Origin of the sequence: Erysipelothrix sp. strain 2 (EsS2-6-Brazil) (genome assembly GCF_016617625.1) — a bacterium.
Classification (GTDB): domain Bacteria; phylum Bacillota_I; class Bacilli_A; order Erysipelotrichales; family Erysipelotrichaceae; genus Erysipelothrix; species Erysipelothrix piscisicarius.
The window spans coordinates 1-57671 of the sequence record NZ_SBAR01000007.1 but is presented as its reverse complement, the minus strand read 5'-3'; the positions used below and the strand labels follow the sequence as shown (position 1 = coordinate 57671).

The window sequence follows — 57671 nt, the reverse complement described above, 5'->3', positions numbered from 1 at the left end:
GTATTATTTAAAATTTCTAAAATCGTATCCAGATCTTTGTCATAAGGAACCGGTACATCAACAACCGCAAACATAAATTCCTTCGACATATTCGTAACCATCTTAATTTCACCATTAGGTATGATATAAACTTTACCATCCGTCCCATTACGCAATCGCGTCGTCCGCAATGTGATGTCCTCGACTGTGCCTGTCACATTCGATAAGGACACAACATCACCGACATTAAATTGATTCTCCGATAAAATAAAGAATCCATTAATAACATCCTTCACAAGTTGTTGTGCACCAAATCCTACCGCAACACTCCCTATACTTGTGACTGCAAGAATGGGCTTCGTATCCAATCCGATTGTTTCTAAAATAATGATAAACGCAATAAAATACACAACATACACAAGTGTTCTCGAAATAATTGGGTAAACCGTACGTTGTTGTTTGCCAAGCGGAACTTTATTTTCAATTTTAACAAGACTCTTACGAATGATACGAACCACTACGAACACAATAAAAAGCGTTACAGCGATGCTTACCAAACGTAAGACAAATGGTTTTTCAAAAAAAAGAATCAATTTTTCCATAAACGTCAACTCCCTTTAAATATATTAACAAGGTTCTACACGCATTACAATTCAAAACAAAAAGAAACACCGTGGTGCTTCTTAGTCTTGTAAGTGTTCTGAATTGTCCTCAACCTCTGTAATGGCATCTTCCTTTACTGGGTGTTTGTTTTCAATATGATCATGAATAAACTTTTCTTCTCGTTCATCGATTTTTTCATTTGTTTTTTCCAGAATGGATATCAGTCGATGCTTCCCTTGAACAGGTAATGAATCATCACGAACAACATAGTTTATGCAATATCCAAAAAAGACAACCCAAGCGATAATCCACCCTGAAATTAAGAGAATCATTATCGATGCGAGTGGACCATAAATGGTTTGGTAATTCGAATATTGATTAATGTACACAAAGAAAAGGCGGCCTAATAGAATCAAGATGATTGAAGTAATTGCGGATCCCCAAATAACATCGCGAAATCGCGTGTATTTAAATGACAACAATCGGTAGAAAAAAACGAAGAAAAATGTAATGACTATTGGACTCGTAAATTTATTGATAAATGGAACATATCCAATTAAGATTCCAAAAGCCATGATTCCTAAAACAATCATGATAAAGTAAATACACGCTAAAATTCTTAAAAAGAAATGATTAATATTGACCCCATCCTGTTCACTACTTAACAGTAGGAACGAATAAATACTTTTTGAAGCAACCCAAATCGATACCCCAAGCAATGAGATGATCAACCATAAATTCGACAAATCCGATGTTTGAATGTAATCCACAAATGGCAGAATTAAGTCCGCTGGGACATAACGTTGTAAAAGTTGAATAATCTGTGATACATCGTATACATACGTCCCCACAAACACCACTGATATAATGATAAACGGTGCAATACCAACGATAATTGAATATGCCAAAGCATATGTAAAGAGTGTCCCTTCATTTGAGGACATCATCTCCATAACAGTTTGGATTTTTTTTATTATTTTTTTCATGCACCACTTCTCCTTATATCAATGTAACAAAAAGACTGGAATAATTCCAGTCTAAATGATTTTTTCGAAAAATGCGTTTACTTTAGATGGGTTTGTATCGAGCAATACCTCATCGCCACCGATTAAGGCAGGCGTTGCCATAATCCCATGGTCCAACGCGATTGATTTAAAACGTTCTGGGTTTTCCTCTCGCTTTACCACTTCGATATGTTCGGCATATTTATTACGAAGTCCCAACTCGAGGTAGTTCTTTAACGCCATACATTTTGGACAGTTGTCCTGAGTTAACATCATAACTTTTGTCATTATCGTGTAATCCTTTCTTTATCAAAGAAGAAGTCATCATCATGTAATGATTCAGATTTCATTTTTTGATAACCATTTCCCTTCATCGAGAAGTTATCCATTGTTTTTGTTTCAGTGTTTAATCCATTAAGTACAACAGGGTTTACTTCTTCATATTCGTAATATGCATCAAACCCAAGATTCATCATGGCTTTGTTCGCATTGTAACGAACAAAGATCTTAACATCGTGCGATAATTCTACGGGATCATAAATTGTTTCAATGAGTTCAACTTCTTCCTCATAGATTGCATCGAGATAGGTTGTAAGCCATTCATAGAGCGACGCTTGTGTCTCAGCATCGAACTTGCGATAAAGTTCCATCGCCAAGTTTCCAATATAAAGCCCATGGATACTTTCATCACGCAAGATAAGATTAATGATTTCTCCAGCTTGCATTAATTTCCCTTGACCATAAAAATAGAGGGGATAGTAGAAACCACTATAGAAGAGGCACGATTCCAAGAACACGCTTGCAACCATGGCTTTCCACTGTGCAACATCAAATTCAAAGTCATCCACTGGATCCCCTAAATCTGCATATTGCTTGCGATAGGTAAGGCGATCTAAGTTTTCATAGTAACCAACAATTAAAGCAAGAATATTTTGCATATTCTTATTTTGTTCGCCCCATCGATAAAGGTCATCAATTTCTTCGTTTTTCATATATGTCATAAAAATATTTGAATAACTTTTCGCATGCACAGCATTTTCCATAGCTGCCATAAAGTTCAACACCGACTTACGCTGATGATATTTATGATCAATCGATCGCGAAACAACAGGCATTCCTATATCACCTTGATATGTATCGAGGAACGTAAGTACGAGTAAGTTTCGTCCATAGGCCAGTTTCACATCTTCAGGTAAACTCGCCCATAAATTTAAATCAGGCTGAAGACTAATGTCTTCCGGTCTCCAAAACTGACTTAAATTTTGTTCGTAAAACGTCTGCGTAAAATTATCTTCATGTTCATTCCAATTCGCGCCATCGTATTCGCGATCCGCCTTAATCTCATTAATTTGCTTTAACATCATCGTTTTCCTCCTCCTTAAACCGCACAACTTTCACATTCATCAATTCTCAATTTTTGTGTTCGTGTATAGTACAACGTCTTAATTCCTTGGTAATGTGCATAGAGGTAATAGCGTTGTAGACTACGTGTTGTCTCATCCGAAGTAATGCATAACTCAAATGAAATTCCTTGATCAACATGCTTTTGAGCCGTAGCAATCACGTCGATAATCTTATACTTATCCATTTGATATGCTGATTCGTACATAAACCCTGCAACATCCGCAGCAGGCATTGGGAAGTATGTTTTTGAATTTCCATACGTACGTTCTTCGACAATTTGTTTAATTGGCGTTAAGGAAGGTGTAGCACTCATAACATATGCAATCGAACCATTCGGTGCAACCGCTAATCGATTTGAGTTGTAGAGTCCATGGGTCATTACATCTTCTTTTAATTGAGCCCAGTCTTCATCCGTTGGTATTTCAATATCCGACAACAAGCCTCGAACCACGTCAGTCTTTGGTAATACTTGACCCCGATCGTTGAAATAACTGCCGTCCGCATACGAACTTCGCTCAAAACCATAGAATTTCTCGCCGGTTTCTTTCGCTTTCTCCATTGAATGCACAAGACTATAATAGTTAATTAAACTAAAGAACACATCAATTAAGTCAATATCTTCTTCACTACCGTAACCAATGTAATTTTCCGCAATATAACCATGATGTCCCATAATACCAAAACCAACACTTCGCATAATGCGGTTTGCACGCGCTACAGCGGGAACATGCGCAATATTTGTTTTTTCGGAAACAGAGTTCATAATTTCCATTGCAGCAAATACGGTCTCTTTAATGGAGTTATTTTTGATCATATTTCCCATATGACCGCTCGCAAGGTTACAAGAAATATCGAGACCGATTTCATCTTCATCACGGCGATGATAATCACCATAGTGAGATACAATCGACGGCTGTAAAATTTCTGTACATAAATTCGAGAACTTGATTGGATCAGCAAGTGGATTTTCTTTGTTTACGTTGTCCGCATACATAATGTATGGATAACCTGACTCCCCTTGTAATTGCGCAATCATATCAAATAACTTACGTGGATTGATTTTGCGTTTGCGCACTTTAGGATTTTCAACCAACTTGTCGTACCATTCATCCATCTTAATGGCGACATCTGAGAATGGAATCCCGTATTCTTTATAGACCGTGTGTGGATAGAAGACATACATGTCTTTATCTTCACGCGCTAATTCAATCATTTTATCGGGCATCACAACCCCCATTGAGAGCGTTTTAACACGAACATCATCATCGGCATTGAGTTTTTTTGTTTGCAAGAAATCTTCAATATCAGCATGGAATACATTTAAGTAAACAGCTCCTGCACCTTGACGTTGTCCCATTTGGTCGGCGTATCGGAATGCATTATCTAAAAGTTTTGCTACCCCAACAACACCTTTCGCAACGTTTGGAATGTCTTTAATTGATTCGCCTTTTGCACGTAAATTGGTCAAGTTAATGGAAACGCCACCACCCAATTTTGAAAGTTGCATCGCAAATTCTTGAACTCGTGCAATATCGTTTAACGAGTCATCCACTTCCAATAAGAAACACGATACAAATTCACCGCGTTTTTTCTTACCGGTATTGAGAAGTGTTGGTGTTGCCGGTGTAAAATCTTGCGCAATTAACGACGTAATCAGTCTTTTAGCAAGTTCAAAGTCGCCATCCGCATGATAAAGTGCAATTACCGAAAGACGGTCTTCATAACGTTCTAAGAACACACGTTCCGCGTCAATGGATTTAAGTGCGTAATCATTATAAAACTTAAACGCTCCCATATATGTCGGGAAACGGAATTTGGCATCATATGCAATATCATAGACCGCTTGAATTTGATCAAACGTATACTTTTCTAAAAATTCTGTTTCGTAATAATCATTCGTTGTAAGATATTCCAATTTTTCTTCAAGTGAGTGAAAAAACTGAGTTTTCTTATTGATTTCATTTAAAAAGTAAGAGCGGACTGCCTCTTTATCTTTATTTAAATCCTTAATATTTCCATCGCCATCAACGATTTGATTATTTAGAATTACCCATTCTGGAATTTGATTTGATTTATTTTGTACTGTCATTTATTTTGTCCTCCCCTTATATGATTCAAGCCATTGTTGAACAATCTCCACATCTTTTGTGAATCCTGATCCTTCAAACTTTAAAACAAGTTCAATATTGTATTCATCATGAATTTTATCGCCTGCTGCACCGAAGTTTGTGCCCCAATTGCGATTGCCACCAACCGCAACGCCAACGACCTTTGCAGCTTCGTGTTCCAAAAATGCTTTGGTCTCTTCCGTTACCTTACCGAAATCCCATGACCGCGTTACCAAAAAAATGTCTTCATCCATCGGTTCATACTCTAAGATATCAATACATGGTACGCCAAGTTTTTCCGCAAATCGTTGACATTGCCCCGTTAAACTGTCAAAAACCACAATCACATCGTCACATCCTTTCGAACTAATTTCATTTAAACATAACCCTCCCCGAAATTCTTGAGTATTGCATGAAATTCCCGCGAAATTGAAGAATGTAAACTTGAAAGATAAATTAATTAACGTTTATCATTGTTAGTAACTTTGTTTTTCATTTCTCATTCTTTTTTGTGAGTTTTTATATTTTACATATTGACACACAAAACAAGCATTAAAACTCGGTTTTGAAACCGCTTTAAATTTATGCACGAACATTCGTGCAAAAGTCCCTATGGAACTAAAAACCAGAGATATGTATGATAAAGGCGAGCAAAGGAAAGAGAGGTGACTCAATGAATACATTAATGGATTGTATTATTGAAATCCCAGAAAAATTAAATCATTTACGTGATCAACGTGATGTGATTGCAACCGCAATAAACCAAGCGACACATGGAGATACTGTACGCAAAGTTGTGGTTGTGGGTTCGGGTTCATCTTACAATACGGCATTTACCACAAAAACATTTGCGGAATCTACATGCCACATTGAAGTTGAATTAATGTACCCCAGTATTTTTGTTGAACACTATAACCGAGCACTTTGTGATCAACATGCACTCTATATCTTCATTTCACAAGGAGGCCAAACAAAACTTGTGTACGAAGCGATTGAATGCGCCAATCAATTAGGACTGAAAACAGTTTCGATTACCGAGTCGCTTGAAACACCGATTGCGAAAAAGGCACAGACCGCACTTGAAATGGGCAGTGGAAAAGAACAATTTATTTTTCGAACACTTGGGTTTTCGACGACATGTACCGTTCTTTATCTTATTTACCTATCTCTTGGCGTTATAAACAATCAGATTGACCCCACACAATCTGAAGCAATTATCAAAGACTTAGACGTGATGATTCAGGAACTCCCCCACATTCGTGAAGCATCCAATGCCTTTTATCACAACAATAAGTTATATTTTTCAAAGACAGATGCTTATATCTTTTCCGGACCGGGCGCCTTATGGCCCATTGCTCAAGAAGCAGATATTAAGTTTATGGAAATGCTACCCAGTCTTACCAATAGTTTCGAACTTGAAGAATTAATTCATGGTCCACAAAATATGTTTACCCATGACCAAGGGTTCTTCTTACTTGCGTATCACGAAAATGATTTGCGTAAAAGCAGGAAGATTCAGAAATTTATAACACAGGAAGTGCATGCCCGCTGTATAATTGTCTCAAATACGGACAAAGACGATTTCAATATCAACACGAAATCAACGTATTTCTATCCACTTGCTTATATGACATTCTTCCAAGTGCTTGCATACCACATTGCTACAGATCGTGGTCGCGACCTTTCGAAGACAATGTATCCCCAACTTACGGAATACATCAATAAAAGTCTTGAGACGAAACGTTCTTAATGAAGGTACCTTCGAACTACATTAAATTGTCTAAAGCATTGGACCCTATGATTTACCGCACTGTGCGATGTTGGTTTTATTCGAATATCGATAACGGATAACTTCAATCCGACACTTACATCACTAACCGGTACTATATAAAGAAGGAGTATATTATGATACAAAAAATTAGAATCGATGACCGCTTGTTACACGGTCAAGTCGCTTACAGTTGGAAATCTGCACTCAATTATGAAGCAATCGTAATTGCAAGTGATGATGCAGCATCGGACCCAATTCGTAAACAAGCACTTAAACTTGCCAAACCTGACGGGGTTAAACTCGCAATTCGTTCTCTTGATGAAGCCATCGCCCTTTTAAATAATGAAAAATTAAAAGGTCTTAAGGTATTTGTTGTGACTGCATCCCCACATGATGCACTCAAACTCTACCAAGGCATTCAAGAAACACCTGTATGTACACTGGGTGGTGTTCAAATGAAAGAAGGTCGCAAAGCCTTCGCACCAGCTGTATACTTCACACCCGAAGAACTCCACGCCATGGACGACCTCATTGGTTTAGGAATCTCTGTCGAAGTAAAACAAGTACCCGATGACAAAGGTAAAGACTTTTCAGATTTACGTCAAAAATATTTAACACAGTAATCTACTAAAAATATATAAGGAGGAAATATCTATGCAAGAAGCGTTACTTGTTGGTCTTGTAGTCGCCTTGGTATGGTTCGTAGAAAAGATGCTCGGAACCCCAATGGCCAATCGACCACTTATTATCTCACCCCTTGTTGGACTCGTACTTGGCGATCTTCAATCAGGAATAATTATTGGTGCCAGTCTTGAGCTTGTCTTTATGGGTGCCATTCAAGTTGGTGCTGCAGTACCACCGGATGTGTTAATTGGTTCTGCACTGGGAACAGCGTTCGCAATCTTATCCGGTCAAGGATCTGAAATTGCGCTTGCGCTTGCTTTACCGATTGCAATCCTTGCACAATCATTAAAAGTTATTATCTTTATTGTTCGATCATGGTTTATGGACTTTGCCATGAAACTCGCAGAAGATGCGAACATTAAAGGAATGTTTGCCCTCAATATTGGAGGTCTCTTACTTCACTGCCTCATGTACTTTACAGTAGCCTTTATTGCTGTACTCTTCGGTGCAAGTGCTGTAGAAGGATTTGTACAAGCCATTCCCGCAAATCTAATGAATGGTCTTGAAGTTGCTGGAAAACTGCTCCCTGCAGTAGGGTTCGCATTGTTACTCCAACCGATGATGAATGGAAAAAACATTCTCTACTTCATTCTTGGATTTATTCTTATTGCCTACCTTGAATTACCAATCTTAGCAGTAACCTTATTCGGTGTTATTCTTGCCTTCATTATTGTCTTTGAAGTCGGACAAGCACCTGCAGCCATAGAACATGATGAATTGGAGGACTTATTCGATGAATAAAATAGAAACAACAAAAGAAGATAAAAAGTTATTTCGAGAAATCTTCTGGTACTCATTCTTACTCGAAAATTCCTATAACTATGAACGCCAACAAGGACTCGGATTTGCGGTAGGGATGTGGCCAGCCATTAAACGCTTTTACCACACCAAAGAAGATCGTGCCGATGCACTTGTACGTCATATGCAAATCTTTAACACAACCCCTCATGTTGTTTCCGCCATCACAGGTGTTGCGACGGCACTTGAAAAAGAAGCAAGTCAAAATCCCGATTTTGATAAGAATACAATTAATAGCATCAAGATTTCATTGATGGGTCCATTTGCTGGGATTGGTGATTCCTTTTTCTGGGGAACCATCCGTATTATTGCAACCGCAATTGCGTTACCTTTATCACAACAAGGAAACATCCTCGGTCCGATTTTATTCCTAATTGCATTCAATGTTCCACACATGATTGTGCGTTACCTTGGTGGTGTCTTTGGATATAAATTCGGAACAAACCTTATGGATAGTGCATCCGAATCCGGTATTTTCGCAAAGATTACCAAAGCAGCAACCATTGTCGGATTAATGGTTATTGGAGGCATGAGTGCTCAAATGGTTAAACTTAAAACCATTGTGGCATTTTCATTTAATGAAACAGAGTTTTTACTCCAACAATACATTGATCAAATCTTCCCACTGCTTTTACCACTTCTTTATACACTTTTAATGTTCCATTTATTAAAGAACAAGAAAAAGAGTTCGATGTTCTTACTGCTTGTTACCATTGCATTTGGTATCATTGGTTCGTATATTGGATTACTCTAATTGCACAAGACAGGATGTTGCGTTATCGTTAAGATACGCAACATCTTTTTTTTAAAAGGAGGACTTATGGAATTCACAAATCGGCAACTTATCATCATGCATCATCTTGCACAAGGGCAAACCGTTACAGCCCATGAACTTGCACTTTCAAGTAATGTATCCATTCGAACAATCAAGAAAGAGATCCAAATACTTCGTGAAGTGTTGAAGTCATATCAGATTGAGGTTTGTTCCATTCCAGGCCATGGATATCGTCTAAATCCTCTAAATGAACACCAAGAAGAAAAAATTTTCGAGAACATTGGCTCGATTAGCTTGATTCGACGCATGAATAGTTTTTCGCGAAATAACTCCGAACGTGTTTCTTATCTAATTCGAACGCTCTTAAACGCCAACGATTACCTAAAGATTGAAGACCTCGCAGAACGGATGTTTGTCAGTCGTACCACCATTCACAACGACCTTAAAGATGTTCGACTGCAACTTCGCCGATTTCATCTTGAACTAAAATCTCGACCTGCATATGGACTGAAACTCATTGGGTCGGAATTCAACCTGCGGCTTGCCTTTGCGGAATACTTTTTCCATAATACCTTAAGTCTTGTGGAATCGAAGGAAAAAGAAGCATTCATCCTCAACAATGACATGCTTCATAAAACGGAAGCGATTGTAAAGGAATGTTGTTTTAATGCGAATATCCTTCTTTCTGATTTTTCACTCCAAAATATTGCAGTACATATTTTAATCCTTTTTAAACGTCGTCGTGAAGGTCACACCGTTGAAATTCATAAAACAACTGATTCACCACTACTCCCCCTTGCTCAAACGATGGCCAATGCGATTAGTACGCTTTTAAATGAAGACCCCTTAGAAAAATCAGAACTTCTCTACCTGGCAATCCACCTTGACAGCAAACAAATCATTGCGCACTCAGGAAAAACAAAACTGCAAGACGAGGCACTCATCTACGATATTTTCACTGAAATCGATAACAACTTCGCGATTAACTATTTCGATAATCACGAACTTTTTCGTTATCTGTTATTACACATTCCCCAGATGATTAAACGGATTGAAAACGGATTGACCATTCGAAATCCGCTAATCCATCGAAACCTTCGTGAATTTCTCTTTGCCGCCAAGGTAACCATCTCTGCCGTTTCGGTCATCGAATCCAATTATCCCGACATTTCCATAAATCTTGATGAATTTGGCTATTTATTACTTTATTTCCAAGGTGGACTCATGACCCGCCGCCACCAACAAACCCTCAACATTGGATTTATTGGTGGAAATGGACGGTCTGAAACCATTGTTTATGGTCAAACTTTGCGCGAACATTTTAATGATGATCATATTACTGTCAGCGTTTATGGATCCTTACAAGAAATTACACAACCTCTGGACATCGGCGTATCCATGGCCAAAATGACCATCCCACAAGCCCGTGAAGTCGTCGCAATCGAGGATGGGAACTACCTTACCCATATCGAACAAAAAATCAAACAATTCGATCTTGCTGAAGCCGATTTAGACCACTATCTTAAACCTCAATATGTAATTTATAACCTCCCTGGCAACAACAAAGAACAAGTCCTTCACAACTTAACTGAGAAAATGAATACCATGAACCTCCTCAAACCCCACTATGATTCAAACCCCTTCGCAACACATGAAATCGGACACAATCTTGTACATTTACAAGATCTCAAGAAACATGTTGATCGGGCTTTATGTTTTGTAGCGGTATTGGAAAAACCGATTATCTGGGATAAAAGTGAAGTTCACGTTCTTTTTCTTATTAAAACAAAACGTGATGGGGATCATGACCTCTTCTACCTATGTGATCGATTCTCAAGATGGTCTATGGACCGTCTTAAAGTCCAACAGCTTATCGAAGGTCAATCCTTTGATGAATTTAAACACGCGTTACTTTCTACCTAGCGCATGACTTGTCCCAAAACCTTACATCATGTATGATGTTTTCATATTTACGACTTAAGGAGTACTCAAAATGATACATAAATTTATTGATAACGGAAGCGATAAAACGCTTGTTTTATTTCATGGTACAGGTGGTGATGAAAACGTATTACTGCCGGTAGCGAAAATGGTTGCCCCCACAATGAATCACCTCTCCATCCGAGGCGACGTCGTTACGTTTGGTAAACGACGCTTTTCTGCTGTACAAAGCGAAACTCAAATTCTTGATGAAGCGGACTTATTGGGCCGAGTTCGTACAATCTTGGATACTGTGAAGTCATTACAAGACACCTACAATCTTGGCGAACTATGGGCATTAGGTTTTTCTAATGGCGCCAATACCATCGCAGCCTTAATCCTAGAACAACCAACCCCTTTTAAAAAGTGTGTCTTACTGAGACCAATGAACTTCACAAGTGATACACAGGAGCTTGATTTAAAGGGCATGGACATTTTAATCCATAGTGGTCGATTTGATGATATAATTCCTTATGAAAGTGCCGTCGCTTTGGAGAAACGTCTCATTAATAATAATGCACGTGTTACACACCGCATTTATGAATTGGACCATCGGATGCGCGCTTACGAAATCGAAGAAATCAAACAATGGTTTGATATGGAGCTAACATTATGAATAACCCTTATGAAATCCTAAATGCATCACAAACATTTGTGATAGCTGGAATTAATAACAAACCCGAATCGTATGCATACCGCATTTATAAATTGTTAGAACAAAAAGGTAAAACGGTTCTTGGTGTAAATCCAAACTATACCGAAATTAATGGCAAGACCGTCTACCCTTCCTTTTCGGAAATCACGGACACCGTTGATGTTGCTGTGATGGTTGTTAATCCTAAAATTGGCATTCACATGCTCGAATCAATTAAAGAGAAAGGCATCAACGTTCTCTGGCTTCAACCCGGCACCGTAAACGACGTTTTACGTGCCAAGGCAAAAGAACTTGATCTCAATGTAATCGAAGCCTGTGTGCTTAAGGAATACGCTATAAACGAGCAATAAACATGAAAAAAACGGAATCTCATCCAAATTGGGTGTGATTCCGTTTTTTTTATTATCTATTTTACAAGCAGTGTTCGTAATTCCGCCATACGTTCACCAAATTTTTCCAGTGTTTTATCAACAGCTGTTGATTCTGTCATATCAACACCTGCTTTTCGTAGGACATTGATAGGATAATCAGAACTTCCCGATTTTAAGAAGTCAAGATAAGGTGTCGCATCGCCACCATTATAAATTGTTTCACTGAATAAAGTTGCCGCACTAAATCCTGTAGCATATTGGTAAACATAATAGTTGTAGTAGAAATGAGGGATCCGTGCCCACTCATAACCAATTTCCTGGGTACTGATCGATTCACCATAATAGAATTGATTCAGTTTGTAGTACGACTCAATGAGATAATCAGCCGTTAAAGCAACGCCCTCCTGGTCTGATTTATGGATAAGGTGTTCAAACTCAGCAAACTGCGTTTGACGGAACACCGTGCCTTTAACCGTGTCTAAATAATGATTCAACAGGTAAGCACGAACCTTAGGATCCTCATATTGATCCAATAAGTAATTCAACAATAAATTTTCATTTGTCGTTGAAGCAACTTCAGCAACAAAAATCGAGTAATCACCATAAATGTAAGGTTGATACTTACGTGTAAAGTAAGAGTGAACACTGTGGCCGAGTTCATGAGCAAGTGTAAAGACATTATCTATATTTTCTTGCCAGTTTAACAGAATATAAGGGGCACTTCCATAAGTACCTGATGAATAAGCACCCGATCGCTTCCCTTTATTCTCAACAACATCAATCCAACGTTCATTAAATGCACGTTTTAATACTGCACAATATTCTTCACCCAGAACACTCAAGGCATCCAAAATTACTTCTTGTGCTTCTTCATACGTAAATTTTAAATCCACTTCATCAACCATTGGGACATAGATATCATACATTTGAATATCATCAATACCCAATGCATCTTCACGAAGTGCAACATAATCATGAAGTAAATCAATATTATTATGAATTCCTTCGAGAAGTGAGTCATAAACTTCTTCGTCAATATTATTTGCAGCAAGTGCAGCTTGACGTGCTGATGCATAATTACGAATCGTTGCATTGAAATTATGAACCTTTACATTTCCTGATAAAGTACTTGCAAGTGTATTCTTTAAATTACCATACGTTGTTTGCATTGCTTTAAAAGCATCTTCACGAACTCGACGATCCGCACTCTCCATTAAGAGTGAATAACGTCCGTGTGATAATTGAATATCATTTCCTGATTCATCTTTAATTGTAGGGAATTGAATATCCGCATTATTTAACATACCAAATGTTTGCGAAGAAACGCCAAAGATTTCGCCTGATGATGCGAGAATACGCTCTTCCTTCTCGCTAAGAATATGAGGTCTTGATTTAAAAAGGCGATCAAACTCGTGATGATATAAAGTGAGTGCCTCATTTGATTCAAGATATTCGCGAATAACCGCCTCATCTGCAGATAAAATTTCTGCTTCATAGAAAGAAAAACTTGATCCAAATTGCGCAAGAAGCGATTGTACGCGTGCATTCATTGCTTGATACTTAGGGTTTGTGGTATCGACATCAAAACTTAGATGTGCATAAACATATAAAAATTCAATACGATAACTTAATTCATCACGAAATTTAAGACCCGCTAATAAACTCTCTGCGCTCTTGGTGAGTGTACCGCGATATGCAGCCACTTCACTTAAGTCGTTTTGAATCGCATCAAACTCTGCATTCCATGCGTCATCATCTTTAAACATAGGTGTTAAATCCCATGTATCTTTTATATCCACTTCACTTCGAAGTGGTAATTCATATTTATCCGACATAAATACACCTCTTATCTATTGCGGTTTTACCCGTTACATCTATTTTACCACAAGACGATTGACTGTGCTAAAAAACACATAAATCTACAAAATAAAAAAACTCACTTCCTAAGAAGTGAGGTTATTGACACTATGGTGACCCGTACGGGATTCGAACCCGTGAATGCATGCGTGAAAGGCATGTGAGTTAACCGTTTCTCCAACGGGCCATATAAATGGCGCTTGTTGCAGGACTCGAACCTGCGACCCACTGGTTAACAGCCAGTTGCTCTACCGACTGAGCTAAACAAGCATCACTTAAGTGCTCATAAAATATACCATACGAAATATGACTTGGCAAGCATTATTTCACAAATAAATCATACTTTTTGAATATATTGATTATATGTGAATTACAGTCACAATAAGACGGTAATGTCCTTATTTCTAAAAAAAAGTTACATCGTTATGATGCAACCTGTAATTTACACTATGGTGACCCGTACGGGATTCGAACCCGTGAATGCATGCGTGAAAGGCATGTGAGTTAACCGTTTCTCCAACGGGCCATATAAAATGGCGCTTGTTGCAGGACTCGAACCTGCGACCCACTGGTTAACAGCCAGTTGCTCTACCGACTGAGCTAAACAAGCATCGCGTAAGTGCTCATAAAATATACCATACCCATCTCGACTTAGCAACCTTTTTTCGTGAAAATAATTGATTATTTTCGCTTTTTAAGAAGGTGTGATTTAGGGTCTTCATTTAGATGTCGTCGCATCTTGAAATTCATTTAAATTAAGGAGATAACAAAGGATCTTCCGTGCCCATACAAATACCTTTGGACAAAGAAAAACCTCATCTTAACGATGAGGTTTGTTATTTACACTATGGTGACCCGTACGGGATTCGAACCCGTGAATGCATGCGTGAAAGGCATGTGAGTTAACCGTTTCTCCAACGGGCCATATAAATGGCGCTTGTTGCAGGACTCGAACCTGCGACCCACTGGTTAACAGCCAGTTGCTCTACCGACTGAGCTAAACAAGCATCGCCAAGTGCTTATAAAATATACCATACTAATATTGCCTTGACAAGCATATTTTAAAAATAGTTTAAGTTTTTTCAATAAATTCAACATGCGTTGGTTTTGGAATCAATATTTGTGACGGTTGACGTCGGGGAAGACAGAAAACCGCAACAAATAAAAGACTCGTTTGCACCGCAAATAAGGGAATATCGAAGATCCCATACATGATGGTCGCGACCAACACCCCTAAAGCTAAGGGGTAGTCTAAGTAATACGCATTTAAGTATATATCACGTAATTTTTCAATTAAAAATGCGACAAGAATCATCGTCCCACAAATTCCAAAACTTAAGAAACTTTCAATAAAAATATTATGTGCATCAATATTATCGAAAAGCAATGCATAGGTAAACATACCCTTACCAAACCACGGTTCTTTCAAAATTTGATGAATTGCTTTATCCCAAATCTCAAGGCGAATGCCGCTGTGCTCAGCAATTTGCATAAATCGTGGAAACAAATCAGGTCTCGATAGAATAAATAAGGTTAAGAGCGCACCTAAAAGAATCATCACCTTAAATTGCGTCCATTTTTTTTGAACCAAAATTACAGTAAGAAGGCCAAACATTAACGCTACGATAATTGATCGTGTACCTGTCAAAAACATTGCATAGAGGTTAATGATAAAAGCTCCTGCATAGAAGGCACCCAATCGGTAGTTTTTAAATGTTATTTGAAATTGAAGTTGATTAAAACAAACCAACAGAACAATTAAAAGGATAAACGCATACAAGTTGGGGTTATCAAATGTAGAGTACGCTCTAAAGTATCCATCCCCATAAAATGGAAGATGCCCCATCTGTATTACACCATCAAACAATCCCATAAACGATTTATACCAGACCGGTCTCCAACGGATAAAGTTAAAGAAGAAGTTAAATAAGGAACACCAAACAATATAATATTGCATCTTCATGTATTCTTTAGGGCTCATTCTTCGATTTAAAACAAATGCATAGGCTACTAAGACGATCAAATATAACGTCCCCATAACCCCTTGCATATTCTTGTTCAACAGCGCCACACCCAAGAGATAGGCCCATAGAACCCAAAACAAACTCGATTTAAATCCTTTATAACGAATCCATTCGTACAATACAAAAATTCCTGCCACAATGACCGCTGGATATAACAAATAATCTGGTAAGAATAACACCATAATCATCAAAAAAATCACGTTTTCTGATAGCAGTGTTCTTACTTTTGTACTGAAGTCTTTTATTATTTTCATCATATATATTTTACCACATTAAAAAGTGACGACTATTACAATAGTGTCACTTTAATCTAAGAAGCCATCCAATAAAGCGAAATCACTATAATTTACTCTTCTTTTTTCTCTTCTTTCGACGGTTCTCCGTTTTCATTTGATTGTTTTTCTTTTGCTTCAGCTTGTTCTGTTTTTAAACGTTCGACAAGTTCTGAATCTTTCGACTCAGAAACAAGCTGAATTTGCTTATCTTCCATATTTCCGTTTTTTACTAATTGGTAATAAATAAAATCACCACGATTATCCTCAGTAACATCGGTAAAGTTGAAAAGATTAATTTCTAAATCATATTGTTTTTTCGAGCCCACTGTTGTGAAGTACTCGGTCACCGGTAAAATTTCAACCACGTGATCATATGCTGATTCAATTAAAGCAGATGCATCTTCTTTCGAAGTATCGGGCTTCATTTTGAGCTGAATACGAAGCGTAGCTGTCTTTAACGAGACGCTCACAGACTCAAACTCCGAACGCTCCTTCAAAGCCGCCTCGACCTTTTTTTGAAGGTCTGACGAGATTTCAGGATCATGATCATTCGCGAATCGTTGTCCGGTTAATGGTTTTCCAGATTCGATTGAAGCCTTAACGATTGTAAAGCCCAACCAAAGAGATGGAATTAGGATTAAAACAAGACAGATAATGATTGCATAATAAGACCAGTCATGTTTTTTTGTTTGTTTTTGTTTTTTAACTTGAACTTCTTTATTTTGCTTTGGATCCATTTTTTTTGTCATTGCGATCCTCCTTATGCATTTAAATATTATATTATTTTCTATTTATTATCAAGCACACGTACAACCAGTTCATTGGTTACACGAGGATTTGCTTGCCCTTTTGATACCTTCATTACTTGACCAACGACAAACTTAATGGACTTATCAAGACCATTTTTATAATCTTCAATAACTTGTGGACTTTGAGTCAACACGTCTTCAATCCACGCTGTAATTGTTGATTCGTCGCTGATTTGAACCATACCCGATTCTTTAATTACTGCTTTCGGAGATTTTCCTTCAACAAATTTCGCAAACACTTGTTTTGCTTGTTTTGAATTGATAGAACCGGATTGAATTGCTTCGATAAAATCAACAAAGTGATCAACATTGAGCCATGCGTCAAAGCTGCGGTCACCTTTTTGATCCAGTACCGCTAATACATCTTGTGTTAACCAATTCACCAGTAATTTATAAGCATCTGTTTTTTGAGCTAATACATCAAAGTAAGCGGATAATTCCGGGTTTTTAACCAAGACACTCGCATCATATAAACTTAAACCCATTTGGTCTTGATATCGTTGAATGCGAGCCATAGGTAATTCAACCAATGTTTGGTTAAGGATATCTTGACCAATTCGTACAGGTACAATATTCGGTTCAACAAAATAACGGTAGTCTACAGCCGTCTCTTTAGTACGCATTGCGACTGTTTCTTGTGATTTTTCATCAAAACGACGTGTTTCAGTGATTACTTGTTGACCTGAATCTAAAATTTCTGCCTGACGCACACTTTCAAACTCAATGGCTTTTTGAACGTTGTTGGTTGAATTCAAGTTTTTAATTTCTACTTTTGTTCCAAAGGCTTCTTGCCCTTCAGGTCTTAATGAAATGTTGACATCGCAACGTAAAGACCCTTCATCCATGCGACCATCAGAAATGCCTAAATATACAACCAATAATCGCAATGCGTCCACATAGGCCGCTGCTTCTTCACCAGTTCTAAAATCTGCTTCCGTAACAATTTCAAGTAAAGGTGTTCCCGCACGATTAAAATCGATTAACGTTTTATCCCCTTCATGAAACTGTTTAGCCGTATCTTCTTCCATATGAATACGGTTAATTCGTACATGCTTTACGGTTTCACCTACAAGCACATCAAAATGACCATGTTGACCTAATGGAAAGAATTGTTGCGTAATTTGATATCCTTTTGGTAAATCCGAGTAAAAGTAATTTTTACGATCAAAGCGAACGAGATCATCAATCTCACAATTGAGCGCTTTACATAAACGAACACCATAGTTCACCGCTTGTTTATTAAGCTGAGGTAAGGTTCCAGGGTAACTTAAATCAATTTCATTGATTGCGGTATTCGGTTTTTGTCCGTACCCAAGGGGCGCTCCTGAAAACATCTTTGTGCTTGTTTTTAGTTCACAATGAATTTCAATTCCAATAACTGCTTCGTATCCCATTAAAATGCTCCCTTCCAGTTAATTAATGCCTCAAACGCTTGTCCATATGCAAACATTTTCGCTTCCGTAAAGGGTTGTGTCGAAATATTGATTCCAACAGGAAGTCCATCCACAAGATCAAGTGGTAACGTCATACTTGGGTAACCACTAAAGTTATTAATGACCATATGGTTTTCCCCAATCAGATAAGCATCGGATAATTCATCCATAGGTTGATTCTCAACCGTTGGAGCAACCGTTCCTGAAGCTAATGTGACCATAATATCAACATCTTCGAAACAAGATGCATAAGCATCGACTAATAAACGACGAACTTTCTTCGCTTGGTCAAACACTTCTTTTTGATTTGCATCATCTAATGCGAAGGCACCAAAGATAAAGCGACGTTTAATAAGTGAGCTAAATCCATTTGTACGCGTATTCTTCATAATCTCTTCAAGTGAATCACCCTCTTGCGATAACCCAAAACGCACACCATCGAGATTCGCATGATTTGCTACAGCTTCTGAATTTGAAATTACACTGTAAACCGGAAGCATTGTACGCATTAATGTTTTATCGATTGTTTTTTCAACCAAAACTGCGCCTTGTGATACAAGTGCTTCCTTAAAACGACCAAATGATGCTTTAACAGCTTCATTTTCGATTGCATCTTCAACTGTTTTAAAAATACCAATGCGTTTTCCGTTTAAATCCATATCAAGAAGTTGTGAATACGGTTCAACCGGCTCCATGGAACTGGTCATATCACGATCATCACGTCCAGCAAGCACTTCGAGAAGGCGTGCTGCATCCGCTACATTTTGGGTGAAATAACCCACGTGATCAAGGGAAGACGCATAAGGAATCACACCATAGCGAGAAATTCGGCCATATGTTGGCTTTACCCCTACAGCGCCACAATATGCAGCAGGTTTACGAACACTATCGCCAGTATCGCTTCCTAATGCAGCGCGAACAGCTTTCGCACCTACAAGCGCCGCAGAACCACCTGAAGACCCGCCTGATATTCGTGAAGTGTCGTATGGATTGAATACGGGTCCTGTAATGGCAGAAAGATTTGTACCACCCATCCCCAACTCATCCATCGATGTCTTCGCCACAATAACAGCACCTTCATCTAAGAGGCGATCTACAACATGTGCGTTGTAAATCGATTGATGGTTTGAAAGCAACTTACAACTAGCAGTTGTAAGCGTTCCTTCCATATTAATATTATCTTTTAAAGCAAGATCCCATCCAGATATCAAACCAGCTTTAGCTTCATTTGGATCTACAAAACTGACAATCGCGTTAAGACGCTCATTTTCTTTTTTTAAATTGCCGATTATTTCATCGATTGATTTACTCATTTGTTAACCACCTTTACAATTTCAAAGTAATCCCCCTCAACCCGCGGTGCATTTTCAAATGCAAGGGATTGATCAATAACATGATTGGGTTCATCCTCACGAAGCCAGGTCGTTTCCATTTCAAAAGGATAAGACATCACTTCGACACCTTCAGTATCGATTGCCTGAATTTTATCAATATAACGTTCAAATACATGAGCATTTGCTTCAACCATCTCAAGTTCTTCATCGGTTAGACGAAACATCAAGTCGGAAGCAAATTTTTCAATAAGCTCTTTATCTAACTTTTTCATAAATCCTCCTAAGTTACTGTAATAATAATGGGTTTGTTATTCCCAGGTTCTTTACGAACAATCATTCGTGTATTTTGATAGACTTTGATATTTACGGTTATGGGCGCTTGAATGTCTGAAAATGCGCTGACCCGCTCGGACACATATTGCGCAAGTCCATAAATCTCAAGATAAGTCTTTGCACCTGTTGTTAAGTCAATATCAAGTTGTTGAACTTTTTTATCAACCACAAACATCTTACCGGTTACACCAATACTTTCGTCATTCATAAAGTCAACAACTTCACGTTTAAATACGGAGAAATCAGCAGAGGTTTCTGGATATTCTTCAGATGCTTCTGACGTCCCAAGGAGCGTCCATTTTTCATTGGTTTGTTCAAATTGACCACCACGCGATTCAAAATATCCCTCGCCAATGACACGTCCAGGTAAATATTTCCCTGGCAATGAGTCTGTATCACTTTCTTGTGCGTAAAGCACAAGGTAAATGGGTACATCACTCATCCCTTCAATCGTACGTAAATAGGAGATGAGTCGATTTCCAATCGAAGTTCTTGCAATTTCATAAAGCGTTTCATCCGATAAGCGAACAGGGAGTCCCGTCCCCGCCTCGGTTTGTACACGTTTCATGACGAGTGCAATCCCCACACCATCAATTTTATTGATATCATTACCTGAATGGAAATTTACCTCTACGACATCACGTACAAATGTGGGTGTTTGAATTTTACGTCCTTTTTCCACAAACTCCGTTCCATCTACCGGATTTAAACCATACGGATAATTCTTCGATTCATGACGGAGCAGTTGATCATAATGGTCATCGTTAATAATTGACCCTTCTGAAATATTGAAGTTGGCAGGATTAAAATGATCTTTTGACTTATCTTGAAGTCGCCGTCCAATTTCAATCATGTCCACTTCTCTAAAGTTTGTTCCATAATTTTGTCGCAAAGGCGACGTTTTAAACGGTGTGAGGATTGAATATTCTCCTTTACCACCTTGAATAACCGAAATATTTTCTTTATCTGTTTCCGGCTTGGTCTCTTGGCGTGCACATCCTGATATCAATAAGAGTCCCACCAGACTAACAATCATTATTTTTTTCATTTTCATGAGTTCACCTCATTCAAGAATTCTTCTTCTGTCCATGTTTTAACGCCCAATGATTGAGCTTTCGTCAGTTTTGATCCGGCACTTTCACCATATACAACAACATCCGTCTTACTGCTTACACTGCCTGATACACTACCACCAAACGATTCAATGATTTTCTTGGCATCGGTTCGCCCCATGGTTTGCAATGTTCCGGTAAGAACAAACTTCTTGCCTTCAAATTTATTTGAAGTTACTACATGATTGTAATTCCCATTGACGCCACGTTCAAGTAAATCTTCAATTAATTCTCGATTATGATCAATTTCAAAGAATGAAACAACAGACTGAGCAATAACGCTACCAATCTCATCAATTTCAATGAGTTCATCATACGTTGCGTTCATCAGTGAAGCAATGTTTTTGTAGTGAGCGGCGAGAACATTGGATGTTTTCGCACCAACATGTCGAATACCAAGTCCAAAGATTAACTTCTCTACCGAATTGTTTTTACTGTTTTCAATTGCCTCAAGTAATTTTTCTGTGCTTTTAGGTCCCAGCTTCTCAAGTTTCTCAAGAACATCTTTATGTTCATGTAAGGTATAGATATCAGTGATCGTTTTAAGCAAGTTCGCATCATGCAATTGATAGACACGACGCTCCCCTAAGGTATCGATGTTCATAGCATCTCTTGACGCAAAATGAACGAGTGCCTCAGATATTTTCGCAGAACAATCAACATTCACACAATAATGATCTGCTTCTCCTTCAAATCGAACTAAATGCCCCATACATACAGGACATACTTCAGGAAACTGATAAGGCTGAATTACATCCGTTCGATGCGTTACATCAACTGAAACAATTTCCGGAATGATCTCACCCGCTTTACGAACAACAACCTCATCACCAACACGAATGTCTTTGTTCATAATGTAATCCTCATTATGAAGGGTTGCGTAACTTACAAGTGATCCTGAAATCTGAACCGGAGTGAGTTTCGCATTGGGCGTAATTTTCCCTGTACGCCCCACTGTCACAAAGATATCTTCAACACGACTTTTCACTTCTTCTGCCTTAAATTTGTAAGCAATCGCCCACCTTGGCGTTTTAACGGTAAATCCAAGTTCTTCCTGCATCGCAAAGTCATTTACCTTAATTACGACACCATCAATATCATAAGGCAAGGATGCACGCATTTGTTCGATGTCTTCAATGCGTTCCCAAACGGAATCCATGGTATGGCATAAGCGGATTTCCGGATTTACTTTAAATCCAATTTGTTTTAAATACGTAAGCGAATCAAATTGACTTGTAATCCCTAATTCTTTTGCATTGACCAAAGTATACCAAAAACCATCAAGACCTCGGTTCGCCACAACTTTCGAGTCTAATTGACGAATTGTCCCTGCCGCTGCATTTCGACAATTCGCAAAAACCACCTCATTGTTTTCTTTTCGCGATTCATTAACCCGGGTAAACGATTTAACGGGCATAAACACCTCACCACGAACGGTAACATCTTCATCAACATTAAGCTTAAGTGGTATGGAATCAATCACACGAATGTTTTGTGTCACATCTTCTCCGACGGTTCCATCGCCCCGCGTCACAGCTTGTGTAAACATTCCATCTTCATAATCAACGGACATCGCAAGTCCATCGATTTTTAATTCCACAACATATGAGACAGTCGGAAATTGAGTACGCAAACGCTCATCAAAAGCTTCTAAATCAGCACGCGAAAACGCATTCCCCAATGAAAACATCGGAAATCGATGCGTTACTTTTGAGAAACGATCCGAAACCGCACCCCCAACTTTTTGGGTCGGTGAATTAACATCAAAAAACTCAGGATGTTGTGCTTCCAACTCGTTTAATTCAAGTAACAGTTGGTCATACTCGACATCTGAAATGGTTGGTTGATCCAAAACATGATACTCGTAATTATACTGATGGAGTTGTTTTCGTAACGCTAAAATCCGTTCTTTAATCATGACATATCTCCCTTCAATCGAATGCCTGCATATTTTCTTGAAATTACTTTCGTACCATGTGGGAAGTTAAAGGCGATTTTAATCGTATCATCCTCAACACGAATTACGATGCCTTCGCCAAAGTCATCATGAACAACCTGGTCTCCACTTTTAAATTTGATTTTTTTCTTTAACTTCGTAAGACCCGCTGCTTTTTCAAACGAACTGATTGTGTCTTGAACTTCACTACGCGTTATGGTTGGCGTCGTTTCCAATCCTGAAGGTTTTTCATCTAAGTGCATTTCTTTAATAAATCGAGAAGCTCGCGCGTACCCGCCCGCAACAAAGTTGTATCCAATATTATTTGAAAGGAACAGCCGTTCTTTCGCACGTGTAATTGCAACATACATTAATCGGCGTTCTTCTTGGATTCCTCCAGAACCTTCTTGAATGCTGTTTTTATTTGGGAAAATATTATCCGCGAGCCCCATAATAAAGACGTTCTCAAACTCCAGTCCCTTGGCTGCATGAACGGTCATGAGACGGACATACTCGCCCTCCACCACTTCGCTTTTATCACCATAGAGACTCACCATCTGAATGTATTCTTCTAAACTCGGATTTTCATAATTTTCTTGGAACGTTAGTGCATCCCCAATTAATTCTTTGAGGCTTTCAACGCGCTCCAGTTCTTGAATTTTTTCGAAATGTTCACGAAGTCCACTTCGTTTTAATACATATTGCATAATCGTTTCAATTGATGCCTCTTGGGCCATTTCGCGAAAATCTTCAATCATCATGACATAGTTTCGTATCTTGGGCGTTGCTTGCTGATGATGAACATCATAGAGCATGCACTCATACATCGTCATACCACGTTCTCTTGCCTGAAACATAATGGTATCCAACGTTTTTTCACCAATACCACGACGAGGCATTGCGATACTTCTTCGCAAGGCCAAATCATCACCATGTGTAATCATCCGTAAATAACTCATCATGTCTTTAATTTCAGCTTGGTCGTAGAATCGTAAACCACCATAAATAACATAAGGGATTCGACGCGCCATCAAGACTTTCTCAAGTGCACGCGATAAGTAATTCGAACGATACAAAACAGCCATATCTAAGTAAGAATGCCCTTCATCGTGTAGCTCCAACATCCGATTCGCAACCCAAAACGCTTCGGCATCACCGTCATCCAATGTTGCATACTGTACCGGAAATTCACTTTCTTTATTTGCATAAAGTGCTTTATCAGGACGATCTTTATTATTTTTTATTAATGTATTTGCGCTATCGAGAATGTGTTGCGTCGAGCGATAGTTTTGATTTAGGGTAATCGTTTCTGAATCGGGATATTTCTTATTAAAATCGATAATAAAATCAACATTGGCTCCACGCCAGGTATAGATTGTTTGATCAGGATCTCCAACCACATAAAGTTGGTTCTCATCACCAACAAGTGCATCCACAATTCCATACTGAACATGATCCACATCTTGAAACTCATCAACTAAAACCACATCAAAGCGACGACGCCATTTATCACGAACTTCAAGATTCTCTTTAAACAAACGATTCACTTCTAAAAGTAGGTCATCAAAGTCTAAAGCAAAAAGTTCATGCAAACGATTCACATAAAAACGATATAAATTCACTTTTTTCTGTTCGTGATAATTCGATCCCGCCATACGTTCCGCTTGCGCAACATCAACGCCTGCAAATTTATTATTTGAAATATAGGTCAATGCCTCTCGGAATGAAATATCTTTACGATCATAGTCAAATTGTTTATATGCTTCGCGCATCACTGCTTGCTGATCTGAAGTGTCCAAGATTGTAAAATTGCGAACTAAATTTAACGCTTCATACTCTTCACGAATAATACGCACACATAATGAGTGAATGGTTGATGTATGAACACGAATTGCTTCGGGCAACATCGCTTCCATACGTTCTTTCATTTCATTCGCCGCTTTATTCGTAAATGTAATTGCACAGATTTTAGATGGATAATATCCAAGATCTGCGATGAGATGCACGATCCGGGTTGTAAGAACTCGAGTCTTACCACTTCCAGCTCCCGCTATAACACGCACATGTTTTGCTTTTGTTAATACTGCTTCTTTTTGTTCTTTATTTAATCCTTGAATATAATCCATTTTATCACCGCTAACATTATAGCATATTCACTCGTTTGACTGAGTGACATTTACTAAGTAAATGTTTGCGCTCAAACACCTTTCTAACCTATAATATGAAGGAATATATTTAGAAACTGAGGTAAACGTATGAGAGTCCCTACTGAATGGACAGATTTTGAAGTCCTCGACGCAGGAAATGGATTAAAAACAGAACGCTATCATGATATTATTGTGCGACGTCCTGATCCTGTTGCGACATGGAAACCCACAACCCCGGGCATGCCGATTGATGCTTTTTTTAAGGAGGGATGGCATTTTAATCGAACCCTTCCCGAAAGTTGGATTATCAAATATAAAGATTTAAACTTTAAAGTTCGCCCAACATCTTTTAAACATACCGGGATTTTCCCTGAACAAGCTGTTAACTGGGATTGGATGCGTTCTGTTATCCAATCCCACAATGAGCCAGTTCGCATTCTTAATTTATTTGGATATACCGGCGGTGCGACCATCGCTTGTGCCAAAGAAAATGTTGAAGAGGTTGTTCATATTGATGCACTTAAAGGAATGATTGCTTGGACACGGGAAAACATCGAACTGAATGATTTAAATGACAAAAAAATTCGAACAATCGTTGAAGATGCTATGAAATTTATTGAACGTGAAAAACGTCGCGGACGGACCTATCATGGTATCATCATGGATCCGCCAAGTTTTGGACGGGGGCCTAAAGGAGAGCGTTGGAAAATTGAAGATCAACTGCAACCGCTTCTTAACGCTTCTATGGAACTTTTAGATCCCAATGCACTTTTTGTCGTCTTAAATACTTATACGACAAATCTTACGCCTAAAAAAGTTCGTCACGCGTTAAATGATGCGCTGCGCAATCAAAAACTTCCGATAAACACACACAGCGAAGCGATAGGACTACCTATCACATCCATGGATACAATGTTACCCTGTGGCGTCACAACAAGGTGGTGTTATGATGAAAATCTTTTATGAAGATAACCACGTTATTGTCGTGGAGAAAAAACCGAATCAACCCTCACAAGGTGATGAAAGTAATGACCTTGACCTCCTTACAGAAGTCAAAAACTATATTAAAGTGAAATATGATAAACCCGGCAATGTTTATGTGGGGCTTGTCCATCGCCTTGACCGCCCAGTTGGTGGCATCATGGTCTTCGCAAAAACATCAAAAGCAGCAGGACGACTCAGCGATCAAGTTCGAACACGTACATTAGATAAAACGTATACCGCTATTTGTACAGGCTATGTTGAACCTACAACGTTCCGAGATACTCTAGTTAAAAATCGCAAGACAAACACTTCGTATGTGGTCGATAAAAACCATCCGGATGGCAAATATGCGGAGCTTCATGTCATCGAAGCTTACTATCACCCAACCGAAAATCTGTCAACAGTTAAGATTAAGCTCGTTACAGGAAGATCTCACCAAATCCGTGTACAATTTGCGTCCCGTTCGCATGCATTGTGGGGCGATGCACGTTACAATAAGCAGGCAAAACCAGGGCAACAAATTGCGTTATGGGCGACCGAACTCAGTTTTGATCATCCCATAACAAAAGAGCGTATGACCTTTACAAGTCACACGCCCTCAAAATTCCCATTTAATCTCTAGAAACCATTGCCATAATTTCGTCACGACGTAATTCGCAATCATCATGAGCCATCTTAAACAGGGCTTCAAACTGTTCTTCAGTTCCCTTAAAGCGACCGACCCCAACTTCTTGAGTTGGATAAATGTAGGTTGCTTTTTTCTCGTCCACAAGTTTGTTTATCAACGCACGTTCTTCATAATAAACATCACGACGACTTTCAAAATCATGCACAAGTTTCGGATACTTACGGTATACACTTCGTAAAAGCATCTTCTGTGCAAACCCTTGATCTTTACGAACGTAATCTGCCGACTTTGTGGTCACAACAATATGACGTGTACAGCCTTCATCAATACTTTTTTGAACTGGAATCATCGTAGTAATCCCACCATCCATATATTTACGACCGTTAATCCATACCGCACGCCCTGCCACCGGCAGAGTACATGCAGCTTTAATAAATAGAGGTTCTTTCGCCAATTGTTCTTTATCAATCCAAATCGTTTTTTCACCTGCAATATCATAAACTCCGATATCAATATTTCCCGGGATTTTATTGATTTCAGCAATTGGATAATCCAAATCTTGAGTCACTGTATTGTAAAGGAAATCATAACCTACAATTGTTTTTTCCGCCAAAACCGGACGAATTCCTACATTGCGTTTATCAGCCGCAACATCAATCGCTGCTTTCTCCAAGGTATCTGCTTTACCTAAAGCAAACATACCACCATACAACGCTCCCGATGAAATCCCAACGATATAATCAAATTCTATTTTTTCTTGTAATAACCAATGTAATACGCCTGCCGTGTAGGCTCCACGCATTCCACCGCCTTCTAAAACTAAACCAATTTTTTCCATTTTAACCTCACATTAAGCCGCTAAAAATACGGGCGATTGATCGAAAGAGTCTTACGGGATATGGAACTGAAAGACAGTCCTCTAACGTAATCTCAATCGCATTCTCTGTAATCGTATGCATTACATCATCATAACAATCACCAACGATGTTGTTATTGATGAAGAGAATACTGCACTCAAAGTGCAAATAATAACTTCTAAAATCCATGTTTGTCGTTCCTACAAGCGCGATTTGATCATCTGCTACAAATGTTTTTGAATGCACAAACCCTGGTTCGTATTCGTAAATACGCACACCACTTTCAATCAAGATTTGATAATTGGATTTCGTCACATGATTTACAATTTTCTTATCTGGAATATGGGGAACAATGATTCGGACATCCACGCCACTGCGTGCAGCCAGCTCTAATGCCTGAATAACTTCATGTCCCACAATTAAGTATGGAGTTTGGATATAGATGTAATCACGCGCGTTGTTAATCATGGATAAATGAGCATCCAATCCCAGATCATAATTATCAGTAGGTGCATCCGCAAAAGGCATAACATATCCTTGTGCATTTTCTAAATCACCAAAGTCATATTTATAATCATTCGGATTTTCAATCTCTCCCGTATAATAACGGAAAAACTGTAGAAACATCAAGGTAAGTGAATGCACTGCATCCCCTTCGATCATGACTGCAGTATCTTTCCAATGACCAAATTTACTTCCGATATTAATATATTCATCCGCAAGATTGATTCCACCAATAAACCCAACACGACCGTCCACAACACAAATTTTGCGGTGATCACGATTGTTCATTTGGATTGCTAAACGCGCTACTAATGGATTAAATTCCACGCAAACAATTCCTGCCTCCTCACATTGCTTCTTCAAATCACGAAAGAGTGCACAACCCCAGTCATCATACATCAACCGAACATCCACACCCTCTTCGACTTTTTTTCGAAGAATAACAAGCAATTCTTGCCACATTAAACCTTCTTTAATGATAAAGTATTCTAAAAAAACAAACTTCTCTGCCTTGCGAATTTCTTCTTTCATATGCAAGAATTTTTCTTCACCACTTGCAAGATATGTTGCTTCTGTATTTTTATAAATTGGATAATGAGAACTTGCCATTAAATACTTCACAAGACGCGCCCAACGCGGGGTTGCCTCAATTGATTCTTCCAAAATACCAAATGACTCATCCTGTAAAAAAGCGTCTTTAGAGTAGGTATCACTAATTCGTTCACGCAACTTTTTCGGAACCTTTTTCCCTCCAAAAATAAGATAACACACAGCACCAATCGGAGGAATTACAAGAATAATAATGGTCCACGCCAAACGATAATAGGGATCGTCATTACGGTTTGTAATGTAGATAATTAGAAGGACTGATAAAAACACAAAAAAAGCGTGCATAAACGCGTAATTAAGCGATAAATTCCAAATTAATGCAACCACAATCGCAAACTCCGCAATCACAATAAGTCCAACCATAAAAATCTTATTCGTTAATAAACGTAGTAATGTTTTCATAAGTCCTCTTTCTATATGTAAATTATACTTTAAACTAAATTCAATAATCAAGTTTCTACTTGATTAAGCCTAATGCAAAAGTTATGATATTAAGGATAGAGAGGTTGATAATCATGACAATCAAACCAAATGACAATAAAGAACTTGAAGTAATTGTCGATGGCAAACGTTACCAACGTTTACCTTTAAAAACAAAATTAATCATGCGAGATGATAATTTAATTGAAGTTATCAAAGAATTTGCGGATGCTTCATTACACGATGGAGATATTTTATTTGTTACTGAGAAAATCGTAGCAATCACGCAGGGACGTGCATATCCAATTAAAGATGTGAAGCCACGTAAACTCGCATTCACATTATCAAAATACGTAACGAAAACCCCTCATGGAATTGGCTTAGGAATGCCTGAAACCATGGAAATGGCGCTTCGTGAATGTGGAACACCACGCATTATCCTCGCAGCAGGTGTTGCTGCAGTTACGAAACCATTTGGACGCAAAGGTGATTTCTACCGTGTAGCAGGTTCAAAGGCACGTGCGATCGATGGACCAACTTCCCATACAATTCCACCTTATAACGAGTATGTGGTACTGGGACCCGAACGTCCAAACGAAGTTGCAAAAGCAATTAAAGCTGCATTTGATAAGGATATTGAAGTCATCGTAACTGATATTAATGATTTAGGCGGAAATATACTTGGATCAAGTTCTTCCTCAATTGATAATCAATTAATGGTTAAAATATTAAAGGATAACCCCCTTGGTCAAAAAGCACAATCAACACCATTAGGAATTATCCGTAAAATTTAAAGTTTAATCGTATATATTTCTTTAGACGTTTCACCAAGTTTAAACAAATCATGATCAGCCATAATATCAATGGTTGAGTGATAGTTGCCACCTAACTTGAGAATCGTCTTTTTTGATGCAATATTATCAGGATTACAAGTAATAATTAATTCTGGTAAGCCTGCTTTTAGCGATTTCACAATTTCAAAAAGCGCAACACACGCATGATAAGCAAAATTGTGCCCTCGATAAGGTGGATAGATAATATAACCAATATTTCCATAATACCAAAGATCTCGCCCGTGCTCATTACGATACTCGCACCGTCCAACATAACGATCAATTTCACCTACATAAATATCAAATAAAAGTGTTTCAACACCGTTATCATCAAATTCATCTGAAATATCGATCAATTTTAGTTCCATTATGATTCACCTCGAATTAAAAATCTTTTTTATAGAATTTATAGCCTATATAACCAATTGCGCTCATTGCAACAAGATTAATTAAAATTACAATGACAACACTACTTATGTAATACTTGGAAATTCCAATTAGAAGTCGATAGAATAGTAATATTGCTATCGAATAGAAGCCAAACACCATTTTTTTATCACGAGCAGTGAATAGACGATAGAGAATGATTAAGACTACAGTATAAACGATAAAATCACCATAAATTGAAACAATTAGATCGAGATAATTCATTGGTTTCATAGCAATAATCGAATCGATTGTATTTTGCACAGCTTCCGCATTTACATTCTCTCCGATAAATTTTGCGGTATCACCTTTATTTATCGCAACCGACATAACCGCAAAATTCGCTAAGCTCATGGCCGTTTGAAAAAAATGCATAAGCATAAATCCAAGAGCCATTATAATTGGTGTTCGATCGCTATGACTTTTTTTAACAAAAAAATGCATAACAATCGCAGAAATAAGTGTGTAACCAATAACTAAATCTAATGAATAAATCAACATTTGTATTAAGGGGTGTAACGCCATGAACCATCCTGATTTATTTAGAATTAATCCAAAACCCGTTACAAACACATTGGTACCCATAAAGATTACAAGTCCCCAGATTAGAGTACGACTTAAATCCTTATCACGACGATAACGTCCTAGTAATACAACCATCATTGCGATAATAAACACAAAACTCACAATCATCATTGCGATTTGCAAACCACTTACATGTATTGCTCCGTCCATAAAAACTACCTCCACGTTTACTTTTACCTTTATTCATTATATTATAAACAAAGGAGGAATACCATATGAATCATCGTAATGAAAATGCCAGTTTTATGGATATTAACGTCAATATTATCGCAATAATTTTATGGGCTTTTAGCTTTGCTGCCGCAATCGGCAATCGTGATTTAAGCGTTTTTCCATTAATCTTTGCGTTTCTCGTCCTGTTTCTAGAAAAGCATAGCAATTATCTTCGTAATCACGCAAGCCAGATTGTTATTCTAAACATCGCAATCTTTATGATCAATTTAATTATCGGGCTGATTCAGACCATCTTCTTATCCGTATTTGGTTGGATTATCTTAGTCGGCCCCACTGCAGTCTTAGTTTTCACCATTATTAATATTGCATTAGGACTAATCTATAGCTTATATCATATATTCGGCATCGCCAAAGCGGGTAAGTATCAATATTGCAAATTGCCGTTGATAGGATTTTTAGGCGATAAGATCGAACAAAGTGTTTATAATAAATCGTAAAAGAGCACGCTGAATCATACATTTTGAATAATGTGATTAACGTGCTCTTGATTGAAACAAAGAAAAAACAGTGGATAAATCCACTGTTTTATTTTAGCTCACTAATTAGATAGCTCTAACGTTTGCTGCTTGTTCGCCGCGTGGACCTTCAACAACTTCGAAGCTAACTTCTTGTCCTTCTTCTAAAGTTTTGTATCCATCAGCAACGATTGCTGAGTAATGAACAAAGATATCTTGCCCACCCTCGATAGTAATGAATCCGTAACCCTTTTCAGCGTTAAAGAATTTCACTTTACCTGTACTCATGCTAGTACCTCCTATCAGAATAAGATGTACTCAAGCGTAATTCGCAAACTAATATACCAGTTCTTCAAAACACATTGAGTTTATTACGATTTAATATACAATACTAATCATAAACATTCTTATTACAACTTGATATTATCACTTCTAAAACACCTTGTCAATGAATTATCGTACCACAAACCCATAAATATTAAGCGTTTACATTTTGACCTAAAAACTCAACAAATAACGCTTTAAGATTGATGATATCAATTCAATGATTACTATTGATTTATTCTATCGAAAATGATCATGTTCAAAATATGTGTCCATCATGATAAAACGAACACATGGCGATTCATAATCTCTATTATGCATTCCTGAGAATTAAACAGTTTAGACTTCTACGGCATCAATTCCATAGTAATTATTAAACCTTCATAATATGCACTCTTGATTGGATTTTTGTTCGTTTTCACAATCGTGTATGTTTGCGATTCATTTGCGTACAGGACAAATTGGATTTGCATCACGTTTTTAAAGGTTCTTGTAATAGTTTTTAATGTTTAATGTTATTCATCGGGTCTTTAATGTTAAGAATATCCTCATAAATGATAAAAAATGAAAACTATTATTCCAGAACCCAAAGGGTTATTAATGCAAAACCTTTGAGTAATTCAGTTATAACCCCCTTGTTTTTAGATCGCCTCTCACAAAAGTTTCATTTTAAAATTCACACTAAAAGGGTGTGTACAGCTGCTTGCTTTGATCTTTCACTTCGAGAGCCAACTTATCGAAACGTATCCTGCATTCCCAAAAATCACGCACGTTTTACTTCATATCATCATGTTATGAAAGAGTACGTGTATCTTTCATTAAGATTTTCTGTCATAATAGAGTACGAAATGAGGAATATATATGAAACATATTTTAAAAGTAAAACATAATGATGAACTTTTGAATTATCTTTTGAGCCAAGACTTACCGTATAGCCGCTCAAAGATTAAGTCACTCTTAAAACACGAGTGTATTTCAATTGATAATGAAGTTACAACACAATTTGATGATGCCATCACAGCAGGTCAAACAATCACAATCGTGAGTCATAACCAGCAACGTGATACACCTTTACAAATCCTTTATGAGGATAAGGATATATTAGTGGTTGATAAACCTTATAAACTCTTAACTGTTTCGACGCGTAAAGAAGAAGAATTAACTGCATACCGTCTCGCAAGTGACTACGTCAAAAAACAAGATTCAAAAAATCGTATTTTTGTTGTTCACCGTCTGGATCAAGATACATCCGGTGTTCTAATGTTTGCGAAGAGCGAATACGTTAAACGTCTATACCAAGATAAGTGGTCTGAACTGGTTAAAGAACGTTTGTATGTCGCAATCGTTGAGGGGGTCGTTCCGAAAGATAACGATGTCATCCGCTCCTTTTTAAGACAAAATAAGACAACACACATGTACTCCACAACATCCGGTCAAGAAGCAATCACAAATTATGCAGTGATTAAACGCACTGAAAACAATACTATTTTAAAGATTCAAATTGATACTGGACGTAAAAACCAAATTCGTGTTCATATGAATGATATTGGCCACCCCATTATTGGTGATAAAAAATATGATGCGAAAACGAATCCCTTAAAACGTCTTGGATTGCATGCTTATCGTTTGCAAGTTATGAATCCTAAAACAAAGAAATTGATGACTTTTGTATCACCATTACCACCAAAATTTAAAAAATTATCCAAAATCACACCTACACAAGAATCATCAATCTAAAAGAAAGATCCCCACTTATTAAGCGTGGGGCTTTTTTTATGTTTTTATACGGATCGACCCTTTCAAGATCACAGTGTAACTCAGTGACGCAAGCATTAGAATTAACAAATGTTTGATTGAAAAAGTGCTAGTAAATACCATCACAATAATGCGCATTATACTAAGTTGAAGGACACTGATAATAATTAAATGCTCAAAGGAATGTTTCACTTCATTTGAGGTAAAACCCAGCGATTTTAGTTGTACGAGGTGGTTTTCATCCTTAAATGTCTTAGTTGCACTATTTATCGACACCCCTATCATCACACAACTTCCAACTATCCAGATACTGCTAAGCATATCGAATGAATTGGGAGCCATTTCATTTCGAATCGATACAAATATGAGTAAGTCACAGATAAGTATGGCGATGCCTACTAAAAGACGTTCTCTAAAAAAAGAATCTTTAAGATATGTTTTCATGTTGATCGACCAACGCTTTTAATATTGGAACAAGTGCCAAACGTTGCATCCTTTCATCGTAATAAAGTTTGCTATCAATTATTCGCAAGCCTGAATTTGAGATACCAATCACTGCATCATCTCTTTGTATTTTATTCCATGCCTCTTGAGTCATTCCCTGATAGCGATCTTTCAGATTTTCGATGGTTTCCGCAGCGATGCATCGCCCATTAGACATTAAAACGATTTCATCTGCAATCGCTTCAAAATGCTCAGGGGCATTTGTTGCGAGGATTACAGTGTGATCTTCGTTGAGCAGTTTTGTTTGGATATCATCTCGTAGTATTTGTAGATGGCGTGCATCAAGTCCGAGGGTTGGTTCATCCAAAAGATGGAGATTGCTCTGCTTCTGCATCATGAAATGATACAGAATTTGTTGTTGCTGTCCTTGAGATATTTCATCAACACGATCTAAATTTGAAAATCCCATCGCTTTAACTTGATTCATAAATAACCTAATATCCCAGTTAGGAATGAGTGCTTCTCCAAACCCTCCTAAATCAGATAATCGAATAGAGGTTTTAAATGGAAATTGAGAAGGGATATAACAAACCCCTTCAGTTAACGCATAATCTTGAGCCGTTTTGTTATCAATCTTTACCGTTCCTGAATCAGATTGCAGTCCTCCGCTAAGAAGTTTCAGTAATGTTGATTTACCATTGCCATTTGCTCCAACGACCAAAATTAACTTTCCAGAATCTAAGTCCAGTTTTGGAATATCGAGTGTAAAAGCATTTCGTTTAATTTTTAAGTTGTTTATATGAATCATGTGATGCATCCCTGCATCATTTGAATAAATTGCGTTAAACTCGGATTTTTATCAAATAAACGTGTATCAAGTTGACGTTCTAATAAACATTTTCGTGCTTCCTCAGGAAACTCTTCAATGTCGGTGAAAAGAACACAGTTTCCTTTTTCCATATACAAGATATAGTCCAGCAAGTTTTCGACTCCTTTCACATTATGCGTTGATATCAATGCGATTGCTTCGTGCTTGTAGATGTTTCCATGCAATAACCTGATGAATTCATCACGTTCAAAAGGATCGATGCCTTCAGTTGGTTCATCCAGAATATAGAGGTTCGCCTCACTGGCAAGGGCAATCGCAAACATCAGTCGTTGTTTCTCACCCAGACTTAATTTATTTAAAGGCATCATTAATTTTAAATTAAATTGAATGCGATATTTATCAAATACCGTCTGATTCCATGTTGGTATTAATAAGGATTCTAAAGTGACAATTTCTTGAAGTGTCATATGTAATGGATAGGGAATGACATCGGGTATATAGGCCGTTAATGCATTTATATTTAAATTTGAACCTAGTTTTATGGATCCTGATGTATGCTGATACAGTTGCATCATCATTTTCATGAGAGTTGTTTTCCCTGCCCCATTTTCTCCAATCACACCACAGATGGTTCCAGGCATCATTTCAAAAGAAATGGGTTCAATTTCAAACGACCCTTCAATTTTACGCCCAAAATGGTCGGCGGTTAAGTAGTCTGACATAGTTCCTCCTCTAGATTAAGTCTAAATGACTAACTGAATATTTATAGTTTTGGTAGATGAGCACAAGAAACGCAAGACTGCCGATAATTATTTTATAAAATAAAGTGATTGGCAGACTTACAATGCCGCCAACCAACACAATGGCAATGATAGTTTTCACGGCAACTGTCCCTATTTCTTTAGGACGATCAATATGAATTTTATAGATTCGCGTTAGACTAAATACCTGTAAGGTTCCTACAATCAACAAAACGGTCATATTCATATTTATTTCATTCCAAAAAACATCTTTTGAAATCTGAACTCTATTGAGCCCTTCTTGTTGGAAATAAATCATATTTTTTCCTGATATTAAGATTTCCGTTCCAAAGATACTACGAAGTCCAAAATAGAAAATCCCGACAATGACTGCATTAAATATTAATGTAATCAAACTAACACCGAGCATATCGACAAAGAAAGTTTTCTTAGAGTGATATCGCAGCGATGCGTAACTTTTCCAGTTTGGTTGAGTAAATAAGATAATAGTCCAGATACCTGGGTTGATGCGATATTCTTGAAATACAAGTGCATAGACACACATACAAAGCATTAATACTAAAAATGTTTTGTATGTGTAAAATGATTTAAATAGAGCGTACTGTCGTTTGATTGCGTTTATCATAATTTTTCTCTCCCATTTCTATTGTTTTTCGTATGCTTCCTCTAAAATGTTAATTAAATCCTGCTTGGAAATATCAGCATTTTTCGCAATGTTTAAGATTGAATCGAAATGTGTCTGAATCGAATTTACCGAGTCCTTATAAAGTTTATCTTTTCCCAATTCAGATACATACGATCCCTTGCTTGGTATGGTATAAAGATATCCTGCTTTCTCAAGTTCTTCATAAGCTCTTTTAGTCGTTATAACACTCACCTGAAGCTCTTTTGCTAGAAATCGGATCGAGGGCATAGCTTCATGGGCCTTAAGCGTGCCGTTTCCAATTTCTTGTTTAATCTGAACAACAATCTGTTCATAGATCGGTAAATCATATTCTGTTTTGATATAGATGTTCATAGGAATCCTTTCTGTATATACACACTATATACAGTCCTTGATTTTTTGTCAATCTGAAAAAATAAAAACAGCCGCTTAGCTGTTTTCGTATATTTCAATCCATGCCTCTGGTGTTATCTTGGATGCGAGATTTTGAATGAGTTGGATTGGAATTTCTGTTTTCTTTGTGAATCGGATGCATGACTTACCCATATTTAGTTTAGTTGAGACCGTTTGTTCATAGGAAGTTTCAAACCACTTTAAGATTTCTGGTTGTGCATAGATACCCATATGATAAAGACCAATATGATGTTTTTGATATCCCAAACTGATAAAGGGTAATGGGACATTAGGATCGCCACGATATCCTTTTGGATATAACGATAACGGAACAACAAATGATGGCATATTGTATTGCATAACCAGTTCAAATCCTTTAGGGATGGAGGATTTGATGGCATCAAACAATAAAATGTATTGTTGTTTAAAGGCACCTTCCCCTTGATTGATATACGCTTGAATGTCCATTAAAACATTCTCCTTTTAACGTCCCACTCTTCGCGTAGCATACCATATTTCAATGCATCATAATACTTACCTTGGTAATAGCGAACGCTTCGAATTCTACCTTCCAAAGTCATTCCAATATTTTCACCAACTCCCATCATGGCTTTATTACCAGACCATGTTGAAAATCCAAGACGTTGTATATCTGGAAAGGCTGTAAACAGCTGGTCCATCCAAAACATGGCACACGAGCTACCAAGACCGTGACCCCACTCATTCTCGTCATAGATAACAATTCCAAATTCAAGCCATCGTGTCTTATAAGACTCCCAATAATATGACACAAGTCCGATTAATCGACCATCCTTGAATATACCTTGTCGGAAATCCACATCCAAGTACAATTCAAGTCGTGATGCTTCAAAATCTTCATAAGACAACGGAAGATGTTCATCAAGAAACGGAGCATCAAAGGACATCCATGGTCTCTCTTTTTGAAAGGCATATTCCCATAACATTGTCATATCTTCTTTTTGTAATTTACGTATCTCTATCATATGTCACACTCCTTAAACCTATTATACCTTAAAAATCATTGAAGTTTTGTCTTTGGTCGTTTTGAGGTATAATATGCGAAAAAGGAGGGGCGAATATGGCTGATTTTACTGTCGTGAAAATCCTAACCTTAATGTGCCTTGGCTTTGCATCGATTCTCTTTGTATCCTTTAAACAAAATCGTGGGCGCATCTTAAATGGTTTTTTATTTAATGCTTTAGTTTTCCTTGTGGCTCTTGATATCATTGCGCTTTCGTTCTCTTATGAAAATCCCTTTCTTCGTGGGTTTGCCCTGTTATTAATCATAATTGGAATTTTATTTTTCCTCTTCGGTTATTATGTACTCATCATCGGACTTTTTAAGAATGCGAAGCAGTTAATTCAAAAGGAAGGAATTCGTTTTTCGAATTTATTAACGCTTTTCGCTGCTATTGGTTTGATTCTGTTTGTCTTTATCATTCCCTTGCTATCGAAATCAATTCCACAAGAGTTACGATGGGTGCAGGCTCTTTTAGCTTGTATTACATTTTCATGTTTTTATTTTATCTTTGTCTTTATTAATTTTTTGTCCTCTTCTTATCTTTATCAACGGTTTAAACCGCATAAAGATCGAGATTTTATCATTGTTTTGGGAAGTGGGTTGCGAAATGGGTGTGAGGTACCTCCTCTTTTAGCCGCACGGATTGATGTCGCACTTACCTATTATCACCGTCAAGAAGTACCACCGCATCTTATTTTTAGTGGGGGACAAGGTGTGGACGAATTGATTCCTGAGGGGCAAGCAATGCGGGATTATGCACTCGCGCAAGGAATCCCTAAGTCCCATGCACTTATGGAAATCAAATCCACAACAACGTATGAGAATATGCTTTTTTCAAAACAGATTATGGATGCCATGAAACCCCATCAGCCTTATACATGTCTTTTTAGTTCCAATACATTTCACATTTTTAGAGCCAGTCAATATGCGCGTCAAGTGGGTTTAAATGCACAAGGCATTGGCGCAAAGACTGCCGGTTACTTTGTACCTAATGCAATGATTCGTGAATTTATAGCCTTAATGGTGATGCATCGACGCTTTCATGGATTCATTAATGGTGTCGCATATTGCCTTATCTTTGGAGCTACTCTGGTCTAATCGAATCTTAAAGAGTCTTAAACGGCTCTTTTTTTTGTGATTATTATTGACAATATTTGTTCATTAAAGTTTAATTAAAAAATAAAATTAAAAATTAAGGGGTATTCATATGAATAAATTATCAAAATCACAATTACTGTCTGTTAGTTTAATGTTGTTTTCCATGTTCTTCGGTGCTGGAAATCTTATTTTCCCAACAATGATTGGTTACCTTGCGGGTTCACACAAATGGATTGGAATCTTTGCATTTAGTATTACAGCGGTACTCTTACCAATCCTTGCCCTTGTTGCCGTTTCCAAACAAGATGGTTTTTTAAATCTCGCAGACAAAGTACATCCGTGCTTTGCACTAATTTTCCCAACCATTTTATATCTTTTAAGTGGTCCACTCTTATCGGTGCCACGAGCAGGGATTATGCCATTCGAAACGTCACTTCGCCTCCTCTTTAAGGACCCAAGTCATATTCAAATTGGATTATTGATTTATTCATTCCTATTTTTTCTTCTATGTTTTGGTTTTTGTATAAAACCACAAGCGCTCAGCGATCGTGTTGGAAAAATCTTAACACCGTTGCTTTTGTTATTTATATTAATATTGTTTGGTGCGGCTTTCGTCACCACTTTATCCAGTAACACTCTATCGCATGAGCCCTACCTCACATCAGGGTCTGCATTCGCGAGTGGTTTTGTGGATGGCTACTTAACACTCGATGGATTAGGTGCTTTAAATCTTGGTATTTTGGTTACAATGTCAATCAAAAGTTACGGTTTGAAAGATGAACAACAAGTTCGAAAATCAACCATTCAATCGGGTGTGATTGCAGGTATTCTCTTATTTATTGTTTATTGCATGCTTGGTTTTTTGGGTAATTTAATGTCGAGTGAATTACTTCATGCGCAAAATGGTGCGGAAGTTATTGCCCGTCTTGGAACACGTTTATTTGGAAACTACGGTCCATTCGTATTGGGGATGCTCTTCTTTCTTGCATGCCTTACAACATGCGTTGGGCTCATCAGCTGTTCTTCTGAATTTTTCGCAGAACGTTATCCACGCTTAAGCTATCGCCGTAGTGTATCAATCCTTTGCTTCCTAAGTTTCGCAATTTCAAATATCGGATTAACAACAATCCTTAAAATCAGTGGGCCCATCCTCGCATGTGTCTATCCTGCGGCCATCGTTTTAATTCTCTTAGGTTTGTCTTCAAAACCTTCTGCTCTTACATACCGTATTGCAATCATCTCAAGTACGATTTTTAGTATTATTATGGTGCTTGATCACATTAAAATTTCAATTCCCGTAATTACACAATGCTGTCGAGCACTGCCCTTCTATTCACTCAACTTGGGATGGGTCGTTCCCACTTTCATCCTTGCCTTCTGCAGTTTGCAACTTCAATCCATCCAGAAGAAAGAGGAACTGATATAAGTTCCTCTTTTATTTTTGCGTAAGTCGGTAAATTGCTTCAATCTCATTGTGTTTAAGGTGATGTTTTAGATAGACAAAATGCAAGGGACGTTTTAATTCAAAATCTTCTAACTCAAGATACGTTAACGTTTTGTTTTCAATATCATCATGAGCTACTTTGGTATACATAAACGACACCGCATCCGATCGTTTTAAAAATGTTTTTATGGTTTGAAAACTGCCAATCTCTTGGACTGATTTAAACGAGGTTAAGCGATGATTATGAGCCGTCAGCCAATTTTCAAAAATTGAACGGGTCCCTGAACCTTGCTCGCGTACGATAACGGGATAGTACAATAATTCTTCCACGCTCACCCCTTGTCCTGCCAAAGGATGGTTTTGTGCCACCACAGGCATAAAACGTGCCTCTGTAAAGATATGTGATGTAAAGATATCTTGGTCAAACATTCCTTCAACCAAGGCACAATCAATAACACCCGATTTCAAATCCTCCAAAAGCGTCTCCGTATTCGCAACTTTAATCTGGAAATTGACACACTCATCAATCAGATACGACCGTAATGACGTCGGAAAGTAATAATCCGCAATTGATAATGTCATTCCAATGGATACTGGATTTTCGATACGTTCAAGTTTTTGAAATAACACCTCTTGGTGAGCACTTTGAATTTTGGCGAAATCATACAGAAGATAAGCAGCTTGTGTAAAATGAAGCACACGCCCTTCAAAAAACACCAATTTACACTGATACACCGATTCCAAACGTTTAATATGTTGCGATACTGCGGGTTGGGTTAAATGAAGTGCCTGAGCCGCCTCGGTATAACTTTCCAAATCCATTACCGTCATTAATGTTTTTAACTTTGGATCCATACGCCCTCCATAAATATTCTTTATCTATTATAACACAGAATAATAAACCGTTATGATTGGACATGTTATACTTTCTTTGGAAAGAGGGGTCTTATGAACTCAATAAAAAAATATACACCCGGTTTTATACTTTCATGCATTGTCGCTTTGATTGCGGTCATCCTTGAAAGCTTATTACCCGTAAAATTTATCGGTGCATCCGTCATTGCGCTTCTTATTGGAATGCTTGTGAATACATGGAAAGAACCAAGTGCATTGATTAAAACAGGTTTAAAATTCACATCGAAACACGTTTTAAAATTCGCAATTATTCTTTTAGGTGCATCGCTTAATATCACCATGATCTTAACTGTAGGAAAACTTTCTTTAGCTGTGATGGTCTTTACCCTCCTTACATGTTTTGGCGGGGGTTACTTTATCGGTAAGAAACTTGGCTTAAATTGGAAGTTATCCAATTTAATCTCTGCCGGTACTGGAATTTGTGGTGGTTCCGCAATCGCAGCGATTGCACCTGTTATTGAAGCAGAAGATGAAGATATCGCCTATGCGATGTCCGCAACTTTCTTGTTTGATGTCCTAATGATTGTTTTATTTCCAATTATGGGTAAAGCACTTGGACTTACCGACATGGCTTATGGCTTGTGGGCAGGCACTGCGGTGAATGATACATCAAGTGTTGTGGCCGCTGGCTATGCATTCTCTGAGGCTGCCGGTGATTTCGCGACCATGGTTAAGTTGACACGGACACTGGCAATCATTCCAACCGTTATTGTCTTCTCGTTAATTCATGCTCACGTAAAAAAACGTGACGGTTTAACACCCGCAAATGAATCCATTAAATTCACCCAAATCATCCCATGGTTTATTCTATTATTTATTGGCATGGCCATCCTCAACAGTACGGGTCTCATACCTGTTGGCATCAGTCATTTACTGAAACAAATTAGTAAGTTTTTAATGGTATGTGCACTGGCTTCAATTGGATTAAATACAAAATTTAAATCTATGATCAAGACCGGACTCAATCCGTTCCTTCACGGTTTTATTATTTCATTACTGGTTGTGGTTGTTGCATTGGGAGTTGAATTTATGATGGGAATTGTATAGATAGACGACACAAAAAAACAGGAATATAAATCCTGTTTTTTTGTGTCTTATTACAACTGAGGGACTGATCGTGGAAAGAATATGGATTGATAACAATCGTTATCAAATCAACGAGATTAATTATGTATACGGTCATCCAGTTTTAAGACATTGATAGTATACAAAAGAATACTAATAAATCCTATTCTTTCTTACTTAATAATTCTTAACCGTCAATGCAAGGCATACTTGGAATCGATTTCCAATCCGATTCCAAGTCAATGAACCATCTTGTAGACTCATCAAGCGATCACAACTTCTTAACCCAATACCATAACTCTCCTGATTTCGTGGTTCTACGGCAACATCATTCTCAATGATCATCCATACCTTGGATCCTTTCATCATGATTTTCACCGTAACCCCGTGTTCATATTGAGCGTATTTAATAATGTTTGAGGTGATATTATCAAAAATGCGATGCATTAAGATATGGGATACATAGCACCATCCCAGGTCTTGAACACAGTCCTCTACAACAATATCCAAACCATGTACCTCAAGGGAAGCCATTAGTTGTTTTAAAAAGTCTTGCTTCAAGTCTTGAAAAGAGGTTTTAATTATTGGAAAAGAATGATCTTCTTGATTGGCAATATCGGTGAAGCATTGAAGTAACGCTTGCGCTAAATCTTTAACTTGATGCGCTTTTTGATAACAACGTTGAATCTTATCGTGATGCGAAGGATCGAGTGACTGATCATTTTGTAGGTATTCAAGATAACCCAACAAGATGGTCATTGGCGTTCGTATATCATGCGATAACGTTGTGGTCGCATCTTTCAAGGCTTCTTGTGAACGCACAACCATCTCCGTATTCGCAATCAGCGCTTCGCGCATCATATTAATGCCACGCGCTAAATCAGTCAGTTCATCATTCCCCTGCTCCGACACTTTTGTTTCAAGCATCCCACCGCCAATCGCATTCAGTTCGTTGGTAATCGTTTCAATGTATAAGGTCATGCTTCGCAGTAAAATACACATAACCGTTATAAATGCGATAAACGAAACAACCCGATTCACCTGATCAAAACGATCGAGAAATTCAATAATATCTTGACTCATGATATCAACACGAAGGGAATCCCCATCTACCTTTAATCCAAAGGTTTGTAAGGGGTAGGAGGCATCATTGACCGTATCAAAGGATCGCACCTCAACCTCAAGATCATTGGTATACAAAAGTTTTGAATTATTATAGATATAAAACAGTGAATAAGGATATTGCTTAGCCCAATCATTCAGTTGATCAAAGGATTGCTCGGTAATGTTTTTATCCTCAATATACGTTTGTAAAGATTCGACACGTTGAAAAATCGTGTTTCGATTGGGGTGGACACTGGTAATATAGATTTCAGAGAAACGCTGCATCGTAAAATACAAACACGAACTCACGACTGTTGCGATAAAGATATAAACCAAAATTTGAAACGAAAGATGCGTTGGCTTCTTTGTTTGCCTAAAGACCATCGTATGTATACCCTTTACCCCAAACGTTCTTTACAATTTTGGGTTTATTGGGTTCATCCTCAACTTTTTTACGCAGGTTTCGAATATGAACCATCACCGTATTGGAACACGAATAAAAATATGTATCCTCCCATACAATTTCAAAAAGCTGTTCCATCGTATAAATGCGGCCTGGATTCCCTAAAAGAAGCCGTAATATACGATACTCACGTTCTGTAAGATCGAGCAGTGCTCCCTTTTTATAAACTTCATTGGTCCTACGATTTAAACGCAAGTCCTTTGATTCAAGAAAATCGGACTCATACCCTTGTGGTTTGCTTCCGTAATTACAGTAACGTCGAAGCAGTGCTTTCACACGCACACTGAGTTCAAGATACGAGAAGGGTTTCATGACATAGTCATCCGCACCTGCTGAAAATCCTTTGACTACATCTTCTTCTCTTTCTTTTGCAGTTAGAAATAAAATTGGAATGTGATGTGCATCCCGAATTTTCCGGCAAAGCTGAATACCATCAATTTCTGGCATCATTACATCTAAAATGGCTAAATCAAATCCATCATCAAGAGCCTCCAGCGCGTCATACCCATTCGCATATGTCTGCACGTGAAAACCATCGTTTGTGAGTAGTAATTCAAGCAATTCTCTGATTTCAAAATCATCATCAACCACCAATATCCGATTCATAATACATCCTCCTCAAGTAAATCAAGTTTAAATATAGAGATTCTCACTTTTCTTGTCAATAATTGTTATTCAAAATCACGTAAAAAAAACGATCCTGGAAAGATCGTTTTACTTAATTGGGGGATGGTGTGATGTACTCCATAAAGAATGGCCCTCGATTTCGATAGCGTTCAAGATGTCCATTCGCGGTTACTTCAATCATCCCTGCACGTTTGACTTCTGTTCGCTCCAGCCCAATAACATAACGTGTCATGATGGACCCTAAATAAAAAATACATCCCAGTAGAAATACTGTGAGAAAGATGCGTCGAGTTAAGTTGTCAATGCCATACCGGCGATCAAAGGCGTTGGGACGCATTAGAAAATAAACCATGTAAATCAACAGGAGGATGATACAGATAAAGAAACATCCATAAAGAAACATCTTAAAATGGGAGCGATAAACTAAATGCAATTCAGAATAGAGAATCACGCGAACTATCGTCAACATCGTAAAATTAATTACGGCGATTAAGACGATGATATTTTTAAATTTCATAAGTTTTTGATTCATAAGCATCGTCTCCTTCACTTTATTATACGTGAGAAAACGAAGTGTGTCACTGAAGTGGGAAGGTTAAATTAACTTTAAATAAATCGCCGTCAATTTCCAACTTAAACGCGCCCCCCATGACTTCAGTTAATGCTTTTGCGATTGAAAGCCCCAGACCGCTCCCTTCTGTATTTCGGGAAGCATCCCCGCGTACAAATCGCTCCATTAATTCATCCGAACTGATATTTAACGATACATCCGATATATTTTTAATTTCGATGACTGCATTGTGATCAATTTGATTTAACGTTACATAAACACGTGATTTGGTTAAGGAATACTTGCAAATATTTCCAAATAGATTATCCAAAATACGGAAAAGGACATTACCATCTAAATGCGCATGAACCTCATCTTGTATCACAATAAGCTCTAATTCATTCTGATTCAAACGATCACGGTACTCTCCAATGACTTGATCAAGAAGGACATTAAGGTCGGTATCTTCTTGATTGAGAGGGATTGTTCCTGAACTCGCTTTCGATGCTTCAACTAAATCCTCAATTAATTTTTTAAGACGTAACGATTGTCTTGAAAGAACGTTTAAGTATTCCTGCACTTCAAGATCGTCAAACGATTTTTGTTCAAGAAGACCAATATAATTGATAATTGATGTCAACGGTGTTTTGATGTCATGTGAGACATTTGTAATCAAATCCGTTTTCATGCGTTCCGATTTCATTTGTCGCTCAACCGCACGATGCATCCCATCAGATAGTTGATTTAAATCCTGTGCATGGTCTTTTAAGACGCCATTAAGTTTTGAAGTATCAAGGGACTTATCGAAATTTCCTGAAACCATTGCTTGTGTCGCTTCACGGATTGCTTTACCATCAAGTGCAAATTTCAAGATAAAATAGACAACCACCCCTGTTTTAATCAACCAGAAAAACAGCATGGTTCCACTATTATGATTGGAAATTGATATCATCGTTATAAAATCAAACAGTAACGATGCTCCCACAATCATGGAAACTTTTAGAAGCAAGTCACGATTGGAAAATGACGCTTGATACAAACGTTTTATCGGGAGGTAACCCCATCGATAGACCCATGAATTCACAAAGAGCTGTTTTGCTTTAATGCGTTTAATTAAAGAATGATAAAAGACAAAGGATAATCCCAGTCCGATGAGCGAAATGCTCGTACCCATCAAAAAGGCATTGGGAACATCGCGATAGAATACATTAATACTCTCGCCAAGAAGACTCATTGAAAAGCCAAAGACCAGCAAATATAATAACGCAAAAGGTTCTAAAGGTAAGCGATCGAAGGTATTCTGTTCGATGTTACCATCTTCTTGTCGAATCCCTGCATGTTTTGTATATGTAATCATCGATGCAAGCATTAAGAATGCAGAAACAATGAGAATGCCATACAATCGGTAACCAATCTCTAAAAGCGTCGTGATCAAAAGATCCAGGTACCAAAACACATCAGGTGCTCCCTCAACGATTTGGCTTTCAACCCGGTAATCTTTTTGAATCATTTGTGATTTTATATAATTACCACTTGAATCACGTTCATCCACGCTTTGATAATCCGAAAGAGTATAGACTGTGATAAATCCAGATTTAGAAGGGGATTCCTTGCTGTATAGAAGTGCATTGTCCGAATTATAGATTTTAAAAAAATGATTTGGAGACACGACAGATTGTTCCATGTCTATAAGTCCTGCGGAAAAACGTTTGTCAGACGCATTATCAAACGATGACGTTCGAATCAAAGCCTTAATTTGTTCTTGGGCTGTTTCTTTGAAAACATGCTCCCGTAATGCTTCTGGCGTCATGCTGTTCACATGAAGATCTTGCATCTTCACCAGACCATATACACTCCCTACAAATCCCCCAAGGGATACGATAAATACAGCCGCTGAGACGAAACGAATCATAAAATGTTTGCGTTTATTTCGATTCATGGTTTATATCTCCTTCTATTTTATATCCTTGTCCCCACACTACTTTAAAATAACGTGGTTCGGATGGATTGATTTCGAGTTTTTCTCTTAAGTGGCGAATATGAACTGCAACCGTCCCTTCTGCACCATAGGAATGGTCTTGCCATACCTGTTCGTAAATCTGCTTGGGTGAAAAAACACGGTTTGGATGTGCCATCAAGAACTTTAAGATTTCAAACTCAGTGGGTGTACAACGGACGTGTTTTCCATCCATACTCACCGATTTGGTTTCATCATTTAATTCCAGTCCACCTACTTTTAAAATATGTGACGATTCTATATAACCTTGATTAAATTGTCTATACCGACGAAGTTGTGATTTTACGCGCGCAATCACTTCCATTGGATTAAACGGTTTCGTTATGTAGTCATCCGCCCCAACATTTAATCCTAAAATCTTATCCGTATCTTCTCCCTTAGCCGTCAAGAATATAATTGGGATTGTTGTTGTTTGACGAATATGCATTATCGCCTCCAACCCATCCATTTCAGGCATCATAATATCCAGTAACACCAGATCAATCCGCTCCTTCTTAAGCACATCCAATGCTTCGACACCATTAAATGCTTCATAAATCATATAATCTTCTTGTGATAAATAAATTTTTAATGCGTTCACAATATCTCTTTCATCATCACAAATCAAAATTTTAGCCATCTCGTCACCTCATAGTTCTATTATAGGGACTAACTGTTTAAAAACCAACGGGTCAAATGTTTAAGAATTGTTTAAGATACAACATTGTTCTATAATAAATTCAGGAGGACATAAAGATGAATCTAAAAAATAAACTCACACCCATTCAATATGAAGTCACCCAAAACAGTGCCACTGAAGCACCGTTTACGGGCGAATATGATGATTTTTATGAGCCGGGAATTTATGTCGATATCGTAAGTGGCGAACCCCTTTTCTTATCAAATGATAAGTTTAATGCAGGTTGTGGATGGCCAGCTTTCTCAAAACCAATTGATGCATTGCTTGAGGTTGAAGATGAAACACGACGTATCGAAGTCCGTTCCTTAAATGCAGATTCGCATTTAGGCCATGTCTTTAACGATGGACCGAAAGAACTTGGTGGACTTCGTTACTGCATTAATTCCGCAGCGCTTCGCTTTATACCACTTGATCAAATGGAAGAGGAAGGCTATGGACACTATATCCAACACATCAAACATGACTGATACTGAATTACTGGAAACACTTTTAAAAGACACACCCAAACCCATTGTTGTCATGTGGGCTGGTGATTGCTTGGAACATGCCTTAACTCTTTGTCGATATCGTGATGTGCACGCCACCGCGTCCCTTAAAGCAACACGAGATTGGGTTCAAGGCACTATGACGACTGATGAAGCACGAAAACGTGCCTTAAAAGCCCATGAACGTGCACGTGAGCTTACAAAAACAGAACACATCTATTTACTTAGAGCGAGCGGTCATGCGGCAGGAACGACACAGGTTAAAGCACACGGCATTCAATGTGCAGACTATGCCTTAAAGGCAGTTCAAGTTGGAAAACGCAGTAAACGTTCCCTTGAGCGAAAATGGCAACTTGATACGTTGACCAATTATCTCGATAAAAAAACTTCTTAAAAGAACAAAACAAGTTCTTCTCAAGAAGTTTTTTTATGATTAAACCTTGATTCTTTTTTTAATAATTTCATCATATTCCGGTACACCCATAAAATGCATGACGAGCATATAGACCGCAATACCAAAGGCAATCACAATCACAACACCTTTTTTACCCATATCACCAAGCACCGTTGGGTAATAGATGGCATAAACCGCAAATCCCATAATAAGTGAAGCGATCATCGTTTTTGAGAACGAACGCATAAATTGACCCGTTCTCAATCCATTTAAACGGATACGCAGAGCATTATAGAGTAACAGTGATCCGATAAATGCAGCCAATGTGGTTGCAAGTGCAAGACCGGTTACCCCCATTGTCTTTGAAAGCAGAAGATTTAAAACAATATTGGCGACTACAGAAATAACCCCAATACGTACGGGTGTCTTTGTATCTTCCAGTGCATAAAAGGTTTTCGTTAGAACCTGTCGCATTCCAAATGCCACAAGACCCAAGGCATAGAAAAATAAAATTGTACCCGTAACCACAATCGCTTGATCATCAAACTTACCATGACCTAGAAGCATCATAACAATCGGTTTTGAAAGCACCATAATCCCAATTGACGCAGGAATCATTAATAAATTCACAACATTTAATATTTTCGTAACGGTTTCTTTAAGTTGTTCGGTTTCATTTCGAACCGCATTCCCCACTAGGGTTGGATAGAGTACTGTTGCCATTGTTGAGACGAATACACCTAAGACTGCGTCATTGATTTGCGATGCATAACTGATGGCGGAAATCGATCCATCCGCAAATGTAGAGGCAATGGTGCGATCAATGACGAGATTTACTTGATCAATTGAAGCCCCAAGAATAATTGGAATCGCCATCACCGTCATCATCTTCACATAAGGATTGCGAACATCAAAGGTTAAACGACGTTTAAAGCCTCTACCTTTTGATGTTAGGAAGGCAAATAGATATTGAATGACACTCGCAACAAAAATCCCAATGGGTAAGACCATGATATCCGTTTTCACGCTCATAAAAATGGATAGAATCACGACAATATTCATCATAAAACTTCCGATTGGCGCAATAAGAAAGCGATTATGAATCTCATGATAGCTCTCATAAATCGACCTTGCCCCAATAAAAAAGATGGATAACAATGTCACTTTAGTAAAGCGAACCGCAAGTGCCAGTTTGGCTCCTGTATACCCATGTGCGAATACGAGTACAAGTTCTTGGGTAAAGACAAGCCCCAGTAATACAAGTACCAAAGCTAAAAGCGCAATCAAATTGAGGGCATCACTCATGTATCGATCGGCAATGCCTTCACCGTGCTCTTCTGATGCTCGAATATAAACCGGAATAAACGTACTTACCAATCCGATTGCTACAAAACCAAAGATAACATTAGGAATACTCCATGAAGTAAAGTAAACATCCGATACCATGGATGTTCCGTAAAAATATGATAAAACAAGGCCTCTTACAAGACCCAATATTTTTGAGATAAGAATTGCGATGGTTAAATAAGCTGCATTTCGTTTCATGGGATTCCTCTTTTCTTTTCTATTATACCCTTTTCAGCGTTGAAACATAACGAAAATGTTGTGTCACACAATTAAACATCATCGAAGGTGTTTTATAAAAAAAGGTTAAAGCGACAGCGCTTTAACCAAAAAGATTATTGATATTTAAAATAATAGAAAACACCAAGTGCCGACCAAATAATCATAAAGATAAATGAGGGCAACTGGAGTTGTCCAGGTGATCCCGGTATGACGAGAAGTCCCACAAATACAAGACTTACTAAAGCACCAGCAGCACTTAAACGCCCCGACGATTTTCGATAGCTAATCATACACACATAGAAATAAACGATGGCCGCTAGAAGCGATGACATATCTACTATATAGATAATCATCTCACGTCCAAACCATGGCGCAACAAGACTCACGATCGTAATAAATAGAATTGCTTTCGTGTACATCCCATTTTGGTTTTCATAGCTATACTTTTCAGGAATGAGTTTATATTGAGCTAATGCTCCAATAAGTTTGCTTCCCCCAAGCATAAAGCCATTAATACCACCCGATACCGCACCTGCAAGTGAAATCAGCAGCAAGATAAACGCCACAAATCCCAAGCGACTTAAAACCGCTGACCCTAATGCCCACTCCTCAAGCAAACCTGCTTGTGGCGCAAAGACCAAGGCTGTCGTGATGTTATTGAGATTATAGAATACAACACCTGCAAACACAGCGAGAATGGTAACCCGAACGGCTTTTGAAGGACTAAAGTCTAAATCTGTTGAAACCTGTGGTATGACATCAAACCCTACAAAGAGAAACGGTGCAATCGCAAAAACTTTCGCAATTTGAGCAAGATCAAAGGTATAGGGTGTAATATAGTTTTCTTTTAGAACGGAAGTTCCTTGAGTGGCTAGCATCATGGTGAAAATTACCATAATATTTGCGACTGTAAGTAAAATCATCACATTTTGAACTTTCGAACTCATCTTAAGTCCTTGGATGTTTATTTTCGCAAAGATAATAATGATAAAGCTTGCGATTAGTATTTCTGAGAGATATACAGAGGTTCCTCCGATATCATAGAGGTATCCAAACGTTACAATTGATCCAAAAAGTTTTTTCACGACAAGCACAAATGCTGTCGCATTCAGAGGCACCATACTGATATAACAAAGAATTAAGAACCAGCCTACAATGAAACCGTGCTTTTTTCCTAAATTATTGTATGTATATGAGAACTCACCACCATCTTCATTATGGGAAGACATCATGACATGATAGCCTTGAACAATAAAGATAATTGCGATGCCACCAAGAATAAGCCCGATCGCAGTGTTAATTACACCGCTTTCGGGCAAGAACTTGGTCCCCGGGAGCGTAAACGATCCCCAACCGATAATTGAACCTAATGCAAGCGCCAAGATATCCAATTTACTGAGTCTTTTGCGCATACTGTTTCCTTAGTTAAAGTTGTATTCTGTAACGATTTTATCACGGCCTGTGACTTGATCGTTAAAGTATTCATAAACACAGATTCCAAGATATGATCCAGAAATATTAATTACATTATCAAATCCAAGGTTTTGAAGTGCCATTACAGCATTATATGAACGTTGGCTTGAACGACAGTGTAAATATACAGGCTTATCCGTAGGAATTTCATCCAAGCGATCACGAATTTGGCTTAATGGAATGTTGATTGCATTGATAAGGTGACTTAAAGCATATTCATGTTCTTCACGCACATCAATAATACATGCATTGGATTCTACCAATTCACGAACTTGCGTTACAGGAACTTGGTTGAAACGACCGTAAAGAAGGTTTAAACCAACAAGCGCTGCATGATTCACAACATCTTTGGCTGTACCAAATGGTGGTGCATAGCATAATTCAACTTCTTTAAGATCTTCAAGCGTTCCACCCATTTGAATCATTGTCGCAATGACATCAATACGTTTATCAACATTTCCCTTACCGATTGCTTGTGCACCCAGTAATTTACCTGTTGGGTATTCAAATAAAAGTTTAAAGTGCATTGGATTTGCATCGGGCATTAACCCTACTTTATCACCCGGGATAATGTAAACAAAGTCATAGTCGAAACCGTTAGCCTTTGCCATTTTTTCATTAAGACCAGTTGATGCAGCGTTCAAATCAAATACTTGTACACATGATGATCCGACAACACCTTTATTGTTATGAGGAATTCCATACATGTGATCTGCAGCTGCACGTGCTTGACGTTGAGCAGGACCTGCAAGTGCAAGACGTGTTGGTTTATGTGTAATTTGGTGGAAGACTTCAATCGCATCACCCACTGCATAAATATTTTTATCGTTTGTAAGATAATTGTGATCTACCTTAATTCCACCAGTAACACCGATTTCAAGATCTGCGGCTTTCGCAAGACTTGTTTCAGGTGCAACACCGATTGCCATGACAACTGCGCCGGATTCTAAGATGGTTCCTGAACCCAGTTCCACACTTGTTTCTGTAATCTTTTTAACGCCATCACCAAGGATTAGGTTGATGCCGTGATCCATCATTTCTTTATGTAATACTTGTGCCATATCATAATCGAATGGACTCATGATTTGATCAATAGCTTCCACAAGTGTTACGTTTTTGCCTGCATGACGCAAGTTTTCCGCAACTTCCACACCGATAAATCCCCCACCAACAACGGTAATGTTTTCAATGTTGTTGTTGACGATATGTCCGTTTAATTTTTTAATATCGACAACATTACGTACGGTAAAGACATTATCACCGTCAATGCCTTCGATACTGCGTGGTAAGATTGCACTTGCTCCTGGTGATAGGACAAGCTTGTCATACGCTTCATCCATTTCTTCACCAGTTTCAAGGTTTTTAACCGTAACGGTTTTCGCGTCACGATTAATTTTTAGAACTTCAGTGCTTGTGCGTGCAATGATGTTATATTGTTTTTTAAATTGTTCAGGGGTCATTAAGACTAAGTCATCACTTGAAGCAACAATGCCGCTTAGGTGATATGGTAAAGCACAGTTTGAGAAGGACACATTCGGTCCGCGTTCAAACATAATGACTTCCGCATGTTCATCTTGACGACGAACACGAGCTGCAACTGAAGCACCTCCAGCTACCCCTCCAACAATTAATATTCTTTTACTCATGGTAGAATCCTCTTTCTTTTCTAAGTTATCGTTTTAAGACTTTATTTTTGTAAATGTTTTGCGAGTTTGTTTCCCAAGTAACCACCGATTACCATCACAACAAGGAATACCCAACCGGATAATGAGAAGTTCGCAATCGGTGTATATAAAGCACCAACATTACATCCGTTCGCAAGACGTGTTCCAACACCCATTGTGATACCACCCATTGCATAAAGCAGTCCATCTTTAACGGTAATGTGTAGCTCTGACATAAATGTATTTTTAAATTTACCTGCTGTCAGTAAGTATACTGCAGTTCCAACAAGGATACCCATGTTTTGAACTGTTACAGGGTTTGCTAAGAATGGTTTTGAGAATACAGCTGGATCCATTTGTGTAAATGATCCCAGGGATTCTGCGGATACACCAAAGAGTGTTAAGAATTTACCAAACCAGAAACCGTAAGGTGTTGATGCACCCCAACCTGCTTTAGTAACACCCATTAATAATGTAAAGAGGATCGCGATGATCACTGCACCTTGTTTTAAAGTCCATGTCTTTACAAAAAGACGTTCATAAGTAGTTTCTGTTGGGAAAGCATAATCTTTTTCAACTTCAAATGATTCCATACTATCTTGGCCTTTTTCCACAAAGTGACCTGTGTATGTACCCTCTTTTTTACGTTTTGCTTCGTATTTGTTCGCAAGCACAACCACAAGACCACAAAGCAGTGCTGTTAAGATTAATGCGCCAAGGTATCCACCAAGACCATCCCATTTAAAGAGGTCTGGTAAGAAGACACCACCTGCTGTTTGTGATCCAACTTCAGATACAAACCATGATGTCGCAACCCAACCTTGTTTTTGAAGAGGGAATCCAATAAAGACCCCAAAGCTAAAGAATACGAGTGTAATTAAAGCACGTGGTAAACTTGTAATTAAATCCGTTAAAACACCGGATGCACAGCAGGATGAGAATGCCATCCCAAATCCGAAAAGCACACCCCCAACAAGTAACCCACCATTAATTGGATTAACCCATAAATCCATTTGTGATGGATCTTGGAAAATCATAAATGATGCGGATAATGCTGTTGTAATAAAGAACATAAACATTAAGGTTTTCATTAATTTTGTGGAACCTGTATTTGCAGCACGGTTCACACTTCCTGCAAACCCTGTTGCAGCACGTGTTAATGTATATCCTAATGCAATCCCCATTACAAGTCTGAATAAATGCATATCAGACGCTAAAAAATTCTTTCCAAGGATGAATACTGCGATAAGCAATACAAATCCAATAATATTTTCTGTCTTCTTCATGTTCTCCTCCTATGAATGACAAATAAGCAAACGACACCTTACATTTATAGGATTATCAGATCCCCGTATCTTTTGCGCATCACCGCATGGATAATCATCAAATGTTTAAGGCTAATCGTTGCCTTGCTCATAAATCGTATCACGTATTGTTGACATTACAACTAATTAACTCACGAGTTTTTACAACTTTAGCCATAATCTGCCCTTATATCACTTTTTTCGATTTAAAAGTGATTTATTTCTTTTGTATTTGTGAAATTAATAACTTGTATCACAAAATTTGACCGTTTTGGCCATTCAGTCATAAGCAATACTTATAACTAAAACCTATTACGTAATAATCTCTGATTATAGCGCATTAAAAAAGCCGCTTAGCGGCTTTGGATACGTCGATTCATTTCTTCAAGTTCTTGGACGCTTAGATAACGCCATTCTCCTACCTTTAAATCACCCAGTTTAATATTCATGATTCGAACCCGGTTTAACGTTGTGACTTTAAATCCCAATGCCTTTGTCATCCGGCGAATTTGTCGGTTTAAACCTTGATTTAAAATAATTCGAAAGGTTTTCGGTGCAACTTGCTCCACATCGGATGGATTGGTCACTTGCATACGATGGGTTTGTTGGTTATAGATCTCGACCCCTTTGGACATTTGGGTAATAAAGTCTTCATCAATCATCTTATTCACCGATACGATATATTCTTTATCATGACCGTATTCTTCACGTAATATTTTATTAACAATATCACCATCATTGGTAAGTAAAATTAAGCCACTGGAATCTTTATCCAACCGTCCTATTGGGAAGATCATCTTTGGGTAGTTCATAAAATCTGAAATATTGCCCTCAATGGCACCATCCGTTGTACATGTAATACCACGTGGTTTATTTAAGGCGATATAAACTTTCTCGTCATCGATGGTCACGTGATTGCCTTCAACGGTTACACGTTGCCCTGGCAGTACTTGTTGGCCAACAATAGCCGTAACACCATCAATGGCAACTACCCCTTCCGCAATATAACGATCTGCTTGTCGACGTGAACAATAACCCGAATCACTGATATATTTATTTAAACGCAACGATTCCCGCGCTTCGTGCTGAATGGGATTGATGTTTTCATTGGCGTTTGATGCTTGTTGTCGTGCTTGTTTCATAAAGTCCTCAATCTATTTTCTAATTATTTACCTCTATTCTACCATTTACCGTATAATATGTCACAAGGAGAATAATCATGATTACCATACAAACAACTACAATTGAACAGGTTTTACCCATTCGCCATAAAGCGATGTATCCTGATGGACCCATAACCTTAGCACAAACTGAGGATGACCTCCATGCAACACACTACGGACTTTTTATGGACCAGCAATGTCTATCTGTGATTACTGCTGTTGACCATGATGATACGATTCAGCTTCGAAAATTCGCGACCCTGCCAAGCCTTCAAAATCAAGGTTACGGGAGCATGTTATTAAGTCATGTGCTATCATTATATAAGGGGCGCATCATTCTTAATGCGCGAACAAGCAAAATTTCATATTATAAACGATTTGGTTTTAGACAAACAGATCAAACATTTACCCGCAATGACATCGACTATTGTATTATGGAGGTATTACGATGACAAACCCTTACCCTTATTCCCTTGATAACAAGCGTTATCAAACTTATAACTATTTTACCCAGAAAACTTATGGCCAAAAAGCATTTAAAGTCAGCATCGATGCAGGATTTACCTGTCCAAATCGTGATGGTACGTGTGGAAGTGGGGGTTGTAACTTCTGCAGTGCCCGTGGATCAGGGGATATGATTTTAAAAAATCCAGACTTAGAGAAGCAAATCGAGCACAGCCAAAATATAATGCTTCAAAAATGGCCCCATGCCGCCAAGATTGCATACTTTCAAGCCTACTCAAATACACATGATTCCTTAGAAAACCTCAAAAAACTCTACGACCCTTTCTTCAATGATGATCGTTTTGTGGGGATTGATATTGCGACACGCAGTGATTGCTTGGATGATGAGAAGATTGCATATTTTGAAGCAATGAGTCGTAAGAAAGACTTGACCATCGAAATTGGCTTGCAAACCATTCATCCTAAAACTTCCGAATGGATGAATCGGGGTCACGATCTTGAATCGGTCACAACTTGTATACAAAAACTCAAAGCAGCAGGCATTCGTACTTGTGTTCATATTATTAACGGATTTCCTCAGGAAACGCCTGAGATGATGCTTGAAACTGCCGATTACCTTGCACGAATGCATCCTGAGATGGTTAAAATACACATGCTTCATATTATTAAGGGAACAAAACTGGGTGCAGAATATCAAAAAAATCCATTTCCACTTTTAACGCGTGATGAGTATGTGGATGTTGTTGTGAAACAAATTGAACGTCTCCCCGAAGATATCGTGATCGCACGACTGACTGGAGATGGTATGGCGGATGATTTGCTTGCCCCAGTTTGGACGATACGTAAAATTGTAGTCACGAATGAAATCGATAAACTTATGGCAAAAAGAAATACCTGGCAAGGTAAATATCAAAAGGAGCGCTAAGCTCCTTTCCTAAATTCAAATCTCAACCGCACCACCCAAGGTGCGGTTGTTTTTGTATAATAAAAGGAGCCCACCCGACTAAAAGGAGCTCCAATATGAAGTATAAACAATTAGATAAAAAAATGAAAGAC

General features: G+C 38.0%; 56 protein-coding genes and 6 tRNA genes (1 of these 62 running past the window's edge). 19 read left to right on the top strand and 43 right to left on the bottom strand.

What is annotated here, in order from left to right:
- The 6 genes from EPJ89_RS05610 to nrdI form a co-directional block, all read right to left on the bottom strand.
- Nucleotides 1-581 carry the 5' portion of a mechanosensitive ion channel family protein gene (locus EPJ89_RS05610; protein ID WP_200549221.1) on the bottom strand. 235 nt of this gene lie to the left of the window's left edge, so 581 of the gene's 816 nt are visible here — the first part of the coding sequence; the start codon lies at nt 579-581; its stop codon lies off the left edge, out of view.
- 81 nt (nt 582-662) lie between these two features.
- Nucleotides 663-1568 (bottom strand): YihY/virulence factor BrkB family protein, encoded by a 906-nt coding sequence (locus EPJ89_RS05600; protein WP_200549219.1) that lies wholly within the window; start codon nt 1566-1568, stop codon nt 663-665.
- 51 nt (nt 1569-1619) lie between these two features.
- A complete protein-coding gene (locus EPJ89_RS05595; protein ID WP_125164189.1) occupies nt 1620-1874 on the bottom strand; it encodes a glutaredoxin family protein in 255 nt (84 codons plus the stop codon).
- A complete protein-coding gene (gene nrdF / locus EPJ89_RS05590; protein WP_125164188.1) occupies nt 1874-2950 on the bottom strand; it encodes a class 1b ribonucleoside-diphosphate reductase subunit beta in 1077 nt (358 codons plus the stop codon). The genes EPJ89_RS05595 and nrdF overlap by 1 nt, the downstream gene beginning before the upstream one ends.
- Nucleotides 2951-2964: 14 nt before the next feature.
- The gene (nrdE, locus tag EPJ89_RS05585; protein WP_125164187.1) at nt 2965-5079 is read right to left on the bottom strand and encodes a class 1b ribonucleoside-diphosphate reductase subunit alpha; all 2115 of its coding nucleotides are present in this window, start codon (nt 5077-5079) and stop codon (nt 2965-2967) included.
- The gene (gene nrdI / locus EPJ89_RS05580) at nt 5080-5445 is read right to left on the bottom strand and encodes a class Ib ribonucleoside-diphosphate reductase assembly flavoprotein NrdI (protein WP_125164186.1); all 366 of its coding nucleotides are present in this window, start codon (nt 5443-5445) and stop codon (nt 5080-5082) included.
- A gap of 326 nt (nt 5446-5771) precedes the next feature.
- Here nrdI and EPJ89_RS05575 point away from each other — a divergent pair, with 326 nt between their 5' ends.
- The 7 genes from EPJ89_RS05575 (at nt 5772) to EPJ89_RS05545 (ending at nt 12111) form a co-directional block, all read left to right on the top strand.
- Nucleotides 5772-6848 (top strand): SIS domain-containing protein, encoded by a 1077-nt coding sequence (locus tag EPJ89_RS05575; protein ID WP_237558297.1) that lies wholly within the window; start codon nt 5772-5774, stop codon nt 6846-6848.
- Between the two features lie 155 nt (nt 6849-7003).
- A complete protein-coding gene (locus EPJ89_RS05570; protein ID WP_200549217.1) occupies nt 7004-7492 on the top strand; it encodes a PTS system mannose/fructose/N-acetylgalactosamine-transporter subunit IIB in 489 nt (162 codons plus the stop codon).
- A gap of 31 nt (nt 7493-7523) precedes the next feature.
- Entirely contained in the window at nt 7524-8294 is a 771-nt protein-coding gene (locus tag EPJ89_RS05565) for a PTS mannose/fructose/sorbose/N-acetylgalactosamine transporter subunit IIC (RefSeq protein ID WP_161637027.1), read from the top strand.
- The gene (locus EPJ89_RS05560; protein ID WP_161637026.1) at nt 8287-9105 is read left to right on the top strand and encodes a PTS system mannose/fructose/sorbose family transporter subunit IID; all 819 of its coding nucleotides are present in this window, start codon (nt 8287-8289) and stop codon (nt 9103-9105) included. Before EPJ89_RS05565 ends, EPJ89_RS05560 begins: the two co-directional genes overlap by 8 nt.
- A 66-nt stretch (nt 9106-9171) precedes the next feature.
- Complete coding sequence (locus EPJ89_RS05555) at nt 9172-11049, top strand: BglG family transcription antiterminator (RefSeq protein WP_200549215.1); 1878 nt, start codon at nt 9172-9174, stop codon at nt 11047-11049.
- A gap of 70 nt (nt 11050-11119) precedes the next feature.
- Complete coding sequence (locus tag EPJ89_RS05550; RefSeq protein ID WP_161637024.1) at nt 11120-11722, top strand: alpha/beta hydrolase; 603 nt, start codon at nt 11120-11122, stop codon at nt 11720-11722.
- Entirely contained in the window at nt 11719-12111 is a 393-nt protein-coding gene (locus EPJ89_RS05545; protein ID WP_200549213.1) for a CoA-binding protein, read from the top strand. Before EPJ89_RS05550 ends, EPJ89_RS05545 begins: the two co-directional genes overlap by 4 nt.
- A gap of 56 nt (nt 12112-12167) precedes the next feature.
- Here the strand turns inward: EPJ89_RS05545 and pepF are convergent, their stop codons facing one another.
- From pepF to EPJ89_RS05470, 15 genes are all read right to left on the bottom strand, one after another.
- A complete protein-coding gene (gene pepF, locus EPJ89_RS05540) occupies nt 12168-13967 on the bottom strand; it encodes an oligoendopeptidase F (protein ID WP_200549211.1) in 1800 nt (599 codons plus the stop codon).
- Nucleotides 13968-14100: 133 nt separating this feature from the next.
- Nucleotides 14101-14176: transfer RNA gene (locus EPJ89_RS05535), tRNA-Glu, on the bottom strand.
- Between the two features lie 7 nt (nt 14177-14183).
- Nucleotides 14184-14259, bottom strand: a tRNA-Asn gene (locus EPJ89_RS05530).
- Nucleotides 14260-14439: 180 nt separating this feature from the next.
- Nucleotides 14440-14515 (bottom strand) — tRNA-Glu (locus tag EPJ89_RS05525).
- An 8-nt stretch (nt 14516-14523) separates the two neighbouring features.
- A tRNA-Asn gene (locus tag EPJ89_RS05520) sits at nt 14524-14599 on the bottom strand.
- A gap of 238 nt (nt 14600-14837) precedes the next feature.
- Nucleotides 14838-14913: transfer RNA gene (locus tag EPJ89_RS05515), tRNA-Glu, on the bottom strand.
- Nucleotides 14914-14920: 7 nt separating this feature from the next.
- Nucleotides 14921-14996, bottom strand: a tRNA-Asn gene (locus tag EPJ89_RS05510).
- A 65-nt stretch (nt 14997-15061) separates the two neighbouring features.
- Nucleotides 15062-16270, bottom strand: coding sequence for an O-antigen ligase family protein (locus EPJ89_RS05505; protein WP_200549209.1), 1209 nt, complete (start codon nt 16268-16270; stop codon nt 15062-15064).
- Nucleotides 16271-16359: 89 nt separating this feature from the next.
- Nucleotides 16360-17037, bottom strand: a complete 678-nt coding sequence (locus EPJ89_RS05500; protein WP_161637020.1) for a hypothetical protein — start codon at nt 17035-17037, stop codon at nt 16360-16362.
- Nucleotides 17038-17075: 38 nt separating this feature from the next.
- The gene (gatB, locus tag EPJ89_RS05495) at nt 17076-18491 is read right to left on the bottom strand and encodes an Asp-tRNA(Asn)/Glu-tRNA(Gln) amidotransferase subunit GatB (protein WP_161637019.1); all 1416 of its coding nucleotides are present in this window, start codon (nt 18489-18491) and stop codon (nt 17076-17078) included.
- Entirely contained in the window at nt 18491-19843 is a 1353-nt protein-coding gene (locus EPJ89_RS05490; RefSeq protein ID WP_161637018.1) for an amidase family protein, read from the bottom strand. Before EPJ89_RS05490 ends, gatB begins: the two co-directional genes overlap by 1 nt.
- Nucleotides 19840-20136 (bottom strand): Asp-tRNA(Asn)/Glu-tRNA(Gln) amidotransferase subunit GatC, encoded by a 297-nt coding sequence (gene gatC, locus EPJ89_RS05485; RefSeq protein WP_125164176.1) that lies wholly within the window; start codon nt 20134-20136, stop codon nt 19840-19842. Before gatC ends, EPJ89_RS05490 begins: the two co-directional genes overlap by 4 nt.
- Before the next feature lie 8 nt (nt 20137-20144).
- On the bottom strand, nt 20145-21251 hold the full coding sequence (locus EPJ89_RS05480; RefSeq protein WP_161637017.1) for a CamS family sex pheromone protein: 1107 nt from the start codon (nt 21249-21251) through the stop codon (nt 20145-20147).
- Nucleotides 21248-23227 (bottom strand): NAD-dependent DNA ligase LigA, encoded by a 1980-nt coding sequence (ligA, locus tag EPJ89_RS05475; RefSeq protein WP_200549207.1) that lies wholly within the window; start codon nt 23225-23227, stop codon nt 21248-21250. The genes EPJ89_RS05480 and ligA overlap by 4 nt, the downstream gene beginning before the upstream one ends.
- Nucleotides 23224-25371: an ATP-dependent helicase gene (locus EPJ89_RS05470; RefSeq protein ID WP_200549205.1), complete on the bottom strand. Its 2148-nt coding sequence runs from the start codon at nt 25369-25371 to the stop codon at nt 23224-23226. The genes ligA and EPJ89_RS05470 overlap by 4 nt, the downstream gene beginning before the upstream one ends.
- Before the next feature lie 129 nt (nt 25372-25500).
- Here EPJ89_RS05470 and EPJ89_RS05465 point away from each other — a divergent pair, with 129 nt between their 5' ends.
- On the top strand, nt 25501-26358 hold the full coding sequence (locus EPJ89_RS05465; protein WP_161637014.1) for a class I SAM-dependent methyltransferase: 858 nt from the start codon (nt 25501-25503) through the stop codon (nt 26356-26358).
- Nucleotides 26339-26998, top strand: coding sequence for an RluA family pseudouridine synthase (locus EPJ89_RS05460; RefSeq protein ID WP_237558296.1), 660 nt, complete (start codon nt 26339-26341; stop codon nt 26996-26998). Before EPJ89_RS05465 ends, EPJ89_RS05460 begins: the two co-directional genes overlap by 20 nt.
- On the opposite strand, the gene EPJ89_RS05455 is transcribed toward EPJ89_RS05460, so the two are convergent.
- Together EPJ89_RS05455 and cls are read right to left on the bottom strand one after the other, a co-directional pair.
- On the bottom strand, nt 26988-27842 hold the full coding sequence (locus EPJ89_RS05455; RefSeq protein WP_125164171.1) for a patatin-like phospholipase family protein: 855 nt from the start codon (nt 27840-27842) through the stop codon (nt 26988-26990). The genes EPJ89_RS05460 and EPJ89_RS05455 overlap by 11 nt on opposite strands.
- A gap of 7 nt (nt 27843-27849) precedes the next feature.
- Nucleotides 27850-29376, bottom strand: a complete 1527-nt coding sequence (gene cls, locus EPJ89_RS05450) for a cardiolipin synthase (RefSeq protein ID WP_123171829.1) — start codon at nt 29374-29376, stop codon at nt 27850-27852.
- Nucleotides 29377-29489: 113 nt separating this feature from the next.
- On the opposite strand from cls, the gene EPJ89_RS05445 reads away from it, so the two are divergent.
- The gene (locus EPJ89_RS05445) at nt 29490-30188 is read left to right on the top strand and encodes a coenzyme F420-0:L-glutamate ligase (protein WP_161637012.1); all 699 of its coding nucleotides are present in this window, start codon (nt 29490-29492) and stop codon (nt 30186-30188) included.
- On the opposite strand, the gene EPJ89_RS05440 is transcribed toward EPJ89_RS05445, so the two are convergent.
- Nucleotides 30185-30595, bottom strand: a complete 411-nt coding sequence (locus EPJ89_RS05440) for a GNAT family N-acetyltransferase (protein ID WP_200549203.1) — start codon at nt 30593-30595, stop codon at nt 30185-30187. The two genes, EPJ89_RS05445 and EPJ89_RS05440, sit on opposite strands and share 4 nt — an antisense overlap.
- 16 nt (nt 30596-30611) lie before the next feature.
- A complete protein-coding gene (locus EPJ89_RS05435) occupies nt 30612-31388 on the bottom strand; it encodes a hypothetical protein (RefSeq protein ID WP_200549201.1) in 777 nt (258 codons plus the stop codon).
- 65 nt (nt 31389-31453) lie between these two features.
- Between EPJ89_RS05435 and EPJ89_RS05430 the strand changes: the two genes are divergently transcribed.
- A complete protein-coding gene (locus tag EPJ89_RS05430; RefSeq protein ID WP_161637010.1) occupies nt 31454-31909 on the top strand; it encodes a hypothetical protein in 456 nt (151 codons plus the stop codon).
- A 105-nt stretch (nt 31910-32014) separates the two neighbouring features.
- Here EPJ89_RS05430 and EPJ89_RS05425 read toward each other — a convergent pair whose 3' ends face one another.
- On the bottom strand, nt 32015-32215 hold the full coding sequence (locus tag EPJ89_RS05425; protein ID WP_018580069.1) for a cold-shock protein: 201 nt from the start codon (nt 32213-32215) through the stop codon (nt 32015-32017).
- Between the two features lie 897 nt (nt 32216-33112).
- On the opposite strand from EPJ89_RS05425, the gene EPJ89_RS05420 reads away from it, so the two are divergent.
- A complete protein-coding gene (locus EPJ89_RS05420; RefSeq protein WP_161637009.1) occupies nt 33113-33988 on the top strand; it encodes an RluA family pseudouridine synthase in 876 nt (291 codons plus the stop codon).
- Between the two features lie 445 nt (nt 33989-34433).
- On the opposite strand, the gene EPJ89_RS05415 is transcribed toward EPJ89_RS05420, so the two are convergent.
- The 6 genes from EPJ89_RS05415 to EPJ89_RS05390 form a co-directional block, all read right to left on the bottom strand.
- Entirely contained in the window at nt 34434-35258 is an 825-nt protein-coding gene (locus tag EPJ89_RS05415) for an ABC transporter ATP-binding protein (protein ID WP_200549199.1), read from the bottom strand.
- Complete coding sequence (locus EPJ89_RS05410; protein ID WP_200549197.1) at nt 35255-36001, bottom strand: ABC transporter ATP-binding protein; 747 nt, start codon at nt 35999-36001, stop codon at nt 35255-35257. Before EPJ89_RS05410 ends, EPJ89_RS05415 begins: the two co-directional genes overlap by 4 nt.
- 10 nt (nt 36002-36011) lie before the next feature.
- Complete coding sequence (locus tag EPJ89_RS05405) at nt 36012-36665, bottom strand: hypothetical protein (RefSeq protein ID WP_200549195.1); 654 nt, start codon at nt 36663-36665, stop codon at nt 36012-36014.
- Nucleotides 36666-36683: 18 nt separating this feature from the next.
- Nucleotides 36684-37058 carry a GntR family transcriptional regulator gene (locus tag EPJ89_RS05400; RefSeq protein ID WP_161637005.1) on the bottom strand — a complete coding sequence of 125 codons (375 nt, stop codon included), beginning with the start codon at nt 37056-37058 and terminating at the stop codon, nt 36684-36686.
- Nucleotides 37059-37133: 75 nt separating this feature from the next.
- Nucleotides 37134-37565 carry a DUF1801 domain-containing protein gene (locus tag EPJ89_RS05395; RefSeq protein ID WP_200549193.1) on the bottom strand — a complete coding sequence of 144 codons (432 nt, stop codon included), beginning with the start codon at nt 37563-37565 and terminating at the stop codon, nt 37134-37136.
- Nucleotides 37565-38101: a GNAT family N-acetyltransferase gene (locus EPJ89_RS05390; protein WP_161637003.1), complete on the bottom strand. Its 537-nt coding sequence runs from the start codon at nt 38099-38101 to the stop codon at nt 37565-37567. The genes EPJ89_RS05395 and EPJ89_RS05390 overlap by 1 nt, the downstream gene beginning before the upstream one ends.
- 95 nt (nt 38102-38196) lie before the next feature.
- Here EPJ89_RS05390 and EPJ89_RS05385 point away from each other — a divergent pair, with 95 nt between their 5' ends.
- Nucleotides 38197-39237 carry a YdcF family protein gene (locus EPJ89_RS05385; protein ID WP_200549191.1) on the top strand — a complete coding sequence of 347 codons (1041 nt, stop codon included), beginning with the start codon at nt 38197-38199 and terminating at the stop codon, nt 39235-39237.
- Nucleotides 39238-39346: 109 nt separating this feature from the next.
- Entirely contained in the window at nt 39347-40663 is a 1317-nt protein-coding gene (gene brnQ / locus EPJ89_RS05380) for a branched-chain amino acid transport system II carrier protein (RefSeq protein ID WP_200549189.1), read from the top strand.
- A gap of 9 nt (nt 40664-40672) precedes the next feature.
- Here the strand turns inward: brnQ and EPJ89_RS05375 are convergent, their stop codons facing one another.
- Nucleotides 40673-41536, bottom strand: a complete 864-nt coding sequence (locus tag EPJ89_RS05375) for a LysR family transcriptional regulator (protein WP_161637000.1) — start codon at nt 41534-41536, stop codon at nt 40673-40675.
- Between the two features lie 93 nt (nt 41537-41629).
- Between EPJ89_RS05375 and EPJ89_RS05370 the strand changes: the two genes are divergently transcribed.
- Nucleotides 41630-42643 carry a YeiH family protein gene (locus EPJ89_RS05370; protein ID WP_200549187.1) on the top strand — a complete coding sequence of 338 codons (1014 nt, stop codon included), beginning with the start codon at nt 41630-41632 and terminating at the stop codon, nt 42641-42643.
- Between the two features lie 195 nt (nt 42644-42838).
- Here EPJ89_RS05370 and EPJ89_RS05365 read toward each other — a convergent pair whose 3' ends face one another.
- The 5 genes from EPJ89_RS05365 to EPJ89_RS05345 all read right to left on the bottom strand — a co-directional run bounded on the left by EPJ89_RS05365 (nt 42839) and on the right by EPJ89_RS05345 (nt 48041).
- On the bottom strand, nt 42839-44149 hold the full coding sequence (locus tag EPJ89_RS05365; protein ID WP_244660810.1) for a sensor histidine kinase: 1311 nt from the start codon (nt 44147-44149) through the stop codon (nt 42839-42841).
- Nucleotides 44139-44834, bottom strand: coding sequence for a response regulator transcription factor (locus tag EPJ89_RS05360; protein WP_161636998.1), 696 nt, complete (start codon nt 44832-44834; stop codon nt 44139-44141). Before EPJ89_RS05360 ends, EPJ89_RS05365 begins: the two co-directional genes overlap by 11 nt.
- Nucleotides 44835-44946: 112 nt before the next feature.
- Nucleotides 44947-45387, bottom strand: a complete 441-nt coding sequence (locus EPJ89_RS05355; RefSeq protein ID WP_161636997.1) for a hypothetical protein — start codon at nt 45385-45387, stop codon at nt 44947-44949.
- Between the two features lie 46 nt (nt 45388-45433).
- Nucleotides 45434-47344, bottom strand: a complete 1911-nt coding sequence (locus EPJ89_RS05350; protein ID WP_200549185.1) for a sensor histidine kinase — start codon at nt 47342-47344, stop codon at nt 45434-45436.
- A complete protein-coding gene (locus tag EPJ89_RS05345) occupies nt 47331-48041 on the bottom strand; it encodes a response regulator transcription factor (protein ID WP_161636995.1) in 711 nt (236 codons plus the stop codon). Before EPJ89_RS05345 ends, EPJ89_RS05350 begins: the two co-directional genes overlap by 14 nt.
- Nucleotides 48042-48157: 116 nt before the next feature.
- Here EPJ89_RS05345 and msrB point away from each other — a divergent pair, with 116 nt between their 5' ends.
- Together msrB and EPJ89_RS05335 are read left to right on the top strand one after the other, a co-directional pair.
- Nucleotides 48158-48568, top strand: a complete 411-nt coding sequence (gene msrB / locus EPJ89_RS05340; protein WP_125164157.1) for a peptide-methionine (R)-S-oxide reductase MsrB — start codon at nt 48158-48160, stop codon at nt 48566-48568.
- Nucleotides 48534-48980 (top strand): putative immunity protein, encoded by a 447-nt coding sequence (locus EPJ89_RS05335; protein ID WP_228410512.1) that lies wholly within the window; start codon nt 48534-48536, stop codon nt 48978-48980. Before msrB ends, EPJ89_RS05335 begins: the two co-directional genes overlap by 35 nt.
- Before the next feature lie 39 nt (nt 48981-49019).
- Here the strand turns inward: EPJ89_RS05335 and murJ are convergent, their stop codons facing one another.
- From murJ to EPJ89_RS05310, 5 genes are all read right to left on the bottom strand, one after another.
- Nucleotides 49020-50525 (bottom strand): murein biosynthesis integral membrane protein MurJ, encoded by a 1506-nt coding sequence (gene murJ, locus EPJ89_RS05330; protein WP_200549183.1) that lies wholly within the window; start codon nt 50523-50525, stop codon nt 49020-49022.
- Between the two features lie 134 nt (nt 50526-50659).
- Nucleotides 50660-51958 carry an APC family permease gene (locus EPJ89_RS05325; protein WP_200549181.1) on the bottom strand — a complete coding sequence of 433 codons (1299 nt, stop codon included), beginning with the start codon at nt 51956-51958 and terminating at the stop codon, nt 50660-50662.
- A 9-nt stretch (nt 51959-51967) separates the two neighbouring features.
- The gene (locus tag EPJ89_RS05320) at nt 51968-53665 is read right to left on the bottom strand and encodes an FAD-dependent oxidoreductase (protein WP_161636992.1); all 1698 of its coding nucleotides are present in this window, start codon (nt 53663-53665) and stop codon (nt 51968-51970) included.
- Nucleotides 53666-53706: 41 nt separating this feature from the next.
- Nucleotides 53707-54969 carry a YeeE/YedE family protein gene (locus tag EPJ89_RS05315; protein ID WP_200549179.1) on the bottom strand — a complete coding sequence of 421 codons (1263 nt, stop codon included), beginning with the start codon at nt 54967-54969 and terminating at the stop codon, nt 53707-53709.
- A 371-nt stretch (nt 54970-55340) separates the two neighbouring features.
- Complete coding sequence (locus tag EPJ89_RS05310) at nt 55341-56129, bottom strand: pseudouridine synthase (RefSeq protein WP_161636990.1); 789 nt, start codon at nt 56127-56129, stop codon at nt 55341-55343.
- Nucleotides 56130-56206: 77 nt separating this feature from the next.
- Here EPJ89_RS05310 and EPJ89_RS05305 point away from each other — a divergent pair, with 77 nt between their 5' ends.
- Entirely contained in the window at nt 56207-56602 is a 396-nt protein-coding gene (locus tag EPJ89_RS05305) for a GNAT family N-acetyltransferase (protein WP_200549177.1), read from the top strand.
- On the top strand, nt 56599-57540 hold the full coding sequence (locus EPJ89_RS05300; RefSeq protein ID WP_200549176.1) for a TIGR01212 family radical SAM protein: 942 nt from the start codon (nt 56599-56601) through the stop codon (nt 57538-57540). The genes EPJ89_RS05305 and EPJ89_RS05300 overlap by 4 nt, the downstream gene beginning before the upstream one ends.
- The last annotated feature ends 131 nt before the right edge of the window (nt 57541-57671 follow it).

Coding starts and splice junctions, on each gene's coding strand:
- EPJ89_RS05430 (WP_161637010.1), top strand. CDS start 31,454: ATGAATCATCGTAATGAAAATGCCAGTTTTATGGATATTAACGTCAAT.
- cls (WP_123171829.1), bottom strand. CDS start 29,376: ATGAAAACATTACTACGTTTATTAACGAATAAGATTTTTATGGTTGGA.
- EPJ89_RS05500 (WP_161637020.1), bottom strand. CDS start 17,037: ATGACAAAAAAAATGGATCCAAAGCAAAATAAAGAAGTTCAAGTTAAA.
- EPJ89_RS05595 (WP_125164189.1), bottom strand. CDS start 1,874: ATGACAAAAGTTATGATGTTAACTCAGGACAACTGTCCAAAATGTATG.
- EPJ89_RS05395 (WP_200549193.1), bottom strand. CDS start 37,565: ATGGACATTCAAGCGTATATCAATCAAGGGGAAGGTGCCTTTAAACAA.
- EPJ89_RS05385 (WP_200549191.1), top strand. CDS start 38,197: ATGGCTGATTTTACTGTCGTGAAAATCCTAACCTTAATGTGCCTTGGC.
- EPJ89_RS05490 (WP_161637018.1), bottom strand. CDS start 19,843: ATGAGTAAATCAATCGATGAAATAATCGGCAATTTAAAAAAAGAAAAT.
- EPJ89_RS05390 (WP_161637003.1), bottom strand. CDS start 38,101: ATGATAGAGATACGTAAATTACAAAAAGAAGATATGACAATGTTATGG.
- EPJ89_RS05505 (WP_200549209.1), bottom strand. CDS start 16,270: ATGATGAAAATAATAAAAGACTTCAGTACAAAAGTAAGAACACTGCTA.
- EPJ89_RS05325 (WP_200549181.1), bottom strand. CDS start 51,958: ATGCGCAAAAGACTCAGTAAATTGGATATCTTGGCGCTTGCATTAGGT.
- EPJ89_RS05310 (WP_161636990.1), bottom strand. CDS start 56,129: ATGAAACAAGCACGACAACAAGCATCAAACGCCAATGAAAACATCAAT.
- EPJ89_RS05550 (WP_161637024.1), top strand. CDS start 11,120: ATGATACATAAATTTATTGATAACGGAAGCGATAAAACGCTTGTTTTA.
- EPJ89_RS05320 (WP_161636992.1), bottom strand. CDS start 53,665: ATGAGTAAAAGAATATTAATTGTTGGAGGGGTAGCTGGAGGTGCTTCA.
- EPJ89_RS05600 (WP_200549219.1), bottom strand. CDS start 1,568: ATGAAAAAAATAATAAAAAAAATCCAAACTGTTATGGAGATGATGTCC.
- EPJ89_RS05445 (WP_161637012.1), top strand. CDS start 29,490: ATGACAATCAAACCAAATGACAATAAAGAACTTGAAGTAATTGTCGAT.
- EPJ89_RS05480 (WP_161637017.1), bottom strand. CDS start 21,251: ATGAAAATGAAAAAAATAATGATTGTTAGTCTGGTGGGACTCTTATTG.
- pepF (WP_200549211.1), bottom strand. CDS start 13,967: ATGTCGGATAAATATGAATTACCACTTCGAAGTGAAGTGGATATAAAA.
- EPJ89_RS05345 (WP_161636995.1), bottom strand. CDS start 48,041: ATGGCTAAAATTTTGATTTGTGATGATGAAAGAGATATTGTGAACGCA.
- ligA (WP_200549207.1), bottom strand. CDS start 23,227: ATGATTAAAGAACGGATTTTAGCGTTACGAAAACAACTCCATCAGTAT.
- EPJ89_RS05565 (WP_161637027.1), top strand. CDS start 7,524: ATGCAAGAAGCGTTACTTGTTGGTCTTGTAGTCGCCTTGGTATGGTTC.
- EPJ89_RS05560 (WP_161637026.1), top strand. CDS start 8,287: ATGAATAAAATAGAAACAACAAAAGAAGATAAAAAGTTATTTCGAGAA.
- EPJ89_RS05315 (WP_200549179.1), bottom strand. CDS start 54,969: ATGAAGAAGACAGAAAATATTATTGGATTTGTATTGCTTATCGCAGTA.
- EPJ89_RS05470 (WP_200549205.1), bottom strand. CDS start 25,371: ATGGATTATATTCAAGGATTAAATAAAGAACAAAAAGAAGCAGTATTA.
- gatC (WP_125164176.1), bottom strand. CDS start 20,136: ATGAAAAAGTTAGATAAAGAGCTTATTGAAAAATTTGCTTCCGACTTG.
- EPJ89_RS05575 (WP_237558297.1), top strand. CDS start 5,772: ATGAATACATTAATGGATTGTATTATTGAAATCCCAGAAAAATTAAAT.
- EPJ89_RS05360 (WP_161636998.1), bottom strand. CDS start 44,834: ATGAATCGGATATTGGTGGTTGATGATGATTTTGAAATCAGAGAATTG.
- EPJ89_RS05305 (WP_200549177.1), top strand. CDS start 56,207: ATGATTACCATACAAACAACTACAATTGAACAGGTTTTACCCATTCGC.
- EPJ89_RS05570 (WP_200549217.1), top strand. CDS start 7,004: ATGATACAAAAAATTAGAATCGATGACCGCTTGTTACACGGTCAAGTC.
- EPJ89_RS05435 (WP_200549201.1), bottom strand. CDS start 31,388: ATGGACGGAGCAATACATGTAAGTGGTTTGCAAATCGCAATGATGATT.
- EPJ89_RS05465 (WP_161637014.1), top strand. CDS start 25,501: ATGAGAGTCCCTACTGAATGGACAGATTTTGAAGTCCTCGACGCAGGA.
- EPJ89_RS05335 (WP_228410512.1), top strand. CDS start 48,534: ATGGACACTATATCCAACACATCAAACATGACTGATACTGAATTACTG.
- EPJ89_RS05410 (WP_200549197.1), bottom strand. CDS start 36,001: ATGTCAGACTACTTAACCGCCGACCATTTTGGGCGTAAAATTGAAGGG.
- EPJ89_RS05300 (WP_200549176.1), top strand. CDS start 56,599: ATGACAAACCCTTACCCTTATTCCCTTGATAACAAGCGTTATCAAACT.
- EPJ89_RS05460 (WP_237558296.1), top strand. CDS start 26,339: ATGATGAAAATCTTTTATGAAGATAACCACGTTATTGTCGTGGAGAAA.
- EPJ89_RS05355 (WP_161636997.1), bottom strand. CDS start 45,387: ATGAATCAAAAACTTATGAAATTTAAAAATATCATCGTCTTAATCGCC.
- nrdE (WP_125164187.1), bottom strand. CDS start 5,079: ATGACAGTACAAAATAAATCAAATCAAATTCCAGAATGGGTAATTCTA.
- EPJ89_RS05415 (WP_200549199.1), bottom strand. CDS start 35,258: ATGATTCATATAAACAACTTAAAAATTAAACGAAATGCTTTTACACTC.
- EPJ89_RS05405 (WP_200549195.1), bottom strand. CDS start 36,665: ATGATAAACGCAATCAAACGACAGTACGCTCTATTTAAATCATTTTAC.
- EPJ89_RS05375 (WP_161637000.1), bottom strand. CDS start 41,536: ATGGATCCAAAGTTAAAAACATTAATGACGGTAATGGATTTGGAAAGT.
- EPJ89_RS05350 (WP_200549185.1), bottom strand. CDS start 47,344: ATGAATCGAAATAAACGCAAACATTTTATGATTCGTTTCGTCTCAGCG.
- EPJ89_RS05555 (WP_200549215.1), top strand. CDS start 9,172: ATGGAATTCACAAATCGGCAACTTATCATCATGCATCATCTTGCACAA.
- murJ (WP_200549183.1), bottom strand. CDS start 50,525: ATGAAACGAAATGCAGCTTATTTAACCATCGCAATTCTTATCTCAAAA.
- nrdF (WP_125164188.1), bottom strand. CDS start 2,950: ATGATGTTAAAGCAAATTAATGAGATTAAGGCGGATCGCGAATACGAT.
- EPJ89_RS05455 (WP_125164171.1), bottom strand. CDS start 27,842: ATGGAAAAAATTGGTTTAGTTTTAGAAGGCGGTGGAATGCGTGGAGCC.
- EPJ89_RS05420 (WP_161637009.1), top strand. CDS start 33,113: ATGAAACATATTTTAAAAGTAAAACATAATGATGAACTTTTGAATTAT.
- gatB (WP_161637019.1), bottom strand. CDS start 18,491: ATGGGATACGAAGCAGTTATTGGAATTGAAATTCATTGTGAACTAAAA.
- EPJ89_RS05370 (WP_200549187.1), top strand. CDS start 41,630: ATGAACTCAATAAAAAAATATACACCCGGTTTTATACTTTCATGCATT.
- EPJ89_RS05425 (WP_018580069.1), bottom strand. CDS start 32,215: ATGAGTACAGGTAAAGTGAAATTCTTTAACGCTGAAAAGGGTTACGGA.
- EPJ89_RS05545 (WP_200549213.1), top strand. CDS start 11,719: ATGAATAACCCTTATGAAATCCTAAATGCATCACAAACATTTGTGATA.
- brnQ (WP_200549189.1), top strand. CDS start 39,347: ATGAATAAATTATCAAAATCACAATTACTGTCTGTTAGTTTAATGTTG.
- EPJ89_RS05400 (WP_161637005.1), bottom strand. CDS start 37,058: ATGAACATCTATATCAAAACAGAATATGATTTACCGATCTATGAACAG.
- msrB (WP_125164157.1), top strand. CDS start 48,158: ATGAATCTAAAAAATAAACTCACACCCATTCAATATGAAGTCACCCAA.
- EPJ89_RS05440 (WP_200549203.1), bottom strand. CDS start 30,595: ATGGAACTAAAATTGATCGATATTTCAGATGAATTTGATGATAACGGT.
- EPJ89_RS05365 (WP_244660810.1), bottom strand. CDS start 44,149: ATGGTCTTTAGGCAAACAAAGAAGCCAACGCATCTTTCGTTTCAAATT.